This window comes from Streptomyces cucumeris (genome assembly GCF_024295805.1).
GTDB lineage: Bacteria > Actinomycetota > Actinomycetes > Streptomycetales > Streptomycetaceae > Streptomyces > Streptomyces cucumeris.
Genome location: NZ_JANCLX010000015.1, coordinates 1 through 57,671, shown reverse-complemented (window position 1 = coordinate 57,671; position 57,671 = coordinate 1). Strand labels below are relative to the sequence as shown.

The following is a 57,671-nucleotide window of genomic DNA, read 5'->3' as shown; positions in this document are numbered from 1 at the left end:
CCGAGGCCGACACCATGGACGGCCCGCTGCTCCAGGAGTTCTACGACTTCGTGCGGGAGCGGGTGGACGGGCGGCTGCCGCTGCTGCTGAAACCCGCCAACCACGCCCAGGAGGCCGCGCTCGCCCCGGTGAGCGACGTACGGCTACCGCGCATCCTCAGCCATGAGCTGTTCGTCAGCCGCCCGCGCACCCCGCTGAACACCGGTGAGGCCATCGGACGGCTGCGCTGGTTCCGTTCGCCGGAGGAGTACCGCGCCCACGCGTCGGGGCTCGGCTGGTCGGACATCGTGGCCATGGACTGTCTGCCGGACGACGTCCCGAGGGTGGCCGGATTCATCAACGCCGCCCCCATCACCCCGCTGTCCCACACCAATGTGCTGGCCTCCGGCTGGGGCATCCCCAACGCCATCGTGCGCGATCTGGCGCGGCTGGTGGAGGCGGAGGGCCTTGACGGGTCCTGGGTCCGCTACCGGGTCCGGGACGACGAGGTGAGCCTGGTCCGGCTGCACGAGGTGCCCGAACTGGCGGAGCCCGCGTGGCACCAGCAGCGGATCCGGCTGGAGCCGCCGCTCCTGGAGGACGTACCCGTCCTGGAGCTGCGCCGGCTGCGCCGCGAGGACCACGACCGCTACGGCACCAAGGCGGCCAACCTCGGGGAACTCCACCACGTACTGGACAGCCGGACCGCAGATCTCACCGCCTTCTACGGACGGTCCCGGCCGCCCCGGAAGGATCTGTACGGCCATCTCGCCTCCCGGCTGACCGCGTCACCCGATCCGGAGGCGCTGCGCCAGGCGGCCTCGGAGTTCGTGGCCGCCACCGTCACCGCGCCGGACGGCGTGGCGCTGCCGTTCGCCCTCCAGCACCGGTTCCTGATCTCCTCGCCCGCCCTCCAGCAGGGCATCGGCAAGCTGAAGATGGCGCTGGAGCTGGGGGCCACCGATGTGCTGGACCCGCTGTGCCTGAGCCTCCAGCAGCTCGTGCGCGGCACCCCGGTGCCGGATGAGGTGGCGGCGCGGATCACCGGCCCGTTCCCGGACAGCGCGTGCCGCAGGCGGCTGGTGGTGCGGTCCTCCTCCAACGCCGAGGATCTGCCCGGGTTCTCCGCCGCGGGGGTCTACGACTCCATCACCACGGTGCACGGCACGGATGAACTCCTGGACGCGGTACGGCAGGTGTGGGCCTCGCTGCTGTCACCGCGGAGCGTACGGCTGCGCCACGAGGCGGGCATCTCGCTGGACGACACCTACATGGGTGTCATCGTCCAGGAGTACACCCCGGCCGAGCTGGGCGGGGTGCTGGTCACCTGCAACCCGACCCGCCGCGAGGACTTCCGCAACGTGTACATCAACTGCACCCCCGGCTCACCCGAGAGCGTGGTGGACGGTACGGCGCTGCCGCTGCAGTACCTGTACAACACCGTGGAGGGCGGGGGCCGCACCGTGGACCTCGGCTCGTCCGGTGAGGATCTGCCCGCGGCGGCGCGGGCACGGCTGGCGGACCTGGCGCTCACCGGCCGGCTGCTCCAGTCGCACTTCTCGGACGATCCGGACGATCCGCTGGACATCGAGTGGCTGATGACCGACGAGGGCGGCTTCCGGCTGGTCCAGCTCCGCCCGTACGCGCTGTGAGGGGCCGTATACCGTTCCTCCGCCGGTCCCCGGCGGAGGGGCGGACCCCGCTCAACCCCGGGGCCCGCCGGGTCATCGCGCTCAACAACGGTTTCCAGCTCCTGTTCAACCTGCTGTGGTGGATGCCGGTCTTCTACGCCTACCAGCGGGAGGCCGGACTCTCGGACGCCCAGATCTTCGGCATCCAGTCCATCTACTACATCGCGTTCTGCCTGTTCGAGATCCCGACCGGGCTGATCGCCGACCGGATCGGCGCCCGCAACTGTCTGCGTGCGGGCGCGGTGGTGATGACCGCGGCCAATCTGGCCCCGGTCCTCTCCCCCGACTACACCGGTTTCCTGGTGCACTTCCTGGCCATCGCCGCCGGCCGCTCCCTCACCTCGGGCGCGGCCAGCGCGTACCTCTACGACGCGCTGCACGCGGAGGGCGCGGACGACCACTACCTGCGCGCCGAAGGGACCGCACGGGCCCTGGGTCTCGCCGCGAAGGTGGTGTGCTGGCCGCTGGTGGGACCGCTGATGGCGCTGTCCCGGCCCACGCCGTACGTGCTCAGCGCCGCCAGCGCCGCGGCGTCCCTGGCGTGTGTCATGGCGCTGCCCCGGCTGGCCGGTGCCGGGACCGGTGAACGCCGGTCGGGGGTGTGGAAGGAGGCCGGGGGCGCGCTGCGCCACGTACGCCGCTCGCCCTGGCTGGCCCTGGTGATGGTGCAGGGGGTGGCGGTCTTCACGCTCTCCCGGATCTGCCAGGTGAACCTGTTCCAGCCGATCCTGATCGACCAGGGCATCCCGGAGACCTCGCACGGCAGTGTGCTGGCGGCGGTGACGGTGGCCGAGGCCGTGGGCGCCGCCCGGCCGCAGTGGCTGGGCCGCAAGCTCAGACCGCTGACGATGGTGTCCGTACTGAGCCTGGCGATGGCGGTGTCCCTGGCCGGGATCACCCTCGGCGGGCCGATGGCGGCGATCGCGCTGCTCTGTCTGTTCTCGGCGGTCACCGGTTTCGCCTATCCGATCCAGCGCAAGCTGGTGAACGACGCGGTGCCGCCCGGCGCTCCGCGGGCCACCCTGCTGTCGGTGGAGAGCATCATCGACCGCGCGGTGTGCGCGCTGGTGGCGGTGGCGGCGGGCGCGTACCTCTCGGCGGGCCGGATGGACGCCCTGCTGTGGCACAGCGCCGCGGTGACCGGCGCGGTGATGCTCGCCGTGCACCTGGCGGTGCTGATCGGACGGCCACGGCGCCCCGAGGCGCGGCGGAGCGTGCGCGAGGAGCACCAGGAGACCGTCGGCCACGCGCCACCGAGGTGACGTAGGCCAACTCTTCGACATGGCGCGGCCGTCCGGGATCTCCCGGGCGGCCGCGCCGTGTCATGACCTCGGGCACTCAACCTCCATCCCTCTCAGATCGTCTTCAGGAGAACGGAAACGGCCGGGAGTTATTAAATCTAGGTAAAGATCGCTCGGATTTGATCACTTATCCCGCTGTTAACGACAAGATCTCACCATCTTTCCGTCAACTCCCCCGAGGAGATACAGCGTGATATCGGCTTCCCCACAGCGCCGTCGCGTCACCGCGGCGGCGGCGCTAGCCGCAGCATCCGCTCTTGTCGCCACCGGCCTCCAGATAGCCGGTCCGGCGTCCGCGCAGGCCGCCGCGTCACCGCGGGACAAGGCCGTCGACGCCGCGAAGGCCAACGTCCGCGCCCACGCCGAGGAGTTCGGCTACGGCTCCGGGCAGGAGCTCGACGTCAAGGACGTCGTCTTCGACGCCGACGGCACCCAGCACGTCCGCTTCGACCGCACCTTCCGCGGTCTCCCGGTCGTCGGTGGCGACCTCGTCGTCCACCAGTCGAAGGACGGCGACTTCGAGGACCTCAGCCGGGCCAGAGCGCGTTCGGTGGCCGTCGACAAGACCACCCCGGGCGTCTCGCCCCGGCACACCGCCGACCAGGCGCTGAAGAAGACCGACGGGGTCAAGGACGCCACCTCCCGGCCCAAGCTGATCGTCTGGGCCGTCGACGGCACCCCGCGCCTGGCCTGGCAGACCACCGTGAAGGGCACCGGCGCGCACGGCGAGCCGGTCGCCAAGGTGGTCGTCACCGACGCCGCCAACGGCAAGCACATCGCGTCCTACGACGCGCAGCACCAGGCCAAGGGCAAGGGCCACTCGGAGTACACCGGTGACATCAGCATCGACACCACCAAGCAGCCCAATGGCAAGTACGCGCTGAAGGACCCCAAGCGCGGCACCATCACCAGGGACGCCAAGAACGTCGACGCCGATGCGCTGCAGCCGGGTTCCGGCAAGCTGCTCACCGACCGCGACAACGAGTGGGGCGACGGCAAGAAGTTCTCCACCAACCGCGCCACCGCCGGTGTGGACGCCCACGCCAACACCGCGTGGACCTGGGACTACTTCCAGAAGAACTTCGGCCGCAAGGGCATCCGCAACGACGGCAAGGGCGCCACGGTCTTCGTCCACGTCGGCGACAAGTGGGACAACGCCCAGTGGTCCGACGACTGCTTCTGCATGTTCACCGGTGACGGCGACGGCAACCGCGACGCCGAGCAGGTGGACCTGGACACCATGGGCCACGAGATGACCCACGGCGTCACCAGCGCCACCGCGGGTCTGGTCTACGAGGGTGAGTCGGGCGGTCTCAACGAGGCCACCAGCGACATCTTCGGCACCATGGTCGAGTGGTACGCCAACAACCGCTACGACAAGCCCGACTACCTCTTCAGCGACCAGTCCACCCCGCCGTGGCTGCGCCGCATGGACAAGCCCTCCCTGGACGGCTCGTCGGCCGACTACTGGAAGTCCGGTCTCGGCGACCTGGACGTGCACAACTCCTCCGGAGTCGGCAACCACTTCTTCTACCTCGCGAGCGAGGGAAGTGGCCGGAAGACCATCAAGGGCGTGAAGTACAACAGCCCGACCAAGGACGGCTCCACCGTCAAGGGCATCGGTAACAAGAAGGTCGCCAAGATCTGGTACCGGGCGCTCACCGTCTACATGACCTCGACGACCAACTACAAGGGTGCCCGCAAGGCCACCCTGAAGGCCGCGGGCGACCTGTACGGCAAGACCAGCACCGAGTACAAGACGGTCAAGGCCGCGTGGAAGGGCGTCAACGTCCGCTGACGCGTTGAGCTGATCGCCGTCTGACCCTGGTCCCCGGCACCCCCGTCAACGGGGTGGTGCCGGGGACCCTTCGCGGCGGGCACCGGCTACTTCTCCAAGAACGCCTGTGCCTCGCACTTTTCGAGCCATTTGCTCTTGTTCGCGGGCGGCAATCCGTCCTCCAGGGCGAGCATGCCGTCATCCCCGGCCGTCGCCTTGATGCCGTGGGAGCTCAGACACTTCAGCCACTTGTCCGCCTTGTCCCGGTAATCCGGGTCTTCCCTGGCGGCCCGCCACGACAGCATCTCGGGTTCCTTCTGGCCGCACTTCTTCTGGCCCGCCGGGAACTTCGGATCCTTTTCGGCGTCGTAGATGCCGCTGTATCCACCAGTCCTGTTCTTGGCCATCTTGACTCCCTCCTTCGCCAGGCAGTCGTAGTACACGTCCCAAAGCCTGTCGTTCTCCTCATCGCCGGCATCCTGCCTGAGGAGGGGGCGCTCCTCCTTCCCCGCCGATGCCGGCTTCTTCTTGCCCTCGGCACCCTTCTTGGGATCCGTCACGCTCGCGACGCCCGTCTTCTCTTCATCCTTGGCCGCGTCGGACCCGCCTCCGCACGCCCCGAGAAGGAGCGTCGCGGTGAGCGCGGTGACCGTGGCGAGCAGATGCTTTGCGCGGGGCGAACGGGATGTGTCAGCAGTGCGCATGGGGTGAACCTCTCTCGTGGTGTGGAGTCGGGTGAGACTGACGGAGTCGGCCGTCCGTCAGGCTGTGTCAGGCCGAGGCCAGCGCAGTGGTCGGGGACAGCCGGGAGGCACGGATCGCCGGGTACACGCCGGCGACGACGCCGACGAGCACCGCGCCACCGAACCCACTGCTCACCGCGGTGACCGGGATGACCGGTGGCCAGCCCTTGTATGCCGCGTAACCCACGGTGCCGAGAACGCCGAGAGTGATTCCGGCGAGGCCACCGAGGCCGGACAGTGCGATCGATTCGGTGAGGAACTGTCCTCGGATCTGCCGCCGGTTGGCACCCAGCGCGCGGCGCAGTCCGATCTCGCGGCGGCGTTCCAGTACGGAGATGACCATGGTGTTGGCGACGCCGATGCCGCCGACGAGCAGCGCGACTCCGGCCAGGCCGATGAACAGCCCCGAGAACGTGGCCTCGGTGGAACGTTTCGCGGCCAGGGCGTCCGACGGCCGGCTGACCCGCACCTCGCTCGGGGACTGCGGGCTGATCGTGGCGGGCAGCACCGCGTGCACATCCTCGATCGCCGACTCCTCCGCTCGGAGGAACATCTGCGTCGGCCGGCGGTCGAAGCCGAGGTCACTCTGCGCGGCTTTCCAGCCGACCAGAACGGAACGGTCGATGTCCGGGGCCAGGGGAACCGCACGCAGGATCCCGATGACGCTGAACCACCTGTCGTTGATCAGCACGAGCGGCGGCGGATCGCCGGGGCGCAGATCGCGGAAGCCCAGACGGGCCGCGGCGACCGAGCCGAGGACGGCGGTGGGCAACCGCCCGGTGGCCTTGGAGAGGTAACGGCCGGAACGGACCTGCGCGTTGATCACCTCCGGCAGGTTCCGCTGGGCCGCGAGCACCGTCAGCCCGGCGGTGTCGAGGCGGCTGTTCCGGTCGGTACGCCGCACTTCCGCGTGGGTGTTGGCCACCGCGGTCACCGCGTGGACGGGTCCGATGCGTTTCACCATCGCGACCGACTCGCGCGGGAACGAGACCGGCTCGGCGTCCGGGATGCTGGAATCCGCGATCGCCTGGAGCCGGTCGGTGCCCAGAGCCGTCAGCTCCGCGTTCAGAGCCTTCTGGCTGGAGGCCGGGATCCCGGTGACCACGATCATGGTGGCGATGCCGATGGAGATGCCGAGTGCCGACAGCGCCGCCCGCATCCGCCGGGTGCGGATGCCGATCAGGCCGAGCCGCAGCAGATCGGCGGGCGAGAGACGAACGGGCCGGTGCAGTGGGGCCGTTGTGGACCGGCCCCAGCCGCGGGCCGGCCGGCGCCGTCGCATACCGCGACGCCACGGGGCCCCGGTCACGGTGCGACCCCGACGGCGCCGGTCCTGTCGCGGGTGGGGTCCCGGTCGGCGGTGGTGTCGGTGACGATGCGGCCGTCCTGGATCTCCACCCGTCGTGGCAGTCGCGCGGCGATGTCCCGGTCGTGGGTGATGATCGCGATCGTGGTCCCCTCCTCGTTGAGCTGCGTGAGCAGTTCCAGCACGGCACGTCCGTTGGCGGTGTCCAGCGCGCCCGTCGGCTCGTCCGCGAGGACGAGCGTGGGTGCGTGGACGAGAGCCCGTGCGATGGCCACCCGCTGGCGTTCACCACCGGAGAGTTCATGCGGCCGGTGACCGGCCCGGTGGGTGAGGCCGACCCGCTCCAGGGCGGTGAGCGCGAGCGACCCCCGCTGCCTCCTGGGCACCCCGGCGTAGAGCAGGCCGGTGGCCACGTTCTCGGTGGCGGTCAGCCCCTCGGAGAGATGGAACTGCTGGAAGACGAAGCCGAGCCAGCGCCCCCGCAGCGCGGAGAGCTGCCGGTCGGGCAGGGTGGTGACGTCCTGACCGGCGATCACGACGGTGCCGCTGGTCGGCCGGTCCAGGGTGCCCATGATGTTCAGCAGGGTGGACTTGCCCGAGCCGGACGGCCCGACGATGGCCAGGAGCTCGCCGTCCCGTATCTCCAGGGAGACCCCGGCCAGAGCCTTGACCCCGCCGGGATACTCGACCACGGCATCACGGACCGACAGGACCGGGGTGTGCACGGCCTTCACGACGGCGCCACCACCCGGGTGCCCTCGGCGATCCCATCCCCGGTGACCTCGGCCATCCCCTTGGCGATCAGCCCGGTCTCGACCGCGACCACCCGCCCTCCGGCGATCTGCACCCCGTAGCCGCCCTCGCGGAGCGCCAGCAGCGCGGTGACCGGAACCGCGAGCACCCCGTCCCGGGACTCCGAGACGAAGTCCACCTGAACCGGCCCCGAGTCGAGCTTCTTGACCTTGTCCGGGTCCGTGAGCGAGACGGTGACGGTCACCTTCGGCTCTCCGGGGCGGTCTTCCTCGTCCGCATCGGCATGGGTGCCGACGCCGGCCACCCTGCCGGCGGCCGAGGTGCCGTCCGGGAGTTGTACGGTCACCGGGTCGCCGCGTGTGACGGAACCCCGCTCCGAGGCGTCCACCGGTACGGTCACGGCCTTGTCGGTCGAGGTCACCCGCAGCAGCGGTTCGGAGGCCGGGTCGCCCACTTGGGCACTGGCGCCGTCCACCCGGACAGCGCCCCTGAGGACCGCCACGTCACCGGGTTCGATGACACCGGTGGCCCGCACTCCGCGGCTGGTCTGCCAGCGTTTGATCGCGCTCTCCAGAGCGGGAGTGAGGACACCGTCACCGGACTTGACCCTCACCTGCTCGGTCCCAGCGGTCGCAGCGGCTTTCCGTGCCTCCGTCCCGGTCCCTTCCGTCCCGGTCCCTTCCGCGGCCGGGTCACGGTCGGATCCGCTCGCGGACGACTGAGGGTCGGGGCTTCCGTCGCCGGACGCTCCCGAGTCGGTACCAGGTGAAGTCCCCGGGGAGGAGGAAGGCTTGGACGGGGTCGTGTCCTGGTCCTTCGTGCCGCCCGCCGGTCCCGAGCCCTCCTTCGCCGCGTCCTTCGCCGCGTCCTTGGGATCGGTGACGCTGACCACCTGTCCCGGCGGGGGCTGGGCCCCGATGTCGTACCCCAGGGCCCGCAGGTTGTCGACGATCACCTGCACATCCCGCCCGACCGTGTTCCGGCCCGCGATACGCCGGTAGAGCGGCACGGTGCCGTAGAAGACCGGCACCTCGCGGTCGTCGACGCGGTAGAGCGCCCTGCCCCGGGTCACCGTGGTCCCTTCGGAGGCCAGCCATGTCACGATGCCGTCCCCGGATCCCTTGACGGTCTGCGGCTTGCTGTAGCCGAGCCGGCCGTCCAGCGTCCGGCTGTCGGACAGATCGGTCCGTACGACCTTGACCGTTCTCGCCTTCTGCTCCGCCTTGGAGGACACCGAGCGGCCGCCCTGCCCCCACGGCACCCCCACAGCGATCCCGGCACCGGCCAGCGCCATCGCGAGCACGGCACCGGCGATCCGGATACGGCGCCGCTTCGGCACACCCGCGGTGGTGGTGAGGGCGGGATCCTCGCCCGTCCCGAGCACGGGCTCCCCTCCCCCGCGGGTCACCGGGAGAACCCGGCGGCGGGCAGGCCAACGACCGCTCCTGTCGCGCCGCCGGAACGGCGGCCATCGCGTATGTGGTGGTCCCGTACGGGACCACATACGGCCGGCGCGGAGGCTCGAACTATGACGCGGATCATGCAGACGACTCCAGAGTGACGCGGGCAGACCGCCGTGAACGTGGACGCATCCCACGGTCGAAAGGCGGGCACAGGCGAGCCTGGGGGCCCGACTTCGAGTACGGCCTCGACGATGCCGTACCGGTATCAGAGCGCTTTCAGCGAGATGTATCGGGATTGTCAGGACGGCGGGCCCGCGCGGAACCCGGCTTATAGTCGCCGCCATGAGCGCACAGATCCTGGTGGCCGAGGACGACATCAGACAGGCAGAGGTACTGCGGATGTACCTGGAGTCGGAGGGTCACAGCGCGGTGGTCGTGCACGACGGGCGTTCGGCGATCGACGCCGTCCGCCGACTCCGTCCGGACCTGCTCGTTCTGGACGTGATGATGCCCAAGGTCGACGGCCTCGACGTGTGCCGGATCCTGCGTCAGGAGTCGGCCGTACCGGTTCTGATGCTCACCGCCAGCTCCAGCGAGGACGACCTGCTGCTCGGCCTCGACCTCGGTGCCGACGACTACATGACCAAGCCCTACAGCCCGCGCGAGTTGATGGCCAGGGTCCGGACCCTGCTGCGGCGCATCGAACGCACCGCGCCGCCGGACGACGGGGTCCTGAGGGTGGGCCCGATATCGGTGGACCCGCTCCGGCACGAGGTGCGGGGCGCGTCCGGAGAGCTGGTCACCTGCACCCGTGGGGAGTTCACGATCCTGTCGACCATGGCGGCGGAGCCCGGCCGGGTGTTCACCCGCAAGCAGCTTCTGGATCGCACCCGGGGCTGGGACGTCTCCTCGACCGATCGCACCGTCGACATGTACGTCATGAACCTGCGGAAGAAACTGGAACTCAACCCGCGCCGCCCCACTCATCTCCTCACCGTCCACGGGGTCGGCTACAAGCTGACGCCCGGATCAGATTCCCTGGGCACCTGAGTGCGCCGCTCCACAGTTCCGCTGCACACCAGCCTGTTCGCCCGGCTCCTCATCGCGTCCCTCCTCGTCGCGATCTGCGCGGTGGCCGCGACCACCTGGCTCGCCGTCACCAGTACGACGCGGGCGATCAACACGGAACAGGGCCGGTCGTCGAAAGCCGACGCGCGCATCTACGACGCTCTGCTCGGCTACGCGGCGACACACACCGACTGGGGTGGGGTTCAGAACCTGGTGCATGAACTCGCGGAGCGGACCGGCAGGGCGATCACCCTCACCACCTCCGCCCGTACCCGCATCGCGAGTTCGGAATCGGCCGTTCGGCTCCCTGCCAGGCCGTCCGCCTCCGTCGACCCCCTGCGACTCGACCCGGTGCTGTCCCACGAGAGCATCGGCCCGATCGACCCGCGCGCGGTGGGCCCGTTCCTCCTGAAGGCCGAGGACCGGGAGGTGGTACTGAAGATGGCGCGCAGGACCAGGGACTGCCTTGCCGCGCGACAGATCGCCGCCAAGATCGTCCGCCTGCCCAGCGGGCGTTCCACGGTCCAGGTCACCGGGGCCGGCGATCTGGACTCCGGAGCGATCCCGACCCCCGAGCCCGGCACCAACGGCCGGACCGGCATCGGCATTTGCGGTCTCGATCTGCTCAAGGAGCCGCTGCCGCCGGAGAGATCGCCGCTCTCCCAGGTCGCCGAATCCGCTTCGGAATGCCTCAAACAGCAGGCCAGACCACCCGTCGAGGTCTTCGCCGACTTCTCCTGGCGCTTCCGTGGAAACGGAACCCCGGAGAACTCGGACCGCGCCGCGCAGGAGTGCGTGAACGAGGGCCGCCGAACGCAGCTGCGGCCCTATGTCTCGCCCTCCGTGCTGTTGTTCGTCTCCGATCGCGAGAATCCGGACACCACGGCCATCGACCTCTCGGAAGCGAACATCGTACGGATCACGGGCGCCGCGGGCATCGTCCTCACCGTGACGTGCGCCGTGACCGTGCTGCTGGGCAGTCGGCTCGTCCGCCCGCTGCGTGCCCTGATCGCCGCGGCCCAGCGCCCGGTCGACGAGGCGGCACGGGTCCCGGTGCTCACCAAGGACGAGATCGGCCGCGTCGCCGCCGCGTTCAACGACCTCGCCGAGCGCCGGGAGACCCTGGAGCGACAGCGCCGGGCCATGGTCAGCGACGTGGCCCACGAGCTGCGTACCCCACTGACCAACATCCGCAGCTGGGTGGAGGCGGCCCAGGACGGTCTGACACCGGCCGACCAGCAGTTGCTCGCCCTTCTCCTGGACGAGGCGATGCTGCTCCAGCACATCATCGACGACCTGCGCGACCTCTCCGCGGCGGAGTCCGGAAGTCTCGTACTGCACTGTGAAACGCTGCCTGTCCGCCAGGTGCTGGAACAGGTGACGGCGGCGCACCAGGGGGCCGCCGGTCCGGCGGTCGTCACGCCGGCCGTCGAGGCCGCCGAAGAACTCGAGGTGTACGCCGACCCGGTGCGACTGCGCCAGGTGATCAGCAACCTCGTCTCCAACGCGATCCGGCACACACCCAGCGGGGGGCATGTCGTACTGCGATCCCAGGTGGAGGGCGACGAGCTGGTCATCGAGGTCGCCGACTCCGGGAGCGGTATCGATCCCGAGGATCTGCCGTATGTCTTCGACCGGTTCTGGCGTGCGGACAAATCCCGCAACCGGCAGACCGGCGGCAGCGGCCTCGGGCTGGCCATCACCCGCAAACTGTGCGAGGCGCACGACGGGACGGTCTCGGTGATCAGCACGCCGGGCCGCGGCTCCGTCTTCACGGTCCGGTTGCCGCGCCGGTGAAACCGCCCGAGGGGGTTCCGAGGGACTCTCCGCCGCGTAGGACGGCAAGCCCATGAAGGCCGGGAAGCGCCTCCGACGCAGGTCGGAGGCCCGTCCCCCGCCCCGGTCGCGTCGTGGTCGTGGATCTGTCACCGGACGTCGGGTGCGGACGAGACGGCACGACGGCCGCGCGACCGGGACACGACCGGACTCCCCGGCACGGTGGTGTCCGCACCAGGAAAGGGGTTCAGCAGTCTGTGGACACAGTGGAGAGAGTGGCGGTGCTGGGCTCGGGGCCCTTCGGCAGGCAGGTGGCCGGGATGCTGGAGAGGTGCCACCCCGGCGTCGGACTCCGGTCCGGAGAGGGCAGGATCGCGGACACCGTCGCCCGCTGCGGCCGGCGTGGCGGCACCCGGATCCGGCTGCCCGGACTGCCCTCCCGCCCCTGACCGCCCGGGCCCCGTTCATCCCCCGGGGCCCGGGCGCCCGGCATGCTCAGGCGCCGAGGAGCACGTTCTCGGGGCGGTCCAGCGAGGCGTCGCCGCGCAGCAATCGCCGGTGCAGCTCACGCAGTTCGCCGCCGGGTTCCACCCCCAGGTTCTCGACCAGATGACGGCGAGTGCGGGTGTACACCCTGAGCGCCTCGGCCCGGCGGCCGGAGCGGTACAGCGCGAGCATCAGCAGCGCCCCGATGCCCTCGTCCGTCGGGTGGTCGGCGGCGAGTTCGTCCAGCCGGGCCACCGTGGTGGCGTGCTGGCCGAGCCGCAGACAGATCCGCGCCTCGGCCAGTTGCACGGTGAGCCGCTCCCGGTGCAGCACCTCCCGCGTCCGCTCGGCCCAGCCGCCGATCACATCGGCCAGCGGAGTGCCGGACCACAGGGACAGCGCGGCGGCGTACAACTCCTTTGCCCGCGTGTGGTTTCCGGCGGCCGCCGCCCGCGCCGCCTGCTGTGCGGCGCGGCGGAAGCGGAACACATCGACCGCGAGCGGTTCGGCGCGCAGCTCGTACCCGCCCCTCCGGCGCACCACGCACTCCCCCGTCGCCACCTCCCCGACCGCCTTCCGGAGCCGCTTGGCACAGGTGTAGAGCGCGTCCAACGGATTCTCGGGCAGCCGGTCGTCCCAGATCCGGCCGATGAGCACATCGTCCTGCACCACCTCGTTCGGCTTCACGGCCAACGCGGCGAGCAGCCCGCGCGCACGGGTGGAACGGGGATTGACATGGTGTCCTTCGTCGCTGATCCCTACCGGACCCAGCAGATGCAGATACATGGCCGCAGCGTGTCAGCGGCCTGCACGGACCCCGTATGGATCGTGTATGGCCCGGCACACGCTGGAGTCAGAGGCGGGACTGCAGCTGTACTCGTGAGCTGACCCCCAGTTTGCGGTAGGTCCGGGTCAGGTGCTGCTCCACCGTGCTGGTCGTGAGGTAGAGCTTGCCGGCGATCTCCCGGTTGGTCAGGCCCTTTGCCGCGGCCTTGGCGACCCTCCGCTCCGCATCGCTGAGGGCGAGCAGGTCGGCTTCCGTCTCCTCCAGCACGTCCGGCGCGCCGACCCGCCGAGCGGGTTGTTCTGCGAAGCACGCCTGCCTGATGCTGTTGGTCTTGCGTGCCACCGACCGCGCCCGGCCGGCATCACCGAGTTGGGTGTATGCATCGTGCAGGGCGGCGAGCGCACTCGCCAACTCGAACTTGTCCCCGCTTCGGTGCAGCACATCCACCGCCTCGCACAGCATGGGTGGCCGGAGGTGCAGTTCGCGGGTCGCCGCCAGCAGCCGCATGGTGCGCCCGCGCACCCGCATGTGGCCGTCTGTGCCGATCCGGCGCAGCTGCTCGCGAGCGTAGCGCGCGGCTGTTTCGTGGTCCCCGAGTTGCAGATGAGCGGCGGCCATCTCCATACGCCACGGCAGTGTCTCGGTCTGGGCCATCCCCCACTGGTCGAGCAGGTCGGCGACGGCCTGGAAATCGTCGAGGGCGACCTGGGCGAGACCGCGCTCGACGTAGTGACGGCCGCGCGCCAGCAGGTAGGACAGGCCGAACGGCGTCTCGAACATCACGTCCGTCACTCGCAGGGCGAGCGTGCGTGCCGCTTCGTCGTATTTGCCCTGCAGCGTTTGCGCCGTCAGCAGGGTACTCAACGGTTCAGCGGCCAGCACGCCCCATTCGGCGACCGGGATGAGTTCGAGCGCGGCGGTCGCCCGGGAGACGGCGACGCCGAGCGAGCCCCGGCGCAAGGCGATGTCCGCTGCGATCGCGCAGAACAGCGCACGCCAGGTGGGTGCCTGGAGGTCGAGACAGGTCTGTATCAGTTCCCGGCACCGCTGCTCGGCTTCCTCCAATCGCTCGGCATACACCATCGTGTGCAACGCGAGAATGAGCGGCAACAGATTGACCTCGGTCAGCGGCTGTTGCCACAGCGCCTCGTCGGCTTGGACCAAGCGTTCCGCGGTTGCCCCCTGGTGGTGGGAGCTCTGGAAGTGTTCGAGCAATCGAAAACCGATAGCGCCCGGAGGCATGATCGGCGTGCCGTTCGTCCTGCTCTCGCCGGCCACGCGCCGGAAGATGCCCGGATACATATCGGCCAGCCACATCCGTACCATCTCGAACTCCCATGAGGGCCGGGAGCCCGACGGCACGTCGGCCGCCAGCCGGGAGAGCACGGAGCAGGCATCCTCCACCCGCCCCTGGAGCAGCAGCATGATGATGGGCATCGTCGTGTGCCGACCCTGAAGTCGACCGCTCAGCATCGCCTCGGTCAGCTCGGGCAGATGCCCGACCGAGGCGCGCAGATCGTCCCGCCACTCCGCCCGCAGCAGCAAGGCCAGAATCTCCACCCGGCGCCGGCCGTCGGTTTCGACCTGGTACGCCAGCCGCAGCAGCTCTGTGGCCCGCCGCGAGTGGCCCTCCTTCAGCGCCTGCTGCGCCCCCTCCACCAGGTTCAGCACGGCCGAGGGGTCGTCGAGACGGCCGGAGGCGACGAAGTGCTCCGCGATCGTCAAGGAGTCCGCACCGCACGCCTTGAGCAGATCCACAGCGCGCCGGCTCAGCTCGGATCGATCCGCGGCCGAGAAGGCGTTGAGTACGGCGCCGGCCATGATCGGGTGCCGCATCCGGCCGGCCTCCACCAAACCGCTCCGGGTCAGTACCTGCATGGCGACAGCGACCCGGTCCGACGCGACGCCGGCCAGCCGGTCGAGGTACGCGAACCGCGACGGCTCACCGATCACCGAGATCGCACCCGCGACCCGCAACGTCACCGGATCGCACCGGCGCAGGACGAGCTGGACCGCCCGCTCGAACTCGGGCCCGGTGTGCAGCTCGGCCGGCGGGCCATCGCCGCCGGTGGCAGCCCGGCTGTCCTCCAGCAACGCATGCAGCAGCAGCAGATTGCCACCGGTGAACCGGTATGCCTCCGCGGCCAGTTCCGTCGAATCGGACTCGAGGAGTCGCTCGGCCATGAGCTCCGCGACGCCGCTCGACGACAGTGGAGCCAGCAGCAGCCGCCGCAAGTAGACCTGCTGATGGAGTTCGGCACACAGGAGCTGGGAGTTGCTCGGAGACATGTCGATGTCGTCGTCGCGCCAGCCAAGGACGATGAGGATGCGGGCGAGTCCGGCACGGCGGATCAGATAGATCAGCCAATCCTGGGAGAACGCGTCGAGATACTGTGCGTCGTCAATGGCGATCACCACCGAGCTCTGCTCGGCCAACTCCAGAACCGCCGTCGCCAGCCCGTCCAACACCCGAGAGCGACTCACCCCGTCGCACTCCGCATCGGCGAGCAGCTGGTGGTCGAGCAAACCACGCACCATCGCCGCCCTGTCGCGGTCGAAAACCTCACCGGCAAGCAACTGACGCACGATGCCCAAGGAAAGCGAGCACTCGGTCGGCGCCCCACTCGCCCGGAGCAGTCGCGCCCCCGCCTCATGAGCCCGGCTGCCGAACTCCTCGACTAACGCTGTCTTACCGGTCCCGACAACGCCTTGAAGCACGACAACCCGCACACCCCCAGCGGCGGACTCAGCAAAAGCTGCAGCCAGCTCAGCGAGCTCAGACTCTCGCTCGATCATGCACGATACCCCGTCCCTCATGGAGCGATTCCTACGTCGCACGCACCGACAGACCGCGCGGAAGAAGGATCGGAAATACGGAAGTGGACCGATTACGACGAGACATCAATGCCACGGAACTGATTCGACCATCCGTAGGGCTGACATTGGCCACACCGACACGCCCATGTCTGGCCCCCAGCCGATCACGCCGTTGAACCTATGGGCGGAATGGTGAACCGCCTCTGGTTCAACGTCAGTTGGCGGCTGTGAGCTGGGGGTTCGTGGCTGCTCGGCAGTAGTTGGCTTCGTATGCCACAGGAGTAGTTGGCTTCGTGTGCCACAGGCGGTATGTGGCCTATCTCACCATGGAGCCGACGGTGGTTGAATCAGTCGACTTACTCGGCGGTGGTGGGCTCGACATGCGAACGCGGTGCCCGCGTCGGGGAACAGACCGAGGGCGGCAGCCGCCGTCACTCCGAGTCGCAGCAGGTTCTTGCGCAATGTGGCCATACCTTTCAAGACTCTGGCCGGCCCGCGAGGCCGACAGAGCAGAACATTCATTCTGCAGATAGAATGCGAAAGGAGGGTCGCAACGTCAATTGCGGACCTTATGCCACTAGTTGGACTGCTAGACCTCCTTGACTTCCTTGAGTTCTTCGTCTCGCACGGTTCCTGGCGAGGGCGCCAACTGGCGTTTCCTGGCTGCGTAGTAGGTGGAGGGGGGATGCTGATGCCGTGTGCTGCCCGCACGGTGCAGCCGAAGCAGTCCCGCAATCTCGTCGATGAACACTACGAGCGCGTGTGTGGCCGGCCGAGTTCGGCCGCGAAAAAGGCCGAGGCCCGCCTTGCGGATCCCGTTCGCCCGCTTCAGCTCGGCTATCTCCTTCTCAGTCGGATAGTCGTCGCGGACCTCCGCGACCATGCGGACCGCGCTACAGTTCGCGCGTCACCGGCCGGAATCCCGGTGCACCGGACGGAATGCGTTGATGCTGCCGAGGTGCCGGGCACGCTTGTCCTTGTCCCGCACGCCGAGGCCCTCTTCCGGCGCGAGGCACAGCACGCCGACCTTGCCGTGGTGCGCGTTGCGGTGCACGTCCAGCGCGGCCTGGCCGGTGTCCTCCAGGGCGTAGGACTTCGACAGCGTGGGGTGGATGAGCCCCTTGTCGATCAGCCGGTTGGCTTCCCACGACTCCCGGTAGTTCGCGAAGTGCGATCCGACGATCCGCTTGAGGTTCATCCACAGGTACCGGTTGTCGAACTGGTGCGTGTACCCCGAGGTGGACGCGCAGGTCACGATCGTGCCGCCCTTGCGGGCCGCGTAGACCGAAGCGCCGAACGTCTCCCGGCCCGGGTGCTCGAACACGATGTCCGCGTCGTCGCCACCGGTCAGCTCCCTGATGCGGGCGCCGAACCGCTGCCACTCCTTCGGGTCCTGGGTGTGCTCGTCCCGCCAGAACCGGTACTCCTCGGCGCTGCGGTCGATGACCAGCTCCGCACCGAGGCGGTGGCAGATCTCCGCCTTCTCCGGACTGGACACGACGCACACCGGGATACCGCCGCCGTTGAGCACGTATTGCGTGGCGTACGAGCCGAGCCCGCCGGAGGCACCCCAGATCAGGACCACGTCGCCCTGCTTCATGTTCGCACCGTTGCGCGACACCAGCTGCCGGTACGCGGTCGAGTTGACCAGCCCGGGGCTTGCGGCCTCCTCCCACGTCAGATGCGCGGGTTTGGGCATCAGCTGGTTCGCCTTCACCAGGGAGATCTCGGCGAGGCCACCGAAGTTGGTCTCGAAACCCCAGATCCGCTGCTCGGGATCGAGCATCGTGTCGTCGTGGCCCTCGGGGCCTTCCAGCTCGACGCTGAGACAGTGCGCCACGACCTCGTCGCCGGGCTTCCAGCGGTGCACCCCGGGCCCGGTCCGCAGCACGACACCCGAGGCGTCCGAGCCGACCACGTGGTGGGGCAGGTCGTGCCGCTTCGACAGCGGGGACAGCTTCCCGTAGCGCCGGAGGAACGTGAAGGTCGGCAAGGGCTCGAAGATCGAGGTCCAGACCGTGTTGTAGTTGATCGCGCTCGCCATCACCGCGATCAGCGCCTCACCGGGCCCGAGCTCCGGTGTCGGGACCTCCTCCACGTGCAGCGACTTGCGCGGGTCCTTGTCCGCGCCGGCGATGCCCTCGAACATCTCGGTCTCATCGGCGTGCACGGTCACGCCGCGGTAGCTCTCCGGCACCCGCAGCCCGGCCAGCGCGCCCGGGTCCCCGGTCACGACGGCCTGCTGGATCTCCTTGAGCTCTGCGTTCGGCACGGCTTTCCTTCCTTCGCTGGTCCGGTTCACGACAGGAGGCCCGCATCGGCCTCGTCGTCCTCGCCGGTGGCCCGCTCACCCGGGTGCCACCAGCCGTTCCCGTTCGCCGGCGGTCGTCCGGCCGCGGAGTCGAGGAGGTTGTCACCGGGACTGCTCAGCCACTCCCGCAGCGCTTCGGCCCACCAAGCCGTGTCGACGACCCATTCGAGCGCCGGCTGGTCCGCCAGGTGCACCTGTCCCGCGCGGACGCGCGCCAGCTCTTCGGTCCAACCGGCGACGGCGGGTCCGAGAACGGCCTCCGGGTCGGCGACCCCGAGCGCCTCGCCGATGACCGGCCAGCCGATCCCCTCGGCCCGTGCGGCCACGACGGCCCTCTCCACGTAGCGGGAGACCAGCTCGGTCAGTGCTCGCCCGGCGCGCAGCGCGGCGAGATCGGTTTCGTGCGGCCAGTAGTGTTCCGGGACGACCGTGTGCCGCGCGCAGCGAGCAACCGCCCACGCTGCCTGCGCGGCGGCGACTTTCGCATGCAGTGCAACGGGAAGCCCGTCGAGTTCGCCGTCCGCGCGCGCGTCGGCCACGGCTTTCACCGGTCCCCGGTCCGGATCGTGCCGACCAGCAGCCGTTCCGTCACCGAGACCACACCTCGCTCGCTGAGAACCAACATGTGCACACCTCCGTTGCCACTGCTCACGGGCTCACAGGCCCGACTTCCGGATCACGGACTCGACCACGTCCACCCCGCCGGCCCGAGCGGCACGGCCGGGGGACGTTCGCGCCGTGGGGCCGAGCAGAGCCCGGCCCTGCGGCGCGATGCGAAACGGTCAGGCTCAGTCGCGGTGCGCGGTGGCCAGCGCCTTGCTGCGCCACGGGGCGATGTGCTCCGCAACCATCGCGTTCTTGACCTCGAGACGCTCGTAGGCGTCGCTGCCCACCAGCAGGTGCGAGGGCAGCGTCTCGCAGTCGGTCACCTCGACGATCAGCGCCGCGCCCTTGACCGGGTCCCCGGGCTGGGCGTGGTTGGCCGCGTCGACCCCGTCGCGCACGAGGTGGGCGGGGGTGCCGTCGTAGTCCGCCAGCCGCGTTCCGGAGACCGACAGGGAGCTGGCGTCGAAGAGGTCGGTGCGGAACGCCCCGGGCTCGACGACCATGCTCTGGATCCCCAACGGACCCACCTCGGCGGCGAGGGCTTCGCTGATACCGGCGACCGCGAACTTCGAGGCGCTGTACAGGCTCACCCCGGGCTCGCCCTCGAACCCCGCCCGGGAGCCGATGTGCACGATCTTGCCCTTGCCGGCAGCACGCATCGTCGGCAGGACCGCTCGCGTCACGTTGATCAAACCGAAGACGTTGACGTCGAACAGCGACCTGGCCTCGGCGTCGGTGACCTCCTCCAGTGCACCCACCAGCACGCGACCCGCGTTGTTGACCAGCACGTCGATCGTGCCGAACCGATCGACGACCTGCGCGACGGCACGGTCGATCTGGGCCTGGTCGGTCACATCGAGGGTGACCGGATGGCATCGCTCGGCGCCGCGCAGGTCGTCGGGCAACGCCTCGACACGCCGGACGCCGGCGGCGACGTCGTGTCCTGCCTCCAGGGCGTGCCGGGCTATCTCAGCGCCCAGCCCTCGGGCGGCTCCGGTGATGAACCATGTCGCCATGACGGAAACGTCTCCTTCTGCAGGCATCGGTGCTCGCTGCCGGACCGCGGTCCACGGTCCGGCGAAGTTCCTTCTTGATCCGGCGGTGTCCCGGACCACGAGATCCCCTGGCCGCGTTCGTCGACCACGGACAGGCGTGTCACGACGGCACGGTCAGGCCCCGCCGGCCACCTCGTCGGCGTACTTGCGGTTCATGTGCTCGAGCGCCGCGCCGGCTGCGATGTTCGCCTCCTCGCGCCGCGCGAGAATCCGGGCCCGGGCGTCGTGGGACGCCTGGGCGTGGGTCGTCCCTGATCCCTGGAAGTGCGGGGCGACCTGACGGGCGACGAGTTCCCACGAGCGCCACTTCGCCGTCGGACCGGCCCAGTCGTGCGCCAGCAGCAGCACGGTGCCGAACCCGCCGGACTGGTCGACCATGCGCTGGATCTGGCGGCGGACGTCATCGGCCGTGCCGATCGCGCCCAGGCCCGATTCGTTGACGAACTCGATCAGCTCCTGCGTGCTGCCGTCGGGCAGCGTGAGCCCAGGCGTGGCAGCGTTGTCGTTCAGGTGCCTCACCCAGTCCCGCAGCCCGAACTCGACGTCCCGGTAGGCCTGCTCCCGGGTCTCGGCGACGTGCACGTTCGTGACCAGCCGCCAGGTCGCGCGGTCGGGCGCCGGCCGTCCCGCGTGGGCGGCGCGCTCGGTGGCGATCCCCCAGTGGTACGCCAGCGCGTCGAATCCGTCCTGGCTCATGGTCGCCCCGAGCGAGATCAGGCTCGCACCGCGGCTGCCGGCCAGGCGCGCGCCGGTCGGCGACGCCGTCGCGGCCACCGCGATCTCGAAGCACGGCTCGGTGAACGGGCGCAGCTGCAGCGTCGCGTCGACCAGCGTGTGGCTCCCGACCGTCGTGGTGACCGACTCACCGGCCAGCAGCCGCTGGATGATGTCGAGATGGGTCTCGAGGAGCTCGCGGCTCTCGGTGGGGGTCATACCGATCATGGCGACGTCGGAGGGCAGGGAGCCGGGACCGACCCCGAACATCACCCGGCCCTGCGTGAGGTGGTCGAGCATCACCATCCGGTCGGCCACCCACAGCGGATGGTGGTACGGAATCGAGGTCATGCCGGTCCCGAGGCGGATCCGGGTGGTGCGCTCCGCTGCCGCCGCGATGAAGATCTCGGGCGAGGCGATGAGGTCCCGACCGGTCGAGTGGTGCTCCCCGATCCACGCCTCGTCGAAGCCCAGCCGGTCGAGGTGCGCCATGAAGTCCAGGTCGTGGCGCAGCCACCACGTCGGGCTCTCCCCCAGCGGGTGGATCGGGGGCAGGAACGCACCGAAGCGCAGACTGGTCACAACTCCTCCACCAGGTCGGTGTCCACATCAGTCACTCGCGGCCGCAGCGCTTCCACACGACGGGCGGTGAATGCGCCGACGATGAGCCGGCGCGGTCGGGTGTGCTCGGTCGGGTCGGTCGGCACCTGGCGCACGTCCTCGTAGCGCGTGACCAGCCAACCGGACTTGCCGTCAGCGAGCCGGAACCGGGTGATCGGACGGTCCCGTTGCCGCTCGTTCAGCTCCGGCGGGGGATGGAAGAGTGACGGCGTGGGCGGAAAAATGGTCAAGACGGGTGCTTGGTCGGCGTAAACCATGAATTAGCCTCCGGAAAGCTGCGTGCGCCCCACGGTAGGCTCTGCGCCTCGACGGGCCATCCCCTAGATTTCCCGGTGACCCATCCCCTAGTAGTCACAAGGCATCTCTGGGGTCTCTGGGTCGCCCTCCCCATGCCCGGCCTGGCAGCGGGACTCGACATGCAGGGGGCCGGCAGGCCCGACCCGCGCTTCGGTCGACGACCGAAGCGTGGTCAGGTCAGCGATGAATGCCGCGTCGTCGGGCGGACAGCGGGTCCTGGCCGCGCTGCGCCACGGCCGCGGCGGGTCCGGCGACTGGCTCGCCCAGCGCGGAAGGTGGTGTTGTACTCGGTCGGCCCGACGCCCGCCCGACGCGACAGCCGGGCCGTCAACCTGCCCGCAAGCGGGAAATTACGGCTGGAGTACTGGAAGTCGGTGCACCTCGCCAACCAGTGAGACAGCTTGCCGCTCTCTGAAGATCAATCATGCCGCTTTGATCGGGATCCCCCGCAGGCCCCGCAGCGTGAAGTCGGGGCCGAATTCGATCTCACCCGCGATCTCGTACTCCGGCAACTTGTCCAGCAGCCGATTCAGCCAGATGCGCATCTCCATCCGGGCCATATGAATTCCAAGGCAAATGTGAGGCCCGAAACCAAAGCCCATATGTGCCTTACGGGGACGGAAGATGTCGAAGGAGTGCGGGTTGTCCCAGCGAGCGGGATCGCGGTTCGCGCAACCCAGAAGAGCCACCACTGCGGAACCCTCGGGGATCGTAAAACCCTCGACCTGCGACTCGTCGCTACAGGCAAAGCGCAGAACCGACTGCGTGAGAGTCGACCAGCGGTGGACCTCCTCGAGCGCGGCCGGAACAAGCGACCTGTCGGCGGCCAGCGCGCGACGTTGGTCGGGATGGCGTCCCAGCGCATACAACATCATCGCCATCACCTGCGCCGTACTCTCATTCGCCGCAACCGTCAGCATCGTCCCGTTTGCCAATATTTCCCGATCAGGCATGGACGGCGCAAAATCGTCGAACACCATCTGGGCCATAAGCGATCCATCACTCACCCCCAGCGCACGGTGCTTTTCGATGAGGCCGGCCATGTACGAGTTCAGAGCAACTGCTGCCGCAGCGCCGTCGGCCATAATCTCCTGACCCCTCGGAGTCGGGTCCAGCCGTGCGCCGAGAACCGCCGCCGTTGCGTCACTCCATTTGATGAAGTCTTCGTACACATCCTCTTCGGCGCCCATCAATTGGGCAGTGACGACAGTGGGGATGATTCGCGTCATCTCCGCAAGAGCGTCGAGAGATTCGCCGGAGCGCAGGCGTTCCACGAATTTATCCACGTATACGTCCACAACGTGCTGTATCCGCGCTGCCCAGTCGGCTTCGACAGCCCTGCGCTCGAACCCTGGCTCCCAAATTCTGCGGACCGTCTGATGCCGTGCACCATCAGTGCCGAGAAAAGTCGGTCCGCCGAACGCCTTCTCCATCTCCGGGAGCACGTTTGCAGAGTTGAAATGGCGGATGTCACCAAGCACTCGCGCGCAGTTCTGATGCGACGTGATCATGTACTGATCGTGATGCGAGTTGTAGACAACCGGCCCCAAGGCTCGCCATGCGGCCATGGTCTCATAGGGGTCCTGCACGAAGTCAGGGTCAAGCATGTTCAAGTCCACGGTGGGACATTCCGCCGCTGCAGAGTTCATTGCGCTTCCTCTCCCTGATCGGGATCGATATCACCGGGCGTCATTGCGGCCAACACGTGTTCAGCGGGAACGTTGTAGCGGTGGGCATCAATCGTGTGTAGCTGGGACAAGCGGATGAGCTCATCTCTGTCGGCCGCCTCGATGAGACCTCCGCACATCGGGCAGCTCACTTCAAGTCCGACGTCCATGGCCGCCCCCCTTCCCCTCATGAATGTCGGAACGGAAGCCGAAGAGCACACGCCGCACACAGTCGGCTATCTCAGCGACGTGCTCGTGTATGAAGAAATGACCTCCGGTCAGGACCTTTATCTCGAAGGATCCCGCGGCATGTCCTCGCCAAGCACTCGCTTCCTCGAGCGACACGCTCGGATCGCGGTCGCCGGTTATTGCCATGATCGGCACGTTCAACATCGTCTCTGTTGCTGGCGCACGATACGTCTCGACGGCCCGATAGTCGCCACGGATAACAGGAAGGATCACGCGTCTCATCTCGTCATCGTCGAGAAGAGCCGGGTCGGTTCCACCCAGCGTTCGAAGGTCGGCAACGATAGTGTCGTCATCGGCCCTATGGGAATCCTCATCACGATGACACGACGGGGCGCGGCGCCCAGACGCGAACAATGCGAGCGGCGCGCGTCGATTATCTCGCTGGAAGCGACGCGCTACCTCGAACGCCACCACCGAACCCATGCTGTGGCCGAAGAATGCAAGTGGCTGCGTTTCCCACGGGTTCAAGGCCTCGCAAATCTCATCGGCGAGCTGACCAATGTCCTCGATCAAAGGCTCGTGACGGCGGTCCTGTCGCCCTGGATACTGGACTCCGAGCACCGATACGTCCGGTTCGAGCGAGTTTGCCAGCGAACGGAAATACCCGGCGGAACCGCCAGCGAACGGAAAGCAAATGAGGTGTACTTGACCGTGCTGAGGTGAGCTTCGCAGCGGCCTGATCCAGGATCCGCCACTCGTGGTCGATGCGTGCACGTTCCTTCTTTCAGACCGTGGCTGTCCGGTCTACTGATCGAATGGGTTCTGCCCTGCCGGAAATTCGAAGGTACCGACTTCCGGCCTGGTCAACGGGATCACTTTGCGGCTGGCGAACTTCCAGACCCCATCCTCGCGAACGTATTCATCCTTGTAGTACGCGGTAGCCCGAGAAATCCCGCCGGCCCGCACATCGCCCTGGGCGAAGACATGGCAGTTACCAGACGCTCGGGATTCGAGAATCTCATTGATGACATGGTTGACCGTCATATGGCAAAGATTCTCCATCTGCCCGTAGATATCGACTTCGAAGTGACGCCGGATCTCGTCCTTCCCCGTGAACTTTCCCAGCCCGAAGCTCTCTTCGTCGAAAACCGGGCTGTCGTCGCTCCACAGCTCCATCAGAGAATCGAACTGGCGAGTATCGAGTCGATACGCATATTTGGACGTCAACTCAATGATATCGAGTCGGTCGACCATGAGAGAGAATGCGTTCTCCGTCATCATGAGGAAGCCTCCGGTAACTTGTTTCGCGCGCCTGAGACGCTGACAGATTTCGGTTGACCAATGAGCTAAGTCTTATTTGTGGATCGGCACCAGCTCCTATCGCAATTTATTGGGAAGCATCATTCCGGCGTCCACGGGAAGAGTGATTCCAGTGATGTGACGTGCCTCTTCCGACGCCAGATAGACCACGGCGTCGCTGACCCCCTGCGAGTCCAGCCAGCCGGTGGGCAACGCGCTCATGTCCTTCATCACTTCGTTTGCGTCCTCCGGTGTCGGATCGGAGACTTCGGGCAGGAAGATTTTTCGCATCGGAGCGTTGTTGACCATCGGCGTGTCGACATTTCCGGGATTGACCGAATTCACGCGTATGTTGTGTGGTGCCAGCTCTGCTGCCAAGGCACGCATCAACCCGACCACGCCGTGCTTGGATGCGGTGTAGTGCGACATGGTCGGCACGCCGATCAACCCCGCTGTCGAGCTGATGAAGACCAGCGATCCGCCTTCATTCCGCTCGATCATATGCGGAATCACCGCTTTGACGGTTTTCCACGACCCTGTCAGATTGACGTCGATAATTTCCTGCCAGGCTTCATCGGTGAGTTCCCATGAGAACCCGAAGCTGGACATTCCAGCATTTGCGCACACGACGTCGATATGACCGAACTCAGCTATCGCCTCGTCGACGACAGCCTGCAGTTCATTGAAGTTGCGCGTATCCGCCCGGCGCGCAAGGATCCGCCGGCCGAGCTGTTCGACCAGTTGCGTCGTCGAGGCAAGATCTTGACCGTTCGCTCCTGGATACGGCGCGGTTTCGAGGTCTGTGCACAGGTCGACAGCGACGATGTCTGCCCCTTCTTGGGCAAGTCGCACCGCATGCGAACGTCCCATTCCACGCGCAGCGCCAGTAACCAATGCGACTTTCCCGGCAACCCGGCCCATTTCTCAACCTCCACGTCAGAAGACAGGGGTGTCAATTTCGCGGTGAAAGAAACACCCCTGAATATTGAACCTTGAGTACTCTCACCTCATCGCGGCACCGCGGGATCGTTCACTCAGCGGAGGCGAACATGATCAGTTTCACGTCGGCTCCCTCCACCTTGCCCAGATCGTAAGGGCGCCAGGCCATGAAACCTGTTTGGCCGAGGTACCGGCCACTGGTACCCACGCTCGGGTAGTAGGCCCAGTCCCCCGACAGAAGTGAGCCGAGATCGATCCAACCGGCAACCCGGATCGTTCCGGACCCGTCCTCGAAGACGACTTCGTTGGTCAGATAGGCCATGAACTGCTTGTCGGATTCCCGCTGATAGTGAATCTTGTAGCCACCTGAGGTGGTGGCCACTTTTTCACCGGACTTGGTGAACAGGGCGTGCTCGTAGGTACCACCCTGGCCAACCTGGATGTTCTGGAAGTCCTCGATGTCAGTGGTGGCACTGATCGTTGTCTCGACCAGTTCCTCATAGCTGTTGATCATGGTTTCGACCCCTTCTTGATTGCGTTCTTCAGGCCTTGCGGTAGACGTCTTTGAGCGCGATCTTCCCGTCGCTCAGGATGAAGAGGTCAACACCACGATTGACCACCTTTCCGTCATCGGTCTCCACGGTCCACCGAACCAGCCCCATGTTCTCGCCGAACATGATCGGCGATTCGAACTTCCCGTCGACCCCAGAGGCGATCATCTTTTCGCGCATCGCGTTCATACTGGTGATCAGATCGCCGATCTGATCCTTGGTGTGGACCGTCCCGAGTCCGTCTCCGTCGGGCGTGATCCACTCGCCGTCATCGGCAAAACATTCGACGGCGGTCTCGATGTCGCCGGCACCCGAGCTCCTGAAGAATCGGTCGATCACTTCTGCTGACATGGGTCCGCTCCGTTTTCGTCGTTGACGGGTGTTCACATCATGTGTGCAGCCTGACCGGTAGCCGCTCCAGACCACGGAACTGCAAGGTGTAGCGCCAGGTGAGTCGTTCCAGTGGCTCGGCCGCCTCCCACTGCGGGAACCTGTCCAACAGCCGGGCCAGCACGATTTCGCCCTCCAGTCGTGCCAGCGGCGCGCCGACACAATGATGGATACCGTGACCGAAGGCCAGATGCGTAGCAGCGTTACGGCGAATGTCCAGCCGGTCCGGATCCGCGAACCGATCCGGGTCTCGATTCGCCGAGGACAGCGCCAGGAACACCACTTCGCCGGCGGGGATAACAGTATCGCCGACCTCCACCGGTTCGGTGGTGTAGCGCAAAGTGGAGAGGTTCAACGGGCTTTCATAACGCAGGAATTCCTCCACTGCGTTCGGTATGAGCGTGGCATCCCCGCGCAATTGCTCCAACTGTTCGGGATGCTTCAGCAGAGCGTACACCGAGCTGCTGATCAAGTTCGCGGTGGTCTCGTAACCCGCGTTCATCATCAGGAAGATGGTGGAAAGCAGCTCGGATTCTTCGAACCGCTCCTCGTTTTCCGGATCGATCATCGCGTTGATCAGGTCGTCTGCGCCGTCATGGCTGCTCGCTTTCTGGGCAACCAGAGTCCGGAAGTAGTCGAGCGACGCCATGTAGGCCTGATACTTCTCCGACGGCTCCGATTCGACGCTGGTCAGCGCGCGGTTCCACCGACGAAGATCGTGGTGGGCGGTGCGAGGTACGCCGAGCAACTCGCCGATCACCGCAATGGGGATGGCCATCGCCACCGACTCCACCAGGTCGATCTCGGCTCCCGCCGGGATCGAATCAAGCAGCTCGTCGGTGAGTTCCTCGATGCGCGGCCGCAGATTCAGTGTCCGGCGCATCGTGAAAACCTTACTGAACATCCTCCGCAGTCGCGAGTGTTGTGGCGGATCGCTGAACAGCATGCTGTCCGACGTGATCGACGCGGCCGAGACCTCCTCCGTACTGTGCTTGGCGATGATCGGTGCGGCACCCCCGGCCGCTTTCGAGAGTCTGGGATCGGCCAGCAGTCGGCGTACATCGCTGTATTCGGTGACCAGCCATGAACGCAGACCTGTGCTCAATGTCTTGATGATGAGCCGCCGAGGACCCGTCCCGGCGCGCATCTCCTGGTAAGTCAGGTAAGGGTCCTGGATGAAGTCCCAGTTCAACAGATCGGCCTCGTGCTCACGTGGCGAATCGAGGGAATCAACTGGTCCGGAATGGTCTCGGTTCACTGGCTGGGGCCGCCCAATTCTCGATTGATGAAGTCGAACAGTTCGTTGTCGTCGGCGTTCGCGATGAGCTGGCTCTGCTCGGAAGGGGCGCCTTGGTCGGTGAGCGCGGCGGCCATCTTCTGGACCCGCCGCAGCACCTGGTTCCTGGCCGCCGCGTCGATGCCGTCGTCTGCCGTCACTGCCGAGAGCACCTTCTCCAGCCGGTCGAGCTCGGCCAGCGCGGACTCGGCCTGGTCGGCGTCCGCGCCGAACATCGCCGTCCGCAGATGGTCACGGAGCGCCAGCAGGGTCGGGTGGTCATAGGTGAGGGTCACCGGCAGCGTCAGCCCGGTCGCCGCGACGAGCCGGTTGCGCAGCTCGACCGCGGCGAGGGAGTCGAAACCCAATTCGACGAACGCCTTGGTCGGCGACAGGGTCTCGGTCGAGCTGTGACCGAGCGCCTCGGCCACCTGCGTCTGCACCAACTCCAGGAGTGCGGCGTCACGTTCGTCGCCGTCCAGAGCGTCCAGCCGCGCCCAGGACCGGGACCCGCCGTTCGGCGCGGCGAGCCGATCCCCCGTGGCGGCCACCGGGAACGCCGCCCGGTACTCGGGCAGGTCACTGATGACCGTGCACTTGACGGTGCCTGCGGTCGCCTTGATGAACCGGGTCCAGTCCACGTGCGTCATGGCGATGTAGGTCTCGTCGTGGTCCAGTGCTCGCCGCAGTCCGGCCAGCGACTGGCCGGGATCCATCGGGTGCAGACCCCGACGGCTCGCCCGGTCGGTCGCGCCGGTGTCGTCGGCCATGCCTCCGCCGGCCAGCAGGCCCCAGCCGATCGTCGTGGCCGGCAGACCGCGCGCCCGCCGGTGGTGGGCCAGGGCGTTGAGGAAGGCGTTCCCTGCCGCGTAGTGCGACTGGCCGGGTGAGCCGATGAGGCCGGCGGCCGAGGAGAACAGCACGAAGGCCGAGAGGTCCAGGTCCTGGGTCAGCTCGTGGAGGTTCCACGCTCCCTCCACCTTGGGCCGTAGCACGTTGTTCAGCCTGTCGAGAGTCAGCTCGGTGATGACGCCGTCGTTGGCCACCCCCGCGCTGTGGAACACGGCGGTCAACGGCAGGTCGTGGGGAAGGTTCGCGAGCAGGGCCTTGACCTCGCCCCGGTCGGCGACGTCGCAGGCGGCGATGGTCACCGAGGAGCCCAGGGCGGTGAGGTCGGCTTCGAGCTCGATGGCGCCCGGCGCTTCACGCCCCCGGCGGGACGTGAGCACGAGGTGAGGCGCGCCCTGCTCGGCCAGCCAGCGCGCGGTGCGGGCGCCCAGGCCGGTGAGGCCGCCGGTGACCAACACGCTGCCCGACGGTCGCCAGGTACGGCGCGGCGGCTCATCCGGGTCGGCGCGGACCAGCCGGCCGCCCAGAACGGCGCCGTCCCGCAGCGCTGCCTGCTCCCCGGTGCCGCCGTCACCCAGCAGGCGGATCAGCCCGGCCGCCGAGGCGTCGTCGGGGGTGACCGGCAGGTCGACCAGACCGCCCCAGCGGTCGGGGCGTTCCAGTGCGAGGGTCCGTCCGAAGCCCCACAGCAGGGCTTGGTCGGGATGGTCGAGGTCGTCGCCGGGGACGACGTTCACCGCACCCTGGGTGAGACACCACAGGGGTGCGTCGATCTCGCGGTCGTCCAACGCCTGGACCAGGCTCACCGTGGCGGCCAGACCGACCGGCACGCCCGGGTGTCCCGGGACGCGGGACTGCTCCACCGCCAGCAACGAGACCACCCCGGCGAGCGGCGGCTCGCCGAGCCGGGTCGCCAGCGCGGCCCGATCCAGCTCGTGCTCGCCGACCTCCAGGCCACGGACCTCGGCCCCGGCGGCGGTCATCGCCGCTTCGATCGGCGCGACCCAGGCATCGTCGCGGTGGCCGGCGGGCACCACCAGCAGCCAGGTGCCGGTGAGCGTGGCCTCGGGCCGGGTCGGCACGGGCCGCCAGCTCAACCGGTACCGCCAGCCGTCCACCACCGTCTTCTCACGCCGCCCGAGGCGCCACCGGGTCAGTGCGGGCAGCACGGCGCCGAGTCCGTCCCGTTCCTCGGTGTCCAGCTCGGCGCTCAGCGCGTCGAGGTCGCCCTGTTCCACCCATCCCCAGAACCGGCTGTCCACGGCGTCCGGGCCGGCTGTTGTCATGGCCGGTGTCTCCGGCGTGTCCGGCCAGTAGCGCGTGTGCTGGAACGCGTACGTCGGCAGCGGGGTCCGGCCCGCGCCGGCCGCGGGGAACAGAGCCGGCCAGTCGACCTCGGCCCCGGTGGCGAACAGGGTGCTCAGTCCGGCGAGCACGGATTCGGTCTCGGGACGGCCTCGCCGGAGGGTGGGCACGGCGACGACATCCCCCTCTGTCACGCATGCGCGGACCAGACCGGTCAGGGTCGCGTCCGGCCCCAGCTCCAGGAAGCGGGTCGCCCCGCCGGCCCGGAGTTCGGAGACCATGTCGGCGAACCGCACCGCGTTCCGGACGTGCTGGACCCAGTACTCGGGGGTGGCCACCTCGCTGTTGGCCATCGGGATCCGCGGTGGCTGGAACTCCAGACCGTCGAGCGCGGCCCGGAATTCCGCGAGCATGGGGTCCATGAGCGGGGAGTGGAACGCGTGGCTGACGGCCAGTTGCTTCGTGCGGTGTCCGGCGTCGCGGAGGCGTTGTCCGATCTCGCCGACGGCGAGTTCGGCGCCGGAGATGACCACCGACTCCGGGGTGTTGACCGCGGCGATCGATACCCCGGTGCCCTGCTCGGCCACCAGCGGCGCCACCACGTCCTCACCGGCGTTGACGGACATCATGATCCCGCCCGGTGCGAGCCCCTGCATGAGCCGGGCCCGCGCGGTGACCAACGCGCAGGCATCGGCCAGCGACAGCACGCCCGACACATGGGCGGCGCTGATCTCGCCGACGGAATGGCCGGTGACGAAGGCGGGCCGGATGCCCCAGGACTCGAACAGCCGGAAGAGGGCCACTTCGATCGCGAACAGCGCGGGCTGGGCGAACTCGGTGGTGTTCAGCCGGTCCTCGTCCTCATCGAAGATCATATCCCGCAGCGACGGGTCCAGAGCCGCGCACACCTCGTCGAACGCCGCCGCGAAAACCGGGAAATCGCGGTGGAGTTCCCGGCCCATCCCACCTCGTTGTGACCCCTGGCCGGTGAAGACGACGGCCAGACCACCGCTGCCGGCCACACCGGTGGCCTCCGCGCCAGGTGCGGCGGTGCCGTCGGCGAACGCCGCGAGTCGGTCGCGCAGTTGCTCGCGGTCGGCAGCGAGCACCACCGCCCTGTGATCGTGCATCGCACGGTCGGTCACCAGCGACCGCGCGATGTCGGCCGGCGTCAGTTCGGGCCGGTCGGTCAGGTGGGCGTGGAGGCGCGCCGCCTGGGCCTGCAGGGCTGCCGGCCCCCTGGCCGACAACACCACCGGCTGCATCCGCCTGCTCGCGAAGCCCTCGTCCGGGGCCGGCGCCGTCGGCGGCGTACCGACATCCTCGGGCGGTTGTTCCAGGATGATGTGCGCGTTGGTTCCACTGAGGCTGAACGCGGACACGCCCGCCCGCCGCGGATGGCCCTGTTCGGGCCAGTCACGGGCCCGGTCCAGCAGTGCCACCCCACCGGAGGACCAATCGACCTCCGAGGACGGGGTCTCGGCGTGGAGCGTCCGGGGCAACAGACCGTGCCGCATCGCCATGATCATCTTGATGGTGCCGGCGGCGCCGGCGGCGGCCTGCGAATGCCCGATGTTCGATTTGATCGAACCCAGCCACAGCGGGGTGTCGGACTCACGTTCGCGTCCGTAGGTGGCCAACAGGGCCTGCGCCTCGATGGGGTCGCCGAGCCGGGTCCCGGTGCCGTGTCCCTCCACCGCGTCGACCTCGCTCGCCGACAGGCCGGCATTGGCCAGCGCGGCACGGATGACCCGTTGCTGCGACGGGCCGTTGGGGGCGGTGAGGCCGTTCGAGGCACCGTCCTGGTTGACCGCCGAGCCGGCCAGGACGGCCAGCACGCGATGGTGGTTACGGCGGGCCTCGGAGAGTCGCTCCAGCACGAGCAGGCCCACGCCCTCGGCCCAGCCAGTGCCGTCCGCTCCGGCACCGAAGGCCCGGCACCGGCCGTCCGGGGACAAGCCCCGCTGCCGCGCCATCTCCACGAACATGGCGGGGGTGGCCATCGTGGCGACCCCGCCGGCCAGCGCCAGCGAGCACTCGCCGGAGCGCAGCGCCTGGGCTGCCAGGTGCATGGCCACGAGCGAGGACGAACACGCCGTGTCGATGGAGACGGACGGCCCCTCGAATCCGAACTCGTAGGACAACCTCCCGGAGATGATGCTGGCCGCGTTGCCGGTCAGCACCCGGCCGCCGAAATCACCGGAGTCGCGGGCCAGCAGTGCGGGGTAGTCGCTCCCGTTCGCACCCACGAACACCCCGACCGGGCCGCCGCGCAGGACGGAGGGGACGATGCCGGCGTTCTCGAACGACTCCCAGGCCGTCTCCAGCAACAACCGCTGCTGTGGGTCGATGGCGATGGCCTCGCGCGGCGAGATGCCGAAGAAGTCGGAGTCGAACTCGGCCAGGTGGTCGAGGAACCCGCCCCCCTGGGAGTACGTCGTGCCGACCTGGTCGGGATCCGGGTCGTAGAGGCCGGCCAGATCCCAGCCGCGGTCGACCGGGAAGCCGGTGATCCCGTCGCGGCCCTCGGCCACCAGCCTCCACAGTTCGTCCGGCGAGTTCGCCTCGCCCGGGTACCGGCAGGCCATGCCGACGATCACGATCGGGTCGTCACCGATCGCGGTGACAGGCCCGGCGGGAGTGACGCCGACGGTGTCGGCCTCGTCGCCCACCAGCTCGGACCTGACGAATGCGGCCAGCGCCTCAGGGGTGGGGTGGTCGAACACCAGCGTCGCCGGCAGCCGCAGCCCGGTGGCCGTGTTGAGCCGGTTGCGCAGTTCGACCGCGGTGAGCGAGTCGAACCCGACGTCGTGGAAGGCGCGGGTCATGTCGACCGAGGCGCCGCTCGGGTGGCCGAGCACGGCGGCGACCTGCTCACGCACCAGTTCGCCGATGGCCTTCACCTGGTCGGCCACGGAGGCACCGGCCAGTCGCACCGCTTCCCGTGCCGCCACCGACGATGCTGCCGCGCGCCGGGCCGGACGCCGCACCAGGCCACGCAGCACGGCGGGCACCGTGCCGGCCGACCGCACAGCGGCCAGGTCGAGGCGAGCGGCCATCACGTTCGGGCGGGCCAGATCGGCCGCTTTGCCCAGCAACTCCAGGCCCTGGGCGGTCGCCATCGGCAGCATCCCGCCCCGCCCCAGGCGAGCCACGTCGGTCTCGTTGAGATTCTCGGTCATACCGCTGCTCTCGCCCCACCAGCCCCAGCTGATCGCTACCGCGGGGAGACCCTGTCGGTGTCGTTCGACGGCCAGCGCGTCGAGGAAGGCGTTGGCGGCGGCGTAGTTGGCCTGGCCCGGCCCTCCGAAGACCGTGGCGGAGGAGGAGAACAGCACGAACGCGGAGAGGTCCAGCTCCCGGGTCAGTTCGTGCAGGTGCCAGGCGCCGTCGACCTTGGGGGCCAGCACCGCGTCGACCCGGTCGGTGGTGAGGGAGTCGAACACGCCGTCGTCCAGCACTCCGGCGCAGTGCAGCACCGCGGTGAGCGGGAACTCGGGCTCCACCGAGCGCACCAGGGCCGCGACCTGCTCGCCGTCGGCGACATCGCAGGCGACGACGCGCACCGCGGCGCCGAGCTCCGCCAGCTCGGCGGCAAGCCGGACGGTCCGGGGCGAGTTGTCGCCCTGTCGGGAGGTCAGCACCACATGTCGCACATGGTGGTCGGTGACGAGGTATCGAGCCACGTGCCCTGCGAGCGCACCCGAGGCACCGGTGATCAGTACGGTTCCGGCCGACCACGAGGTGGCTTGCACGGGGTCGGTGGCTGTCAGGCGGGCCAGCCGCGGGGCCCGGAGCACGCCACCGCGCACCGAGACCTCCGGCTCACCCGATTCCACGGCCGCGTGCAGCGCCGCGGCGGTGGTCGCGTCGGCGCCACCCTCGACGAGGACGATGCGGTCGGGGTTCTCCGACTGTGCCGAGCGCAGCAGGCCCCGCACGGCCGCGCCGGTCAGGCTGTCGGTCGTCACGACCACCAGCCGCGAGTACTCCCAGACGGGATCGGCCAGCCACGTCTGCACCGAGCGCAGCACGCTGTTCACCGCCGCGTGGACGTCGGCGGGGACGGCGAGCCCCTCCCCCGGTACCGACACCGCCACGAGGGCCGGAACCTCGGCTGCCGCGTCCCGCCCGGACATCAGCTCCGCGAGCTCGATCGGGCCATCCAGCACGGTGGCCTCGGAGCGGGGCGCGATGTCGTCGACCCGGCCGCACTCGACCCAATTGATCTCGAACAGCGAGTCGTCGCGGAAGGCGGCGGCGCGGAGCTGCTCGGCGGAGACCGAGCGTGAGGACAGCGCCGCCACACTGAAGACGGGAGCGCCGGTGTCGTCGAAGGCGTCCAGGGCGACCGTGTCGGTGGCCACCGGTCGGACCCGGATGCGCAGCGCGGTGGCGCCCGAGGCGAACAGCCGCGCTCCGGCCCAGGAGAACGGCACCAGACCCTGGGGGGTGTCGGAGGTGAGGGCCCGGAGCACGCCGCCGTGCAGACCGGCATCCAGCAACGCCGGGTGGACGCCGAAGCGCTCGGCGTCGGTCCCGCTCGGCGGCAACGCCACCTCGGTGTAGAGCTCCGCACCGCGCCGCCAGCAGGCCACCAGCCCCTGGAACGTCGGCCCGTAGTCGTGGCCCGCCTCGGTGAACAGGTCGTACGCGGCGTCGACGTCGACGACGTCGGCTCCCCGCGGCGGCCATTCGGTGAGCGGATCGGGTTCCGGCAGGCTCCCCGTGCCGGACACCGTTCCGGTGGCGTGCCGTGTCCAGGGGGTGTCGTCGGCGTCGCCGTCGGGGCGGGCGGAGATCGTGATCTTCCGACGGCCCTCCTCGTCGGCCGCTTCCACCAGAATCTGCAGCGCGGCCGAGCCCGCCGCAGCGATCAGCAGGGGCGCCTCGATCGTCAGCTCGTCGAGCACGCTGCAGCCGACCTGCTCGGCCGCCCGCAGCGCCACGTCCACGAAGGCGGTGCCGGGGAGCAGGGCCTGCTCGAACAGCACATGCTCCCCCAGCCAGGGCTGGGTCTGCGGCGCCAGCCGGCCGGTCAGCAGCACGGCCTCGCCGCCGGCGAACTCCACGCCGGCCAACAGCAGTGGATGGTCGAGCGGGTCGAGGCCCACCGCGGCGAGATCGGCCGGCGGCTCGGGGATGTCGAGCCAGTACCGCTGGTGCTGGAACGCGTACGTGGGAAGCGGGGTGTGCCGGGCTCCGGTGCCGTCGAACAGGGCCCGCCAGTCGACCTCCACTCCGGCGGCGAACAACGTGCCGAGTGCGGTGAGCACCGTGCCGGCTTCGTCGCGGTGCCGGCGCAGGCTGGGGACGGCGACGACGTCCGGCTCGACGAGACACTCGCGGATCGCGCCGGTCAACGGCGCGTCGGGGCCGATCTCGAGGAACCGGGTGACGCCGGCGCCGTGCAGTGCGGACACCGTGTCGGCGAACCGCACCGTGTCTCGCACATGCCGCACCCAGTACTCCGGGTCCGTCACCTCCTCGCCGCCCACCATCGGAATGCGGGGCGGCTGGAATGCCAGGCCATGGACCAGGGCGCGGAACTCGTCGAGCATCGGGTCCATGAGCGGCGAATGGAACGCATGGCTGACGACGAGCTGTTTCGTGCGGTATCCGTCCTCGGTCAGGCGCCGCACGATCTCGGTGACGGCCGGGTCGAGCCCCGAGAGCACCACCGAACCAGGGGTGTTGACCGCCGCGATCGACACCGATTCGGCGTACTTTGCGACCAGCGGGGCGACCACCTGCTCGCCGGCGGTCACCGAGACCATCACACCGCCCGGGTCGAGCCGCGCCATCAGCCGGCCACGCTCCGACACCAGCCGGCACGCATCCGGCAGCGACAGCACCCCGGCGACGTGCGCGGCCGCGATCTCGCCCACCGAATGACCGGTGAGGAAGTCCGGCCGGACACCCCAGGACTCGAACAGCCGGAACAGCGCGACCTCGACCGCGAAGAGCGCCGGTTGGGCGATCTCCGTGGCGTCGAGCCGATGCTCCCCGTCGCCGAGGATGGCCGCCCGGACGGCAGGATCGAGCTGATCGCACGCCTGGTCCAACGCGGCCGCGAAGACCGGGAACTGCCGGTGCAGTTCCGAGCCCATACCGGGGTGCTGCGCGCCCTGACCGGTGAACACCATCGCCAGCGGGCCCCGTCGGGCCATATCGGCGACGACCCCGGCTCCGTCGCCCCCGTGCGCGTACTCCGCCAACCGCTCCAGGGCCTGCGCGCGGTCGGAGGCGAGCAGCACCGCCCGGTGGTCGTGGCCGGCCCGGTCGGCCACCAGGGAGTAGGCGACGTCCGCCAACGCCACGTCGGACCGGTCGCGCAGGGAGGAGCACAGTCGATCCGCCTGACCCCGCAGGGCCGCGGGCCCGCGAGCCGTCAGCACGAGCGGCCACACCGGCAGGGTCGCCGCGGGAGGCGGGGCCGGGGCGGTGAACTCGGCCGGGGGCTGTTCCAGGATGACGTGTGCGTTGGTCCCGCTGACGCCGAAGGAGGACACCCCCACCCGGCGGGGCCGGCCACGATCCGGCCACTCCCGAGCCCGGTCGAGCAGCGCGATCGCGCCCGACGACCAGTCGACCTGCGGCGACGGGGTCTCCGCGAACAGGGTCCTGGGCATGATCCCGTGCCGCATCGCCATGATCATCTTGATGGTGCCGGCCATACCCGCCGCCGCCTGCGTATGACCGATGTTCGACTTGACCGACCCCAGCCAGAGCGGCGCGTCCTCGGTGTGCTCGCTGCCGTAGGTGGCCAGCAATGCCTGGGCCTCGATCGGATCGCCCAGCCGGGTCCCCGTGCCGTGTCCCTCGACGACGTCCACGTCGGAGGCGGACAGCCCGGCGCTCGCCAGGGCCTGACGGATCACCCGTTGCTGGGACGGACCGTTGGGGGCGGTCAGCCCGTTCGACGCGCCGTCCTGGTTCAGCGCCGAGCCGGCCAGCAGCGCCAGCACCTGGTGTCCGTTGCGCCGCGCGTCGGACAGCCGCTCCAGTACCACCAGGCCCGCGCCTTCGGACCAGCCGGTGCCGTCCGCGTCCGCGCCGTACGCCCGGCACCGGCCGTCCGCGGCGTTCGCGCGCAGCCGGCTGTACTCCACGAACAGGTCAGGCGTCGCCATCACCGTCACGCCGCCGGCCAGCGCCAGCGAGCACTCCCCCGACCGCAGCGCCTGCGCCGCCAAGTGCATGCTGACCAGCGATGACGAGCACGCCGTGTCCACCGTCACAGCGGGGCCCTCGAAGCCGAACTCATAGGCCACCCGGCCCGATGCGATGCTCCCGGCGCTGCCGTTGCCCAGGTAGCCCTCGAGCTCCTCGGGCTTGGTGTGCAGCCGCGAGCCGTAGTCGTGGTACATCAGCCCGACGAACACGCCGGTCGGGCGGCCACGCAGCGAGGTGGGATCGATGCCCGCGTTCTCGAGGGACTCCCAGGCCGTTTCCAGCAACAGCCGCTGCTGCGGGTCGATCGTGATGGCCTCGCGCGGCGAGATGCCGAAGAACTCGGGGTCGAACTGGTCGGCGTCGTGCAGGAAACCACCCTCACGGGTGTAGGTGGTCCCGGGATGATCGGGGTCCGGGTGGTAGAGCTCGGCCAGGTTCCAGCCCCGGTCGGTGGGGAAGGCGCCGATCACGTCCCGGCCCTCGGCGACGACGTCCCAGAGCTCGTCGGGCGAACTCACCCCACCCGGGAAGCGGCAGGCCATGCCCACGATCGCGATCGGGTCGTCTCCGGTCCCGGCCGCGGTCGCGCCGACGGCCGGCCGGGCCGGGGCGGCCGCCTCGCCGCCGATCTCGCCCCGCACGAACTCGATCAGGGCGGCCGGGGAGGGGTAGTCGAAGATCAGTGTGGCCGGCAGCCGCAGCCCGGTGGCCGTGTTGAGCCGGTTGCGCAGCTCCACCGCGGTCAGTGAGTCGAACCCCAGAGCGGTGAAGGGCTGCCGGTCGTCGATGGCGTTGCTCGCGGAGTGCCCGAGCACGGCCGCGGCATGGGTGCGCACCAGCTCGGCGACGACCCGGTCGCGCTCGGCCGGCTCCAGTGCCGCCAGGCCCTCACGAGGTCCGGCCCCACCGGCCAGATGGGGTTCGACGGCCCGCCGCGCCGGACGGCGCACCAGCCCGCGCAGCAGTCCCGGGACCGTGGCCGCGGTGGACAGGCCCGCGAGGTCGAACGGGGCGGCGATGACCCGGCCCTGTCGGCGGGCGGCCGCGTCGAACAGGGTGAGACCGAAGTCGTTGTCCACCGGGCGGATGCCGGTGCGGGCCATCCGGGCCCGGTCCTGGGTTCCGAGGTGGCTGCCCATCCCACTGGCCTCGGCCCACCACCCCCAGGCGATCGACACCGCCGGGAGGCCGAGTGTCCGCCGGTGCTCGGCCAGCTCGTCGCAGAACGCGTTGGCCGCCGCGTAGTTCGCCTGGCCGGCGGCGCCGAACGCCGACGCGGCCGAGGAGAACAGCACGAACGCCGACAACCCGGCGTCCTGGGTGGCCTCGTGCAGGTGCCAGGCACCGTCCACCTTGGGCCGCAGCACCGCATCGACCCGGTCGGGGGTCAGTGAACCCACGGTCGCGTCGTCGAGCACACCCGCGCAGTGCACCACGGCGCTGAGCGGGAACTCCGGCGGCACCGAGCCGACGAGGTCCATGACCTCCTGGCGAACGGCGAGGTCACACGCGACCATCCGCACCGAGGCACCCGCCTCGGTCAGCCGCTCGACCAGCTCATCGGCACCCGGCGCAGCCGGGCCCCGTCGCGACACCAGCACCAGCCGTCGTACCCCGCACTCGGCCACGAGGTGCCCGGCCACCAACCCGGCCAACACACCGGACGCCCCGGTCAGCAGCACGGTCCCGGTGCCCCACACCGAAGACCGCTCGTCCGGCGCCGGCTCGGCGGGCTCCGGGAGCGCCTCGGCGGCGACCCTGTTCAGGCGGGGCAACCACAGCCGTCCGTCGCGGACCGACACCTCCGGCTCACCCGATGCGACCGCGGCGCGGGCGAGCGCCTCCACCGACCGCGCCCCGGCCGGCTCCGGCTCGGCGGACGCCTGCTCGACGAGAACCACCCGCTCCGGGTTCTCCGACTGTGCGGAGCGCACCAGACCACCGACCGCCGCACCCACGAGTCCGCCGTCGGTCACCACGACCAGTCGCGACCGCTCCCACCGGGCATCGGCGAACCAGTCCTGCAGCACCCGCAACGCGCCGTTCACCGCGGTGTGCACCGAGTCGACCGTCGACTCGGGTGCCCTGCGGCCGGGAACACGCAGCACCACCAGCTCGGGCAGCGGCGCGCCACCGTCCACCGCCGAGCCGAGCGCGGCCAAGTCGGGGTGGCACCACGCATCGACCGTGTGCTCGTCCTCCGACGGCGCGGTCTGCGCCGGATCGGACGGCACCAGCCGGCCGATCGGTCCTTCGGCGCTCGCCCCCGAACCGGCCTCGGCCGGTCCGCACTGCACCCAGCCGAGCTCGAACAGCGCGTCGCGGTGTGCGGTGCCGGCGTCGCGCAGTTGCTCGGCGGAAACCTCCCGGGCGACCAGTGAGTCCACCCTCAGTACCGGGCGACCGGTGCTGTCGAACCCGTCCACCGACCACGAGGACGGCCCCGTCGGGGAGAACACGAGCCGCAGTGCCGCGGCGCCCGAGGCGAGCAGCCGCACCCCGGACCACAGGAACGGCGCTCGTACGCCGGGGTTGTCCGGGCCAGCCCCCCGCGCGTCGAGCTGGTCCAGCGCCAGGCTGTGCTGACCGGTGTCCATCAGGGCCGGATGCAGGCCGAAACGCACCGCATCGGCCGCGAGTTCCTCGGGCAGCTCCGCCTCGGCGAAGACCTGGTCACCCAGCCGCCAGGCCCGGCGCAGCCCGGTGAAGGCGGAGCCGTAGTGGTAACCGAGCGCGCCGAGCCGCTCATACGATCCGGCGACGTCCAGTTCGGTTGCCCCGGTCGGCGGCCAGGTCACGTCGGTCGGCCACGGCGCCGGCTCCGGACTGTCGCCGGGCACCGCGCTCCCCCACGCGTGCCGCGTCCACGAGGCACCCACGGCCTCGCCGGGTTCCCCCGACTGGGAGTAGATCTCGACGGTGCGGCGGCCGTCGCCGTCGAGAGCCCCGACGAGCACCTGCACCAGCACGTCGTGCCGGCTCGGCAGGATCAGCGGCGCCTCGATGGTCAGCTCCTCCAGCCGGCCGAGGCCCGCCTCATCGGCTGCGCGGATCGCCAGCTCGAGGAACGCCGTACCGGGCAGCAGCGGTCGATCGAAGAGCGCGTGGTCGACGAGCCACGGGTGAGCGTGCAGCGAGAGCCGGCTGGTGAACAGGAAGCCGGCGTCACCCGCCAGCGTCATTTTCGCCCCGAGCAGAGGGTGATCGACCTGTTCCAGGCCGCCGGCGGCAAGGTCGCCGGGCGCGGACGCCGACGCAGTCGGCCAGTAGCGCTGCCGCTGGAAGGCGTAGGTCGGCAGGTCGACCCGCCGCGCCCCGGTGCCGGCGAAGGCCGCGGACCAGTCCACGGTGAGCCCGGCCCGCCACGCGGCGGCCACCGATCGCAGGAACATCTCCGGGTCGCTCTCGCCGCGGCGGAGGGTCGTCAGCACGGTCGCCTCGACGCCGTGCTCCTCGGCGGTCTCCTCGATCGCGGGAGCCAGCAGCGGGTGCGGGGCCACCTCCAGCAGCACGCGATACCCGTCGGCCAGCAGCACGGCGGCGGTGTCGTGGAACCGCACCGGCTGCACGAGGTTGGTGAACCAGTACCGGCCGTCGAGCTCCTCGCCCTCCACCCGGCGGGCGAACGTCGTGGAGTAGTACGGCACCGAGGCGGTGGCCGGGCGGATGTCGCTCAGGAGCGCGAGGAGCTCGTCCTCGACCACCGCCATGGCCGGGGAGTGCGTCGGGTAGTCCATCGGGATGGGACGCGCGCGGACACCGGCGGCCTCGTACTCGGCCCGCAGCACGGCGATTCGGTCGAGCGGACCGGTCACGACGACCGATCGCGGACCGTTGATCACGCTGATGTGCACATCGGTCAGCCGTGCGACCTGGGCGCGCACCTGCTCGACCGGCAGCCCGACCCAGAGCGTGGCGTACCCGGTCACCTGGCCGGACACGCGCGCCCGCGCGGTCAGGACCCGGGCCGCGTCGGCGAGGGTGAGGATGCCGGCGATATGCGCGGCTGCGACCTCTCCCACGGAGTGCGCGATGATCGCGGAGGGCACCACCCCTCGGGAGATCCACAACCGGGCGAGCGAGACCATGACCGCGAACAGCATCGGCTGGACCTGCTCGGCGTGCTCGAGGTCCACGCCGTCCGCGCCGGCCAGAAGATCGCGCAGGGTGTGGCCGTGCCAATCCACGTACGGCGCGAGCGCCGCCTCGCACTCCGCCATGGACGCGGCGAAGACCGGCGAGGAGTCCCACAGCCGCAGGGCCATCCCGGCGTACTGCCCGCCCTGCCCCGGGAACACGAACACCGGATCGGTGTCGCCGGAGCCGACGGGTCCGGTGACCGGGGTGGTGCCTGCCACCAGGTCATCCAGCCCGGACAGGAGTTCGGTGAGGTCGGCGCCGAGCACCACGGCCCGGTGATCCAGCGAGGAGCGGGTGCCGGCCAGTGAGAACGCCACGTCGGCCAGTTCCGCCGGGCCGGTGGCCCCGAGTGTCAGGAGGTGCTCGCGCAACCGCACCGCCTGACCGCGCAGCGCGGCTTCGCCGCGGCCGCTGAGCAGCAGCGGCAGCATCTGCGGCGCCTGGGACCGATCCGCCGGTTCGGCCTCGGGTTCGGTGTCCGGCGCCTGCTCCACGATGACGTGCGCGTTGGTCCCGCTCGCCCCGAACGACGACACCGCTGCCCGTCGGGGACGCCCGGTCGTCAGCCACGGCCGGGCGTCGCCGAGCAGCCGGACCGTTCCGCTCTCCCAGTCGACGTGCTCCGAGGGCCGGTCCACGTGCAGGGTCCTCGGCAGTACACCGTGCCGGATCGCCATGATCATCTTGATGACGCTGCCGACCCCGGCCGCTGCCTGGGAGTGGCCGATGTTGGACTTGAGCGAGCCCAGCCAGAGGGGCTCGCCCTCCCCTCGGTGCCGGCCGTACACGGCCTGCAGCGCCTTGATCTCGATGGGGTCGCCGAGCACCGTGCCGGTGCCGTGCCCGTCCACCGCGTCCACCTCGTCGGGGCGCACGCCGGCGTTGGCCAGTGCCCGTCGAAGGACCCGCTGCTGGGCAAGGCCGTTGGGCGCAGTGAGGCCGTTGGAGGCACCGTCCTGGTTGATCGCCGAGCCACGGAGCACGGCCAGCACGGGGTGGCCGTTCCGGCGGGCATCGGAGAGCCGCTCCAGCACCAACAGGCCGGCGCCCTCGGCGAATCCGGTCCCATCGGCACCCGCGCCGAACGCCTTGCAACGACCGTCGGCGGACAGCCCTTGCTTGTCAAACTCCTGCAGGTCGACCGGGGTCGCCATGACGGTGGCCCCGCCGGCCAGTGCCAGCGCGCACTCCCCGGAACGCAGCGCCTGCGCGGCCAGGTGCATCGCCACCAGCGAGGACGAGCAGGCCGTGTCGACCGTCAACGCCGGCCCCTCCAGGCCGAACTGGTAGGAGACCCGCCCGGCGAGCACCGCGGCGGATGTCCCGGTGAGCAGGTAACCGTCGGCCAGCTCGGCGCTGCCGCGGAGCAGGTCCGCGTAGTCCTGGTCACTGGTGCCGGCGAACACACCGGTCTGGCTGCCCCGCACCGACTTCGGGTCGATCCCGGACCGCTCCAGTGCTTCCCAGCTCAGTTCCAGCAACAGCCGCTGCTGCGGGTCCATCGAGGCCGCCTCGCGCGGCGAGATCCCGAAGAACCGCGCGTCGAACTGCGCCACGTCGTCGAGGAAGCCACCGCCACGCACATGGGTGGCGCCCTGACGCATCGAATCCGGGTGCAGCAAGGTGTCGAGGTCCCAGCCCCGGTCGGTCGGCAGCCCCGACACCACGTCGCGCCCGCCGTCCACCAGCTCCCACAGCTGCTCCGGCGAGCCGACCCCACCCGGGTAGCGGCAGGCCATGCCGACCACGACGATCGGGTCGTCGGCGGACGCGGCAAGGGGGACGGCCGTGCCGGATTCCTCGTCAGCCGTGTCGGTCACCAGTCCGACCAGGTACGACGCAAGAGCCGCGGGGGTGGGGTAGTCGAAGGCCACGGTGCCGGCCAGCCCGAGATCGAGCGCCGCGTTCAGCCGGTCCCGCAGCTCCACCGCCGCGAGCGAGCTGAAGCCCAGGTCCTGGAAAGTGCTCTCGAGGTCGACATCGGCCGGCGAGTCGAGGCCGAGCACCAGGGCGACCGAGGTCCGCAACAGATCGTTCACGACGCGACGCTGGTCCACGACGGCCAGCACATCCGTGACCTGGGCGTCGGTGCTCGGCTCGGGCGTGGCGGCCGAAGGCGGGTCCGAGGGAGCCGGGGCGACGGAGCCGTCGCGCGGCAGCCAGTGCCGATGCCTCTGGAAGGCGTAGGTCGGCAGGTCGACCCGCCGGCTCCCGTCGGGGAACAGCGCCGCCCAGCTCACCTCGCCGCCGCCGGTGAAGACGCGGGCGACCGCGTCGAGCAGGGCAACGGCCTCGGGCCGGTCACGGCGGGACGCGGCCACCGCCGTCACCCGCCGGTCGGTGGACAGGCATTCCCGGACCATGGCCGAGAGCACCGCGTCCGGTCCCAGCTCCAGGAAGCGGGTGACGCCTCGCTCGTGCAGGGTGGCCACCCCGTCGGCGAACCGCACCTGCTCGCGTGCCTGCCGGACCCAGTACTCGGGCTCGCCGAGCGTGGCCGCATCGGCCAGGGCACCGGTGAGGGTGGACACCACGGGGATGTCGGGCGCGCCGAAGGTGAGTCCGGCGACGACGGCCCGGAAGTCCTCGAGCACCGGGTCCATCAGTGGCGAGTGGAACGCGTGGCTGGTCGTGAGCCGACGGGTCCGGTACCCGGCCGCGGCCAACTGGGCCACGACCTCCGCCACCGGTTCCTCCGCACCGGACACCACGACCGAGTCAGGGCTGTTCACCGCGGCCACGGACACCCCGTCCGCGGCCGCGACCAGCGGGGCCACCACATCCGGGGCGGCGTTCACCGCGACCATGGCACCGCCCTCGGGCAGCGCCTGCATCAACCGGCCGCGCGCCACGACCATGCGACCGGCGTCGGCAAGGGACAGCACACCGGCCACATGCGCGGCACTGATCTCGCCGATCGAGTGACCGGCGACGAACTCGGGCCGGATGCCCCACGACTGGACGAGCCGGAACAGTGCGACCTCGAAGCAGAACAGCGCCGGCTGGGCGAATTCGGTGCGGTCCAGCAGTGGACCGCCCTCCCGCATCAGCTCACGCAGCGATCGGCCCAGCAGCTCGTCGACCACTCCGCAGACCTCGTCCAGCGCCGCGTCGAACACCGGGTACCGCGCCGCCAGTTCTCGCCCCATTCCGGCGCGCTGGGCACCCTGGCCGGTGAAGACCATCGCCAGGCGGCCTTCCTTCGCCCGATCGACGTGCACCGCGGGACTGTCCGTGCCGGCGGCCAGTGCGGACAGACCGGCCAGCAGGGCCGCCCTGTCCTCGGCGACCACCACGGCACGGTCGGCCAGCACGGCGCGGGTGGTGACCAGGCTTCGTCCGATGTCGGCCGGCTCCAGCTCCGGGTGGCGCTCGACGAAGGAGCGCAGCTCCTCGGCCTGACCGCGCAGCGCGGCGGCGCCCCGGCCGGTCACCACGAACGGCCAGGGACCGGTGCGGGCCCGCACCGTCGGCACGGACGCGGCCTCGACCGGGGCATCGGGAGCCTGCTCCAGGATGACGTGCGCGTTGGTCCCGCTGATCCCGAACGACGACACCGCGACACGCCGGGGACGGCCCCGGTCGGGCCACTGCCGCTGGTCGGTGAGCAGCCGGGCCGTCCCCGCCGACCAGTCCACATGGGAGGTCGGCCGCTGGGCGTGCAGCGTCCTGGGCAACTCCCCGTGGCGCATGGCCATGACCATCTTGATCACGCCGCCGATGCCGGCCGCCGCCTGCGCGTGTCCGATGTTCGACTTCAGCGATCCGATCCACAACGGCGTGTCCGCCGTGCGCTCCCGGCCGTAGGTGTCCAGCAGGGCCCGGGCCTCGATCGGGTCGCCCAGCCTGGTGCCGGTGCCGTGCGCCTCGACCGCGTCGATGTCGGTCGAGGCCACCCCGGCGTTGGCCAGCGCGGCCCGGATCACCTGGCGCTGAGCCGCGCCGTTCGGCGCGGTGAGGCCGTTGGAGGCGCCGTCCTGGTTGAGGGCGGAGCCTGTCATGAGGGCCAGCACCTGGTGGCCGTTGCGCTGGGCGTCGGACAGCCGCTCGACCACGAGCACGCCGACGCCTTCCGCCCAGCCCATGCCATCGGCCTCGTCGCTGAAGGCCTTGCACCGGGCGTCCGGGGCGATCCCGCGCTGCCGGGCGAACTCGATCAGCGAAGCCGGGCCCGACATGATCGTCGCCCCGCCGACCAGGGCGAGCGAGCACTCCTGCGAGCGCAGCGCCTGGGCGGCCAGGTGCAGCGCGACCAGCGAGGAGGAGCACGCCGTGTCCACGGTGACCGCGGGACCCTGCAGACCGAACGCATAGGACAGCCGTCCGGAGACGACGCTGGCGATGTTGCCGGTCAGCACATAGCCCTCGTAGGCCGACGGCACGGTGCGCAGCGAGATGTTGTCCTGGTAGCTGACGCCGACGTACACGCCGGTCTGGCTTCCTCGTACCGCGTCGGCGCTGATCCCGGCTCGTTCGAAAGCCTCCCACGAGGTCTCCAGGAGCAGCCGTTGATGCGGGTCCATCACGGTCGCTTCCCGAGGGGGGATGGCGAAGAACTCGTGGTCGAACAGGTCCGGCGACCGCAGGAAACCGCCGCCCCGGGAGTATGTCCGGCCCACCTTCCGGGGGTCGGGGTCGTAGAGCTCGTCCAGGTTCCAGCCGCGGTCCGTCGGGAAGCCGGACACCGCGTCGGTACCGTCGGCCACGAGCTGCCACAGGGCTTCGGGGCTGTCGGCGTCCCCCGGGTAGCGGCAGGCCATGCCGACGATGGCGATCGGCTCCCGGCTCTGCGCCTCGACGTCGCCGAGCCGCTGCCGGATTCGCTCGTTCTCCTTGAGTGCGTTGCGCAGCGCGTCAACGAGCTCGTTCATGGACGGGGTGGTCATGAGGTCGGCCCCTCCGCTCGGTCGCTCGCGTCGGCTTGGCCGTATGCGGCGCGTATGAGATCAGCCATGTCCATCGAGTCGATCGCGGTCGTGGACCCGGCGCTGTCGGCCGGCTCGCCCCCGGGAGCGGTCTCAGCCAACCGGAGCAAGGCGTCCACCAGCCCGGCCTGCCTCAGCGAGGCGATCGGAATACGGTCGATGATCTTCTTCAACCCTGCGTCGTCGACGCCCTCACCGGTCTCGCTCCCGTGGGTCCCGGTGTCCTCGCCGAACAGCTCGGCGTACACCAGCTCCGCGACAGAGGCGGGCGTCGGGTAATCGAAGATCAGCGTGGCGGGTAGCTGCAAACCGGTCGCCACGCCGAGCCGGTTCCGGAACCGCAAGGCGGTGAGCGAGTCGAAACCGGTTTCCTGGAAACCGCGCCCCGACTCGACCGAGCTGCCGTCGGTATGTCCCAGCACGGCCGCCACCGTGGCCCGGACGAGGTCGGTGATCGCATACGTCCGCTCGGTGGCGGGCAGGCCGACGAGCCGCTCGCGCACACCGGTGTCGGCCGCTCCGTCCGCCGGCCCTTCGGGGTCGTCCTCCCTCGCCTCGAGCAGCTCGGCGAGGAGCGGCATCGATCGGGTGCCGACGAGCTCGGTGGCGAACGAGGACCACTCGACGTCCACCACGACCACGGCCGTCTCATCGCGGTCGATCACCTGGCCCATGGCCTGGACGGCGCCGTGCGGGTCCATCGCGCGCAGGCCGCGGGCCGCCAGCCGGTGCTCCACTCCGTCGCGGTCGGCGATCCCCGGGCCTTGCCAGAGTCCCCAGGCGATGGAGGTCCCGGTCAGGCCGAGAGCCCTGCGGTGCGCTGCCAGTGCGTCCAACGAGCTGTTCGCGGCGGCGTAGTTGGCCTGGCCGGCCGGGCCGACCGTGCCGACGAACGACGAGAACAGGACGAAGTCGACGAGGTCGCGGTCTTTCGTCAGCTCGTGCAAGTGCCACGCGGCGGCCACTTTCGGGCGGAACACCCGCTCGAAGCGTTCCGGGGTGAGCCGGCCGATGACGCCGTCGTCGAGCACGCCCGCGGTGTGCACGACCGTGGTCAGCGGATGTTCGGCCGGCCAGTCGGCCAGCAGGTCGGCGAGTTGCGCCCGATCGGCCACGTCGCAGGCGACCACCGACACCGAGGCACCCCGCTCGGTCAGCTCGGCGGCCAGCTCGGCCGCGCCGGGTGCGGCCGGGCCACGACGGCTGGCCAGCACGAGGTGTCGCGTGCCGCGCCGGACGAGCCAGCGCGCCACCTCCGCCCCGAGAGCGCCGGTGCCGCCGGTGATCAGAGCGCTGCGCTCGAGCGGCTGATCCGTCCGGAGCGCGGGTGCGGTGACCCGGGTCAGCCGGCGGCAGAACACCGCGCCGCCTCGCACCGCCAGCTCACTCTCGCCGTCTCCGAGCGCCCCGGCCAGCGCCGCCAGGTCCGCCTGGCCGACCTCGGCTGGCAGGTCGACGACGCCACCCCACGACACGGGGTGCTCCAGCCCCGCATGCCGGGCGAACCCCCACAGCGCGGCCTGCCGTGGCTGGGTGACGGCGTCTCCCGGCCGGACGGCGACCGCATCCTGGGTCATGCACCAGATCGGGGCCGACAGGCCGAGTTCACTCACCGACCGCACCAGCGCGAGCGTGCCGCTCAGGCCGACCGGCACGGATACGGCGTCGGTGTCCTCGGCCGTGTCGATCGCCAACAACGACACGATGCCCCCGGCCGGTTCGCCGTCCAGCGCCGTGACGAGATCATGACGGACCGCCTCGACATCTGCCGCCCGGGGGACATCGACCCGGCCGACCTGAGCCCCTCGGGCGCTCAGCGCTGCGATGACCTGCTCGAGCCACGTCGGCTCGGCGATGTCCGCCGGCACCACGACCAGCCAACGGCCGCTGAGCGGTCGGTCCGACCCTTCGGTGGGGCGCCAGGCGACCCGGTACTGCCAGCCGGCCAGCGTCGCCTGCTGCCGGCTGCGCTCACGCCACGACGACAGGGCCGGGAGCACGGTGCCCAGCGAGGATCGGCCGGCGTCGTCGGAGAGGGCGAGCGCCGTGGTCAGCCCGTCGAGGTCGCCCTGGTCGACCATCTTCCAGAACCGGCTGTCGACTTCGGTGCCACGAGACGAGCGGCCGGGCGGCGTCTCGATCCAGTAATGGGTGCGCTGGAAGGCGTAAGTGGGCAGTCGCACCGGCTGTCGGCCCGAGGGGAACAGGCCGGACCACCGCACGTCGACGCCACCCACGAACGCCTCGGCGGCGTTGCGCAGGAATTCCCGCGCGCCGCCGTGGCCGCGACGGAGCGTTCCGACCGTCGTGACCGACGCCCCCGTGGCCTCGGCGAGCTCCTGTATCGAATGGACGAGTACCGGGTGCGCGCCCACTTCGTGGAACGATCGATGCCCGTCGCCGAGGAGCTGGTCGACCACCTCCGCGAAACGCACCATCTCGCGCAGGTTCCGGTACCAGTAGTCGGCGTCGAGCTTCCGGCCGTCGAGCAACGAGCCGGTCACCGTCGAGTAGAACGGAACCGTGCCGGGCGAGCACTCGACCACACCCAGCGTGTCGGCCAGCTCAGCCCGGATGACCTCTACCACCGCCGAATGCGACCCGTAGTTGATCGGTACGCGCCGGACCCGCGCTCCCTCCGACTCCCAGACCGACAAGAGGTGATCGAGCTCGGCGGTGACCCCGGAGACCACGGTGGACATCGGCCCGTTCACCGCGGCGACGCCGAGCCCGGGATGGTCGGCCAGGCGTTCGCGCACCTCGTCCGCCGATCGGTTCACCCAGCCCATGCCGCCCTGCGTTGCCATACGCCGAAGCACCCGGGATCGCAGAGACACGACGCGTGCGCCTTCGGCCAGCGACAACGCCTCCGCCGCCACGGCAGCAGCGAACTCACCTTGGGAGTGCCCGACGACAGCCGAGGGCCGAACGCCGAGTGATGCCCACAGCCGGGACAAGGAGACCCCGACCGCGAACAGCGCCGGCTGGACGACATCGTCCCGGTCGAGACTCGGCGCACCCGGCACCCCGGCGAGCACGTCCCGCAGCGAGAACCCGTCCCAGTCGACCCATGGCGCCAACGCCTCGTCGCAGGTCTGCATCAGCTCCGCGAACGTCGGACTGCTCTGCCACAGCTCGATGCCCATCCCGAGCCACTGGCCCCCCTGCCCGGGGAACACGAAGACCGGGCCGTCGTGGTCGGCTTCACCGGCTCCCGCCACCACCAGGGCCGAGTTCTCCGACTGGCCCGCCGCGATCGCGTCAAGGCCGGCCAGCAGCTCATGGCGGTTCTCCGCGATCACCACAGCTCGGTGGGAGTGCGTGGCCCCGCCGTTGGTCAGTGCCGCGCCGAACCCGGCCATGTCGGTGTCCGGTGAGTCGGCCAGCGCGGCCCGCAACCGGGTCGCCTGGCCGGCCAACGCCGCCGATCCCCGGCCCGACACCGGGAAGGCGGAGACTCCGAGCCGCGTCACGGCGTCCGACGGCCCGGCCGCCGGCTGCTCCGGCGCCTGCTCCAGGATGACGTGCGCGTTCGTGCCACTGATACCGAACGAGGAAACCCCGGCACGGCGGGGGCGGCCGGTCCTCGGCCAGTCGTGGTTCCGGTCGAGCAGAGCGACGGCTCCCTGCGACCAGTCGATGAACGGCGAGGGCTGCTCGGCGTGCAACGTCCGCGGCAGGACGCCGTGACGCATCGCCATGACCATCTTGATGACGCCACCGACCCCGGCGGCAGCCTGGGTGTGCCCGATGTTCGACTTCAGCGAACCAAGCCACAGCGGGGTTTCGCGGTCCTGGCCGTAGGTGGCCAGCAGCGCCTGGGCTTCGATCGGGTCGCCGAGCTTCGTGCCGGTGCCGTGCCCTTCGACCACATCGACGTCCGACGTGGACAGACCGGCCGAGGCCAGCGCCTGGCGGATCACCCGCTGCTGCGATGGACCGTTCGGGGCGGTCAGACCGTTCGACGCGCCGTCGGAGTTCACCGAGGAGCCCTTGAGCACCGCGAGTACCTGGTGGCCTTGCCGGCGTGCGTCCGACAACCGCTCGAGCACCACGAGGCCGACGCCCTCGGCCCAGCCGGTGCCGTCCGCGCCCGCGCCGAACGCGCGGCACCGGCCGTCCGGGGACAAGGCTCGCTGGTGACCCAGGTCGACGAACGTCATCGGGGTGGACATCACCGTTACCCCGCCGGCCAGCGCGAGCGAGCATTCGCCCGACCGCAGTGCTTGCGCGGCCAGGTGGAGTGTCACCAGTGACGACGAGCACGCGGTGTCGACCGAAACGGCAGGCCCCTCCAGGCCGAACTGGTACGCCACCCGCCCCGAGAGCACGCTGGCCGCGCTACCGGTCAGAACCGCTCCGCTGAGCTGGTCCGGCACCAGGTCCACTGCCGGCGCGTAGTCGTGGTACATGACACCGGAGAACACCCCGGTCCGGCTGGAGCGCAGGGAGTCCGCGTCGATACCCGCGCGCTCGAAAGCCTCCCAGGCAACCTCCAGCAACAACCGCTGCTGCGGATCCATCGCCGTCGCCTCACGGGGCGAGATCCCGAAGAACCCGGCATCGAACTCACCCGCGTCATGCAAGAACCCACCACCACGCGCATACGTCGTCCCCGGATGATCCGGATCCGCGTGATACAGACCCTCCACATCCCAGCCACGCAACTCCGGAAAACCAGTGATCCCCTCCCTGCCCTCGACCACCAGCGACCACAAATCCTCCGGAGAACCCACCCCACCCGGATAACGGCAGGCCATCCCGACAATCACCACAGGATCATCGGGGTCGCTCACCGGCGAACCGGTCGTGTCCGCTGTCTCACCGCTCGGGGTGAGCTCGCCGGACAAGTGGTCGGCAAGGGCCCGCGGGGTCGGGTAGTCGAACACGGCCGTGGTCCCCAAACGCGATCCCGTGATCGCGTTGAGCCGGTTGCGCAGCTCGACGGCGGTGAGCGAATCGAGTCCGAATTCCTTGAAGGTGCCGTCGACCCCGATCGAGTCGCGCCCGTCGTAACCGAGTACGCGCTGCGCCTCCGCGCGCACCAGCTCCAGCAGTCGCCCGGGCTGGGATGTCACGTCCTCGCCGGCACGGCTCGGTACGGCCGCCGGGCGAGCCGGGCGCGGCGCGCTCGTGATCAGTTCGCGGAGCAGCGGGTGCACGTGCCCGCCGTCCGTGGCGGAGGCGGTGTCCAGCCGCAGTGGCACGAGCAGCGGCTCGCTCCGCCGGAGAGCGGCGTCGAAGAGTGCGAGTCCCTCGGTTTCGGACAACGTCGCTATTCCGGAGCGAGCCATCCGGTTGAGGTCGCCGGCGCTGAGCGCCGCCGCCATACCGCCCCGCTGATCCCACAGTCCCCACGCCAGCGACGTCGCCGGAAGTCCGCACCGGGCGCGATGGTGGGCGAGCGCGTCGAGGTAGGTGTTGGCGGCGGCGTAGTTGGCCTGGCCCGCTGCGCCGATCAGGCCCGAGATGGAGGAGTACAGCACGAACGCCGACAGCGGCATGTCGGCGGTGAGCTCGTGCAGGTTCTTCGCCGCCACCGCCTTCGGACCCATGACCGCGTCGAGGCGCTGCGGACTCAGCTCGGTGAACACGCCGTCGTCGAGCACACCGGCCGTGTGGACCACAGCGGTGAGGGGTCGGTCGGCAGGCAGCCCGCGAAGCACCGCGGCGAGTTCGGCGCGGTCGGCGACATCGCAGGCTTCGGCCCGCACGTCCAGACCCAGCGCGGTCAGCTCGGCCACCAGGGCGCGCGCCTCGGGCGTGACGGGGCCGCTCCTGCTGACCAGGAGCATGCTCGTCACTCCATGCTCGGTGGCCAGGTGCCGCGCGAGCAGCCGGCCGAGTCGGCCGAACGCCCCGGTCAGCAGCACGGTTCCGCGCTCGGGTAGCGGCTTCTCGGCGGCGGGGGGCGAGCCGGGATCCACGGGCAGGCGCATGAGGCGCGGGACACGGACGCCCTCGGCGGACAGAGCAAGCTGCGGCTCCCCCGTGGCTACCGCGGCGGCGAGCCGTCGGGCCCCCTCACTGCCCGGCGCCACGTCGACGAGCACCATGCGGCCGGGGTGCTCGGACTGCGCGGCCCGCAGCAGACCCCAGACCGGCGCGTTGTCGAGATCAATGCGGCCATTGCCTCCCGTGTCGACGGCACCGGTGGTGACGACGACCAGTGGCGCGTCGGCCATCGTCGCGTCGGCCAGCCAGTCCTGTACCCGTCGCAGGGTGCGGTGCGCGCCGCCGACGTCCGTGACGTCGGCCGGGGGAACCACGGTGATCACCGTGGACGGCGTCGGGGCCCCCGCCGCCATCGCGGCCCGCAGCGCGGAGAGATCCGGGTAGCGGTCGAGCGGTGAGCTGTCACCGGTCAGCTCGGCGTCGAGGTCGTGCGGGTCCTCCCCCACCATCGCCCAGTGACCGGTGCCGGGGTGGGCGCCGACCTCCTTCGGCAGCCACGACAACCGGAACAGCGCCGCCTCGCTCTGATCCGTCGACGGAGTGCGTGGAGCGTCGGGCGCAGGCCGCAGCACCAGCGAGTCGATCGACGCGACCGGGTTGCCTTCGGGGTCGGTGAGCATCATGGCCACCGAGTCGGCGCCGGTCCTCCAGATGCGGGCCCGCACGGCCGGCGGGGCCGCGGTGTGCACGGTGACACCACTCCATGCGAACGGCACCAATGTCTCGCCCGCGGTCCCGAACAGGCCCACCAGCGCGGCCTGGATGGCGGCGTCCAGGAGGGCGGGATGCAGGTCGAACACCGGGCCGCCATGTCCCGCCGCCTCGCCCAGAACGATGTCGGCGAACACCTCGCCGTCGCCGCGTCGGACGGCTTGCAGTCCTCGGAACGCCGGCCCGTAGTCGTACCCCCGGCGGGTGAGTTCCGCGTAGGCGGTGGCGATGGCGATCGGCTGTGCGTCGGGACCGGCCTCGCCGTTCCAGCCGGTTCCGGACGCCGGTCCGACCGGCGAGAGCCCGGCAGGTGGGGCAACGGTGCCTTCGGCGTGCCGGGTCCAGGTGCCGTTCCCGGCGGTGTCTCCCACTCGGGACAGCACGCGCAGCGCACGGCGACCGGTGCCGTCCGGCGCATCGATCACCACTTGGAGCGGGGTGTCGCCGTGCTCCGGCACGACCAGGGGGGCGCGCACGACGAGCTCTTCCACCGGGCCGGCGCCGGTTCGCTGCGCGGCGTGCAGGGCCAGGGCCAGAAATCCGGTTCCGGGAAGGATCGGAGTGCCCAGCACCACATGGTCGGCCAGCCACGGTTGCTCTTTCACGGACAGTCGGCCGGTCAGTACGAGCGCGTCGGCATCGCCCAGCGGCATCTCGGCGCGCAGGAAGGGGTGATCGACCGGCTCCAGGCCGACGGCGGCGAGGTCGGTGTCCGGGAGGGAGGAGGATTCCAGCCAGTAGTGTTGGCGTTGGAAGGCGTAGGTGGGCAGTTCGGTGTGGTGAGCGCCGGTCCCGGCGAACAGCTCCGACCAGTTCACCGCCACCCCGGCGGTGAACAACGCACCCAGCCCCGCCAGCACCGACTCGACCTCACCATGACCACGGCGCAGACTGGGCACCGCCGTAACGTCCCGGCCGTCCAGGCATTCCCGCACCGAACCGGTCAGCACCGCATCCGGACCCAGCTCCACAAACCGCGTCACACCCCGCTCATGCAACCGCGTGACCGTGTCGGCGAACCGCACCGTGTCACACACATGCCGCACCCAAAACTCCGGATCCGCCATCGCCTCATTCACGGTCCCGATACGCGGCGACTGAAAAGCCAACCCCGCCACCACCGCACGGAAATCGTCCAGCATCGGCTCCATCAACGGCGAATGGAACGCATGACTCACCACAAGCCGCTTCGTCCGGCAACCCCGCTCGGACAACCGCTGCACAACCCACTCCACCGCGGACCCGGCCCCCGACACCACCACCGACGACGGACCGTTCACCGCCGCGACCGACACCTGGCCGCCCCGCTCAGCCACCACCGGCGCCACCACATCCTCACCCGCGGCAACCGCCACCATCACCCCACCAGGCGCCAGCCCCTGCATCAACCGACCCCGCGCGGTCACCAACACACAGGCATCCGCCAGCGACAGCACCCCCGACACATGAGCCGCGGCGATCTCCCCCACCGAATGACCCGTCACAAAATCCGGAACCACACCCCACGACCCGAACAACCGGAACAACGCCACCTCAACAGCGAACAACGCCGGCTGCGCGAACTCCGTCGAATCCAGACGGTCCCCAGCACCCTCCTCACCGAAAACAGCCGCCCTCACCACCGGGTCCAACAACCCACACACCTCATCAAAAGCAGCCGCGAACACAGGGAACCGCCGATACAACTCCCGGCCCATCCCCACCCGCTGCGAACCCTGACCCGTAAACACCACCGCCACACGACCCCGACCCGCCACACCAGACACACACCCCGCCCCGGCCTCACCCCCGGCAACCACCGCCAGCCGATCCAGCAACTCCTCCCGCCCCGACGCAACCACCACCGCCCGATGCCCATGCACAGCACGACCAGCCATCAACGAATACGCAACATCCACCAACCCCACATCCGGCCGCTCCACCACAAACGACCGCAACCGAGCAGCCTGACCACACAACGCCCCCGACCCACGACCCGACAACACAAACGGCAACACCGGCAATTCACGCGTAGCCGTCGGCGTCGGGCGCCGGTCGGCCATCGCTGGTTCATTCGGAGGTTGCTGCAGAATGAGGTGTGCGTTCGTCCCGCTGATGCCGAAGGAGGACACTCCGGCGCGCCGGGGTCGGCCGGTGTCCGGCCACTCTCGTGATCGGGTCAGCAACGCCACCCCACCGGAAGACCAGTCCACCTCGGTCGAGGGGTCCTCGGCGAACAGGGTTCCGGGCAAGAACTGGTGCTGCAGCGCCATCACCATCTTGATGACCCCGGCAATGCCTGCCGCCGCCTGCGGGTGTCCGATGTTCGCTTTCACCGATCCGAGCCACAGGGGTGAGCCGTCGGTGTGCTCCCGCCCGTAGGTTGCCAGCAGTGCCTGTGCTTCGATCGGGTCCCCGAGCCGAGTACCCGTGCCGTGCCCTTCCACCACGTCGACATCGGCGGCCGTCAGCCCTGCGGTGGCCAGCGCCTGCCGGATCACCCGCTGCTGCGAGGGACCGTTCGGGGCCGTCAGTCCGTTCGAGGCCCCGTCCTGGTTCACGGCCGAACCCGCCAGCAGCGCGAGCACCCGGTGCCCGTTGCGCCGCGCATCGGACAACCGTTCCAGCACCACCAGGCCCACGCCTTCGGACCATCCGGTGCCGTCCGCGCCCGCACCGAACGACCGGCACCGGCCGTCCGGAGACAATCCACGCTGCCGCGCGAACTCCGTGAGGATCATCGGAGTGCCCATGACCGCGACCCCGCCGGCCAGCGCGAGCGAGCACTCGCCCGACCTCAACGCCTGCGCCGCCAGGTGCAGTGCCACCAACGATGACGAACAGGCCGTGTCGACCGTTGTCGCGGGTCCCTCGAAGCCGAACTGGTACGCGATGCGACCGGACAGGACCCCGGGCGTGGTACCGGTGAGCAGGTATCCGCCGGCGTCAGTTCCTACCGCACCGTATCCATGCGGTGTTGCTCCTACCACCACGCCGGTCCGGGTGCCGCGCAGGGAGTCCGCGTCGATACCCGCGCGTTCGAAAGCCTCCCAGGCAACCTCCAGCAACAACCGCTGCTGCGGATCCATCGCCGTCGCCTCACGGGGCGAGATCCCGAAGAACCCGGCATCGAACTCACCCGCGTCATGCAAGAACCCACCACCACGCGCATACGTCGTCCCCGGATGATCCGGATCCGCGTGATACAGACCCTCCACATCCCAGCCACGCAACTCCGGAAAACCAGTGATCCCCTCCCTGCCCTCGACCACCAGCGACCACAAATCCTCCGGAGAACCCACCCCACCCGGATAACGGCAGGCCATCCCGACAATCACCACAGGATCATCGGGGTCAGCAATCGACGCGGACTGGGTGTCGACGTCGGTATCCGCGCCCAACACCACTGATTGCAAATGCTCGATGAGAACAGCGGGAGTGGGGTAATCGAAGATCACCGAACTCGGTAGCGAGATCTTCAGGGCGTGCGAGAGCCTGTCCCGCAGTTCGGCGGACATCAAGGAATCGAAGCCCAGATCCCTGAACGTCCGGCCGAGTGCACCCTCACCGAGCACGCCCCTGCCGAGAGTGGCTGTGATGTGCGCGCGAGCCAGCTCCGTCATCCGATACGTGCGCTCGGTCTCACCGAGCCTCCGCAACTCACTCACCAGAGCCGGCGTCTCCGCCGACGTCTTCTCGCCGTCGAGCGGCATATCGAGCCAGTAGGGCTGGCGTTGGAAGGCGTAGGTGGGCAGTTCGGTGTGGTGAGCGCCGGTCCCGGTGAACAGCTCCGACCAGTTCACCGCCACCCCGGCGGTGAACAACGCACCCAGCCCCGCCAGCACCGACTCGACCTCACCATGACCACGGCGCAGACTGGGCACCGCCGTAACGTCCTGGCCGTCCAGGCATTCCCGCACCGAACCGGTCAGCACCGCATCCGGACCCAGCTCCACAAACCGCGTCACACCCCGCTCATGCAACCGCGTGACCGTGTCGGCGAACCGCACCGTGTCACACACATGCCGCACCCAAAACTCCGGATCCGCCATCGCCTCATTCACGGTCCCGATACGCGGCGACTGAAAAGCCAACCCCGCCACCACCGCACGGAAATCGTCCAGCATCGGCTCCATCAACGGCGAATGGAACGCATGACTCACCACAAGCCGCTTCGTCCGGCAACCCCGCTCGGACAACCGCTGCACAACCCACTCCACCGCGGACCCGGCCCCCGACACCACCACCGACGACGGACCATTCACCGCCGCAATCGACACCTGGCCGCCCCGCTCAGCCACCACCGGCGCCACCACATCCTCACCCGCGGCAACCGCCACCATCACCCCACCAGGCGCCAGCCCCTGCATCAACCGACCCCGCGCAGTCACCAACACACAGGCATCCGCCAGCGACAACACCCCCGACACATGAGCCGCAGCAATCTCCCCCACCGAATGACCCGTCACAAAATCCGGAACCACACCCCACGACCCGAACAACCGGAACAACGCCACCTCAACAGCGAACAACGCCGACTGCGCAAACTCCGTCGAATCCAGACGGTCCCCAGCACCCTCCTCACCGAAAACAGCCGCCCTCACCACCGGGTCCAACAACCCACACACCTCATCAAAAGCAGCCGCGAACACAGGGAACCGCCGATACAACTCCCGGCCCATCCCCACCCGCTGCGAACCCTGACCCGTAAACACCACCGCCACACGACCCCGACCCGCCACACCAGACACACACCCCGCCCCGGCCTCACCCCCGGCAACCACCGCCAGCCGATCCAGCAACTCCTCCCGCCCCGACGCAACCACCAC

28 protein-coding genes (1 of these 28 running past the window's edge) are annotated in these 57,671 nt (G+C 69.8%); 6 read left to right on the top strand and 22 right to left on the bottom strand.

Going from position 1 to position 57,671, the window contains the following annotated elements:
• From NMK44_RS22170 to NMK44_RS22160, 3 genes are all read left to right on the top strand, one after another.
• A protein-coding gene (locus NMK44_RS22170; RefSeq protein WP_254745757.1) for a PEP/pyruvate-binding domain-containing protein crosses the window boundary here: on the top strand, positions 1–1,631 show its 3' portion. It extends 376 nt beyond the left edge of the window; 1,631 of the gene's 2,007 nt are visible here — the last part of the coding sequence; its start codon lies off the left edge, out of view; its stop codon occupies positions 1,629–1,631.
• Positions 1,628–2,932, top strand: coding sequence for an MFS transporter (locus NMK44_RS22165; protein WP_254745755.1), 1,305 nt, complete (start codon positions 1,628–1,630; stop codon positions 2,930–2,932). Before NMK44_RS22170 ends, NMK44_RS22165 begins: the two co-directional genes overlap by 4 nt.
• 229 nt (positions 2,933–3,161) lie before the next feature.
• Entirely contained in the window at positions 3,162–4,769 is a 1,608-nt protein-coding gene (locus tag NMK44_RS22160) for a M4 family metallopeptidase (RefSeq protein ID WP_254745753.1), read from the top strand.
• 86 nt (positions 4,770–4,855) lie between these two features.
• On the opposite strand, the gene NMK44_RS22155 is transcribed toward NMK44_RS22160, so the two are convergent.
• The 4 genes from NMK44_RS22155 to NMK44_RS22140 all read right to left on the bottom strand — a co-directional run bounded on the left by NMK44_RS22155 (position 4,856) and on the right by NMK44_RS22140 (position 8,934).
• Entirely contained in the window at positions 4,856–5,452 is a 597-nt protein-coding gene (locus NMK44_RS22155) for a hypothetical protein (RefSeq protein WP_254745751.1), read from the bottom strand.
• 67 nt (positions 5,453–5,519) lie between these two features.
• The gene (locus NMK44_RS22150; protein ID WP_254745749.1) at positions 5,520–6,773 is read right to left on the bottom strand and encodes an ABC transporter permease; all 1,254 of its coding nucleotides are present in this window, start codon (positions 6,771–6,773) and stop codon (positions 5,520–5,522) included.
• Between the two features lie 23 nt (positions 6,774–6,796).
• Positions 6,797–7,522 carry an ABC transporter ATP-binding protein gene (locus tag NMK44_RS22145; RefSeq protein ID WP_254745893.1) on the bottom strand — a complete coding sequence of 242 codons (726 nt, stop codon included), beginning with the start codon at positions 7,520–7,522 and terminating at the stop codon, positions 6,797–6,799.
• Positions 7,523–7,527: 5 nt separating this feature from the next.
• Positions 7,528–8,934, bottom strand: a complete 1,407-nt coding sequence (locus NMK44_RS22140; protein ID WP_254745747.1) for an efflux RND transporter periplasmic adaptor subunit — start codon at positions 8,932–8,934, stop codon at positions 7,528–7,530.
• A 361-nt stretch (positions 8,935–9,295) separates the two neighbouring features.
• Between NMK44_RS22140 and NMK44_RS22135 the strand changes: the two genes are divergently transcribed.
• The 3 genes from NMK44_RS22135 to NMK44_RS22125 all read left to right on the top strand — a co-directional run bounded on the left by NMK44_RS22135 (position 9,296) and on the right by NMK44_RS22125 (position 12,246).
• Positions 9,296–10,003: a response regulator transcription factor gene (locus tag NMK44_RS22135; RefSeq protein WP_254745745.1), complete on the top strand. Its 708-nt coding sequence runs from the start codon at positions 9,296–9,298 to the stop codon at positions 10,001–10,003.
• Complete coding sequence (locus tag NMK44_RS22130; RefSeq protein WP_254745743.1) at positions 10,004–11,818, top strand: sensor histidine kinase; 1,815 nt, start codon at positions 10,004–10,006, stop codon at positions 11,816–11,818. It begins immediately after the preceding gene.
• Positions 11,819–12,054: 236 nt separating this feature from the next.
• Complete coding sequence (locus tag NMK44_RS22125) at positions 12,055–12,246, top strand: hypothetical protein (protein ID WP_254745741.1); 192 nt, start codon at positions 12,055–12,057, stop codon at positions 12,244–12,246.
• A gap of 46 nt (positions 12,247–12,292) precedes the next feature.
• Here NMK44_RS22125 and NMK44_RS22120 read toward each other — a convergent pair whose 3' ends face one another.
• The 18 genes from NMK44_RS22120 to NMK44_RS22035 all read right to left on the bottom strand — a co-directional run.
• Positions 12,293–13,069, bottom strand: a complete 777-nt coding sequence (locus tag NMK44_RS22120) for an AfsR/SARP family transcriptional regulator (protein WP_254745739.1) — start codon at positions 13,067–13,069, stop codon at positions 12,293–12,295.
• A 67-nt stretch (positions 13,070–13,136) separates the two neighbouring features.
• Positions 13,137–15,866, bottom strand: coding sequence for an AAA family ATPase (locus tag NMK44_RS22115; RefSeq protein ID WP_254745737.1), 2,730 nt, complete (start codon positions 15,864–15,866; stop codon positions 13,137–13,139).
• Positions 15,867–16,476: 610 nt separating this feature from the next.
• Complete coding sequence (locus NMK44_RS22110) at positions 16,477–16,770, bottom strand: hypothetical protein (protein ID WP_254745735.1); 294 nt, start codon at positions 16,768–16,770, stop codon at positions 16,477–16,479.
• A 24-nt stretch (positions 16,771–16,794) separates the two neighbouring features.
• Complete coding sequence (gene ccrA, locus NMK44_RS22105; protein WP_254745891.1) at positions 16,795–18,135, bottom strand: crotonyl-CoA carboxylase/reductase; 1,341 nt, start codon at positions 18,133–18,135, stop codon at positions 16,795–16,797.
• Positions 18,136–18,185: 50 nt separating this feature from the next.
• Entirely contained in the window at positions 18,186–18,737 is a 552-nt protein-coding gene (locus NMK44_RS22100) for a hypothetical protein (protein ID WP_254745733.1), read from the bottom strand.
• A gap of 249 nt (positions 18,738–18,986) precedes the next feature.
• Entirely contained in the window at positions 18,987–19,820 is an 834-nt protein-coding gene (locus tag NMK44_RS22095) for an SDR family NAD(P)-dependent oxidoreductase (protein WP_254745731.1), read from the bottom strand.
• A gap of 153 nt (positions 19,821–19,973) precedes the next feature.
• Positions 19,974–21,155 carry an LLM class flavin-dependent oxidoreductase gene (locus tag NMK44_RS22090; protein WP_254745729.1) on the bottom strand — a complete coding sequence of 394 codons (1,182 nt, stop codon included), beginning with the start codon at positions 21,153–21,155 and terminating at the stop codon, positions 19,974–19,976.
• Positions 21,152–21,451 carry a cytochrome P450 family protein gene (locus NMK44_RS22085; RefSeq protein ID WP_254745728.1) on the bottom strand — a complete coding sequence of 100 codons (300 nt, stop codon included), beginning with the start codon at positions 21,449–21,451 and terminating at the stop codon, positions 21,152–21,154. Before NMK44_RS22085 ends, NMK44_RS22090 begins: the two co-directional genes overlap by 4 nt.
• A gap of 462 nt (positions 21,452–21,913) precedes the next feature.
• On the bottom strand, positions 21,914–23,140 hold the full coding sequence (locus NMK44_RS22080) for a cytochrome P450 (RefSeq protein WP_254745726.1): 1,227 nt from the start codon (positions 23,138–23,140) through the stop codon (positions 21,914–21,916).
• Positions 23,137–23,328, bottom strand: a complete 192-nt coding sequence (locus tag NMK44_RS22075; RefSeq protein ID WP_254745724.1) for a hypothetical protein — start codon at positions 23,326–23,328, stop codon at positions 23,137–23,139. The genes NMK44_RS22080 and NMK44_RS22075 overlap by 4 nt, the downstream gene beginning before the upstream one ends.
• On the bottom strand, positions 23,312–24,121 hold the full coding sequence (locus NMK44_RS22070; RefSeq protein WP_254745722.1) for a thioesterase II family protein: 810 nt from the start codon (positions 24,119–24,121) through the stop codon (positions 23,312–23,314). The genes NMK44_RS22075 and NMK44_RS22070 overlap by 17 nt, the downstream gene beginning before the upstream one ends.
• Positions 24,122–24,151: 30 nt before the next feature.
• Positions 24,152–24,628, bottom strand: coding sequence for a nuclear transport factor 2 family protein (locus tag NMK44_RS22065; RefSeq protein WP_254745720.1), 477 nt, complete (start codon positions 24,626–24,628; stop codon positions 24,152–24,154).
• A 96-nt stretch (positions 24,629–24,724) separates the two neighbouring features.
• Positions 24,725–25,567: a mycofactocin-coupled SDR family oxidoreductase gene (locus tag NMK44_RS22060; RefSeq protein ID WP_254745718.1), complete on the bottom strand. Its 843-nt coding sequence runs from the start codon at positions 25,565–25,567 to the stop codon at positions 24,725–24,727.
• Positions 25,568–25,676: 109 nt separating this feature from the next.
• A complete protein-coding gene (locus NMK44_RS22055; RefSeq protein ID WP_254745716.1) occupies positions 25,677–26,099 on the bottom strand; it encodes an allene oxide cyclase barrel-like domain-containing protein in 423 nt (140 codons plus the stop codon).
• 28 nt (positions 26,100–26,127) lie between these two features.
• Positions 26,128–26,487 (bottom strand): nuclear transport factor 2 family protein, encoded by a 360-nt coding sequence (locus NMK44_RS22050; RefSeq protein ID WP_254745715.1) that lies wholly within the window; start codon positions 26,485–26,487, stop codon positions 26,128–26,130.
• A gap of 37 nt (positions 26,488–26,524) precedes the next feature.
• A complete protein-coding gene (locus tag NMK44_RS22045; RefSeq protein WP_254745713.1) occupies positions 26,525–27,718 on the bottom strand; it encodes a cytochrome P450 family protein in 1,194 nt (397 codons plus the stop codon).
• Positions 27,719–27,780: 62 nt separating this feature from the next.
• Positions 27,781–46,158, bottom strand: a complete 18,378-nt coding sequence (locus tag NMK44_RS22040; protein WP_374215316.1) for a type I polyketide synthase — start codon at positions 46,156–46,158, stop codon at positions 27,781–27,783.
• Positions 46,155–57,671: type I polyketide synthase (locus NMK44_RS22035; RefSeq protein ID WP_428849362.1), on the bottom strand; the 11,517-nt coding region annotated here is incomplete at its 5' end. The genes NMK44_RS22040 and NMK44_RS22035, both read right to left, overlap by 4 nt.

Bases quoted from the DNA above. Each gene is read 5' to 3' on its own strand.
- NMK44_RS22080 (WP_254745726.1), bottom strand. From the start codon at position 23,140: ATGAACTCTGCAGCGGCGGAATGTCCCACCGTGGACTTGAACATGCTT.
- NMK44_RS22040 (WP_374215316.1), bottom strand. From the start codon at position 46,158: ATGACCACCCCGTCCATGAACGAGCTCGTTGACGCGCTGCGCAACGCA.
- NMK44_RS22155 (WP_254745751.1), bottom strand. From the start codon at position 5,452: ATGCGCACTGCTGACACATCCCGTTCGCCCCGCGCAAAGCATCTGCTC.
- NMK44_RS22095 (WP_254745731.1), bottom strand. From the start codon at position 19,820: ATGGCGACATGGTTCATCACCGGAGCCGCCCGAGGGCTGGGCGCTGAG.
- NMK44_RS22135 (WP_254745745.1), top strand. From the start codon at position 9,296: ATGAGCGCACAGATCCTGGTGGCCGAGGACGACATCAGACAGGCAGAG.
- NMK44_RS22110 (WP_254745735.1), bottom strand. From the start codon at position 16,770: ATGGTCGCGGAGGTCCGCGACGACTATCCGACTGAGAAGGAGATAGCC.
- NMK44_RS22150 (WP_254745749.1), bottom strand. From the start codon at position 6,773: ATGCGACGGCGCCGGCCGGCCCGCGGCTGGGGCCGGTCCACAACGGCC.
- NMK44_RS22075 (WP_254745724.1), bottom strand. From the start codon at position 23,328: ATGGACGTCGGACTTGAAGTGAGCTGCCCGATGTGCGGAGGTCTCATC.
- NMK44_RS22085 (WP_254745728.1), bottom strand. From the start codon at position 21,451: ATGGTTTACGCCGACCAAGCACCCGTCTTGACCATTTTTCCGCCCACG.
- NMK44_RS22065 (WP_254745720.1), bottom strand. From the start codon at position 24,628: ATGATGACGGAGAACGCATTCTCTCTCATGGTCGACCGACTCGATATC.
- NMK44_RS22120 (WP_254745739.1), bottom strand. From the start codon at position 13,069: ATGTATCTGCATCTGCTGGGTCCGGTAGGGATCAGCGACGAAGGACAC.
- NMK44_RS22115 (WP_254745737.1), bottom strand. From the start codon at position 15,866: ATGATCGAGCGAGAGTCTGAGCTCGCTGAGCTGGCTGCAGCTTTTGCT.
- NMK44_RS22050 (WP_254745715.1), bottom strand. From the start codon at position 26,487: ATGTCAGCAGAAGTGATCGACCGATTCTTCAGGAGCTCGGGTGCCGGC.
- NMK44_RS22060 (WP_254745718.1), bottom strand. From the start codon at position 25,567: ATGGGCCGGGTTGCCGGGAAAGTCGCATTGGTTACTGGCGCTGCGCGT.
- NMK44_RS22055 (WP_254745716.1), bottom strand. From the start codon at position 26,099: ATGATCAACAGCTATGAGGAACTGGTCGAGACAACGATCAGTGCCACC.